Source organism: Pseudothauera lacus (assembly GCF_003034845.1).
GTDB classification, from domain to species: domain Bacteria; phylum Pseudomonadota; class Gammaproteobacteria; order Burkholderiales; family Rhodocyclaceae; genus Pseudothauera; species Pseudothauera lacus.
This window is the reverse complement of sequence record NZ_PZKC01000011.1, coordinates 1-54,954: the sequence shown is the minus strand read 5'-3', so window position 1 is coordinate 54,954 and position 54,954 is coordinate 1. Positions and strand designations below refer to the sequence as shown.

Below are 54,954 nucleotides of genomic sequence, written 5' to 3'. Positions count from 1 at the left end.
GTCCTCGATCACCGCGGTCCATTTCTCCTTCGCGGTGCGATAGACCTTGTCATTCTCGTCCTTGCGGATCATCGCCCGGTTGGTCGGCACCACCACGGTCTCCAGACCGTAGATGGAGTTGAACTCGAAGGCCTCGGTGTCGGCGGTACCGGTCATGCCGGCGAGCTTGCCGTACATGCGGAAGTAGTTCTGGAAGGTGATCGACGCCAGCGTCTGGTTCTCCGCCTGGATCTTCACCCCTTCCTTGGCCTCGACCGCCTGGTGCAGGCCGTCGGACCAGCGCCGCCCGGCCATCAGGCGGCCGGTGAACTCGTCGACGATGACCACTTCGCCGTTCTGCACCACGTAGTGCTGATCCTTGTGGAACAGCGCATGCGCCCGCAGCGCCGCATACAGGTGATGCACCAGCAGGATGTTGGCAGGGTCGTAGAGCCCGCCGCCCTCGGCAAGCAGGCCGCTGCGCACCAGCAGCTGCTCGGCGGTCTCGTGGCCCTGTTCGGTGAGCAGCACCTGATTGGACTTCAGGTCCACGGTGTAGTCGCCCGGCACACTGACGTTGTCGCCCTCGCCTTCCTGCTTCTTCAGCAGCGGCGCGACCTGGTTCATCTTCAGGTAGAGCTCGGTGTGATCCTCGGCCTGACCGGAAATGATCAGCGGCGTGCGCGCCTCGTCGATGAGGATGGAATCCACCTCGTCGACGATGGCGAAGGCCAGCCCGCGCTGCACCTTCTCGGGCAGCGCATAGACCATGTTGTCGCGCAGGTAGTCGAAACCGAATTCGTTGTTGGTGCCGTAGGTGATGTCGGCAGCGTAGGCCGCCTGCTTCTCGGCATGCGGCATGCGAGACAGGTTGCAGCCCGTGCTCATGCCGAGGAAGGCGAAGATGCGCCCCATCTGCGCCGCATCGCGGCTGGCCAGATAGTCGTTGACCGTGATGATGTGCACGCCCTTGCCGGTGAGCGCATTCAGGTAGGCCGGCAGGGTGGCCACCAGGGTCTTGCCTTCGCCGGTGCGCATCTCGGCGATCTTGCCGTGGTGCAGGACCATGCCGCCGACCAGCTGGACGTCGAAGTGACGCATGCCCAGTACCCGCTTGCTGGCCTCACGCACCACCGCAAAAGCCTCCGGCAGCAGCGCATCGAGCTTTTCGCCGTTGCCCAGGCGCTGGCGGAATTCATCGGTCCTGGCGCGCAGGGCATCGTCGGCGAGCGCCGCGATCTCGGGCTCCAGTGCGTTGATGCGGGTGACGGTCTGGGTAAACTGGCGGATCAGGCGGTCATTGCGACTGCCGAAGAGCTTCTTGAGTAGGCCGGAGATCATGGGGTCCTGTCGGGTCGATTTCGGCAAAGCGCAAAGTTTAGCACGCGCAGATGCCAGCTCCTGCACCCCCCATGCCTGCTGGCTGCCCCCGGCGTGCGTGGCGTAGCCCTCAGCGTCGAGGGGGGCGCCCGCAGCAGCGCGAGGCGCGAGATGGGGGCTAGTGACGGGCCCGGCGATGCGGGCTAATATCGACCATCCGTCGACACCACCCCGAATGAGCCAACCCCTTCAGCGCTACCTCGGCAGCGGCGACGCCCTCGCCCGCCTGCACGACCATGCCGCCCGCCTGCGCAGGCTGCAGGACGCCTTTGCGCGCGCGCTGCCACCGCTGCTGGCAGCCTCCTGCCAGGTCGGCAATTTCAAGGACGGCGTGCTGGTGGTGTTTGCTCAGGGCAACGCGGTAGCGGTAAAGCTGAAGCAGATGGCACCCTCGCTGACCGCCCGCCTGATCGAGGCCGGACATCCGCTCACTGCCATCCAGGTACGCGTCGCGGTGCATCGCCCCCCGCCGCAGCGCCCGCAGCCGCAGGCACGCACTATCCCTGAAGACGGTCGCCGCAGCCTGGAGGCACTGGCCGCCAGCCTGCCCGCCGACGCGCCGCTGCGCGCTGCGCTCGAACGCCTGTCGCGGCGCAGCCGCTAACGCTCTTCTGCTGCGGGCCGGGGTGAGCAATGCGCCAAGCGCAGCGCAGGCCATCCTGAAAACCGTCGCCAGCGCCCCGGCGCCTGTACACCCGCTCAGAAAAAGGTGCGTTCGAGGGCGAACAGCAGCAGCACCGCGACGATGGCGGCGAGTGCGCCGCGCGTGATGTTCCACGCCCAGTGGCGGTAGCGCACGTTGCCGGTGAGCAGCCAGGCCAGCAGCGAGGCGCCGACCGACAGCGCAGCGAAGACGAAAAGCAGGCGGACGATGATCATCGTCCGCTCACACCAGCGCCAGGTCGAACTGATGACTGACCGCGGCGGGCGTCTCGGCAGCCTTCTCGAACGTGACGATCTCCCACGCCGTGCTGTCTTCGAGGAGCACGCGGAGGATCTGGTTGTTGAGCGCGTGACCGCCCTTGTGGGCGGAATAGGCGGCGAGCAGCGGATGGCCGCACAGGTAGAGGTCGCCGATGGCGTCGAGCACCTTGTGCTTCACGAACTCGTCGGCGTAGCGCAGCCCCTCGCTGTTCAGCACGCGGTACTCGTCCATGACGATGGCGTTGTCCAGACTGCCGCCCAGCGCCAGGCCGTTGGCACGCATGAACTCGACGTCCTGCATGAAACCGAAGGTGCGCGCGCGGGCGACGTCGCTGACGTAGGAATGCTCGGCAAAATCCACCGTCACCGCGGTGGCGGTGCGATCGATGGCGGGGTGATTGAAGAGGATGGAGAAACTGAGGCGGAAGCCGTCGTAGGGTTCCAGGCGCACCCACTTGTCGCCCTCGCGGTACTCCACCGCGCGCTTGACGCGCAGAAAGCGCTTCGGCGCCTTCTGCTCCTCGATGCCGGCCGATTGCAGCAGGAATACAAAGGGCCCGGAGCTGCCGTCGAGGATGGGGATTTCCGGCGCATCGACATCGACGTGGAGGTTGTCGATACCCAGGCCGGCAAGTGCGGACATGAGGTGCTCGACGGTACCGATCTTGGTGCCGTCCTTTTCCAGCCCCGAACACATGCGGGTGTCGCAGACCGCGTAGGGATCGGCCGGCAGGGTCAGCGGCGGATCGAGATCGACGCGGTGAAAGACGATGCCGGTATCGGGCGCTGCAGGGCGCAGCACGAGGTTGACCTTGCGGCCGCCGTGCAGACCGACCCCGGTGGCCTTGACGATGGATTTCAGTGTGCGCTGCCTGATCATGACGAGATTCCTTTTCCGCTCAGAATCTTAACATGTCGTGGCGTACCCCTCGCGCGCCACCGGCGGGAAAACTGCGAACGGCTTCACGAACGAAGACGGGCGCCCGTGCCCCGACCCGGAGGCAGGGGTCGGAACACGGGCGCCCGGCGGACGCTGGCGGGGAGGCGGGCAGCGGGCCGCGAACGTCCGCCGCGCCGTTTCAGTCGGCCTGCTTGCGCAGGAAGGCGGGGATGTCGTAGGTACCCATGCCGTTGGCGCTCATCGCTTCCACGGTGGTACGACGACCGCTGCGGATCACCGCGGGCACGTCGAGGTTGCCCATATCCACGGCGCCGCCACCCGGGCCATAGGTACCGGTGCCCTGCACCACCTGCATCACCGGTTGACGCGCGGCACGCGGCGCCCCCAGGCCGGTGGCGACCACGGTGATGCGGATGCGGTCTTCCATCGCTTCCTCGAACACGGTGCCGTACTTGACGAAGGCTTCCGGTGCCGCAAAGGCCTGCACGGTCTTCACCGCATCGCGCACTTCGGACATCTTCAGCGAACGGCTGGCAGTGATGTTGATCAGCACGCAACGCGCGCCGGACAGCTCGGTACCTTCCAGCAGCGGGCTGACCGCGGCCTGTTCGGCGGCGATGCGCGCGCGGTCCATGCCCGCGGCTTCGGCCGAACCCATCATCGCGCGGCCCATCTCGGCCATTGCGGTACGCACGTCCTGGAAATCCACGTTGACCAGACCGGGGACGTTGATGATCTCGGCGATGCCGCCCACAGCAGAGCGCAGCACGTTGTCGGCGGAACGGAAGCAGTCCTCGAAGCCGGCGTCGTCACCGAACACTTCGAGCAGCTTGTCGTTGAGCACGACGATCAGCGAATCGACGTTGCGGGTCAGTTCCTCGACGCCACTCTCGGCAACGCGCAGGCGGTTCTCGAAGTCGAACGGCTTGGTCACCACGCCGACGGTGAGAATGCCCATCTCCTTGGCGATCTCAGCCACCACCGGCGCCGCGCCGGTACCCGTGCCGCCGCCCATGCCACCGGTGATGAAGCACATGTGCGCGCCCTCGAGCGCCGCTGCGATGGCGTCGCGCGATTCCAGCGCTGCAGCGCGGCCGGCCTCGGGCTTGGAGCCTGCCCCCAGCCCGGTCCCGCCGAGCTGGATCTTGGTCGGTGCCAGGCAGCGGTTGAGCGCCTGCGCATCGGTGTTGGCAACGACGAACTGCACGCCCTGCACGCCCTCGCGGATCATGTGATCGACGGCATTGCCGCCTGCACCACCGACACCCACCACCTTGATGATCGTCCCGGTCGGAACTTTTTCAACGATTTCAAACATATGCCTCGCCTCCAGAAATGACTGCCCACTGCAACACGAACGCCCGCCGACCCATATTTAGTGAAACTTCCAAAGTTTACAACTAAATATCGACCAGTGACAGGCACCCATACCAAATGACTGAACGCCGCCCCTTCGCGGGGGCTGCGTGCGGTCAGAAATTACGTTCGAACCACGACTTCACACGCCCGAAAACCTGCCGCACCGAGCGCGTCTCACGCGCATGGATGCCGCGCCGGCGCTGCGCCACGCCCTCCATCACCAGCCCCATCGCAGCAGCGTAGCGGGGCTGGCAGACAACGTCGGCGAGCCCGCCTTCGTACTGCGGCGCACCTACGCGCGCCGGCATGTGGAAGACCTCCTCGGCGAGCTCGACCATTCCGCTCATCACCGCCGAACCGCCGGTCAGCACGATGCCCGAGGACAGCAGCTCCTCGTAGCCGCTGCGGCGCAGTTCGGCCTGCACCAGTTCGAAGAGTTCGGAGACGCGCGGCTCGATGACGTCGGCCAGCGCCTGACGCGAGAGCTTGCGCGGCGGACGGTCGCCGACGCCGGGCACCTCGATCATCTCCTCGGGGTCGGCCAGGGTGTGCATTGCCACGCCGTGGCGGATCTTCAGTTCCTCGGCTTCCAGTGTCGGCGTGCGCAGGGCCATGGCGATGTCGTTGGTGATCTGGTCGCCGGCCACCGGAATCACCGCGGTGTGGCGGATCGCCCCCTGGGTGAACACGGCGATGTCGGTGGTGCCGCCGCCGATATCGACCAGGCACACGCCGAGCTCCTTCTCGTCCTCGGTGAGCACCGCATAGCTGGACGCGAGCGGCTGCAGGATCAGGTCCATCACCTCCAGCCCGCAACGATGCACGCACTTGATGACGTTCTGCGCCGCCGACACCGCGCCGGTGACGATGTGCACCTTCACCTCCAGCTTCACCCCGCTCATGCCGATGGGCTCGCGCACGCCACCCTGACCGTCGATGATGAATTCCTGGGTGAGGATGTGGAGGATCTGCTGCTCGGCGGGAATGGGCATCGCGCGCGCCACCTCGATGACCCGTTCGAGGTCCATCGGGGTGACTTCCTTGTCCTTGATCGCCACCATGCCGTTGGAGTTGAAGCTCTTGATGTGGCTGCCGGCGATGCCGGTATACACGTCGCGGATCTTGCAGTCGGCCATCAGCTCGACCTCCTGGATCACCCGCGAGATTGCATCCACGGTGGCCTCGATATTCACCACCACGCCACGCTTGAGACCGCTGGTGGGCTGCGAGCCGAGACCGACCACGTTGAGGCGGCCGTCCGGGCGCGCTTCCGCCACCATGCAGGTGATCTTGGCGGTGCCGATGTCCAGTCCGACGATCAGGTCCTTGTATTCCTTGCTCATTGCTTGCCTTTAGATGCCAGGGTGTCCGCCGGGGTGAGGGCGAACCCGCTCGGATAACGCAGGTCGGCCACCGCCACCTGCACGCCTATGCCTTCCTTGGCCTGTGGCCAGGCCGCGACGAAGCGCGCCAGACGCGCGTCGAGCGGCGCGCGCTCCTGATCGCGCCCAAGCACGATCACCATGTCGTTGTCGAGGCGCAGCTGCCACGCCTCGCGCGCCGACAGCACCACACCGACGAGCTTGCGGCCAAGCGGCGCGAGCGTGCGTGAGAACTCCTCGTAGCGCGCCAGCAGGTAGGCCGCCGAACCCGGAGGGCCGGAGAAATTGGGCAGATCGGCGTTGCTGGCGGCAATGAAGACCTCGCCCTGGCGATTGACCAGGCGCGTCTCGCCGCCATCGGAGGCCGTCCAGTAGGCCACCGCCTGATGTTCCTGGAGGCGCAGTTCGAGCGCATCGGGCCAGCGCCGGCGCACTTCCGCACGGCGCACCCAGGGCAGCTTCTCGAAATCGCGCCGCACCGCGTCGAGATCGACGGTGAAGAAGTTGCCGTGAATCGCCGCACGCGCGACGTACTCCATCTGGGCGCCGGTGACCTGCGCCGGCGGGCTGAGCAGGACAACCTCACGGAGCGGGAAGAAGGGGCGCGACAGGAACCAGGTCACCACCGCCCATGACAACCCGAGCGCGGCAAACAGCATCAGGATGTCGGCAATCAGGTTGAGCGCCGCCGGGCGATGCCAGAGGCTGCCGCCCTCGCGCGCGCGCGCGCCCTGCCCACCACCCTTGCGGGCGGATCCGGACAGGGCGGCTCGGCGGGCAGCCATCTCAGCCAAGGCGGGCCTCCGCGAGAATCGCCAGACAGAGGGCCTCGAAACTCAGCCCGGCCACGCGCGCCGACATCGGCACCAGCGAGTGCCCGGTCATGCCGGGCGCGGTATTCATCTCCAGCAGGTAGGGGCGGCCGTCGTCGGTGAGGATCAGGTCAGCGCGTCCCCAGCCACGGCAGCCCAGCATCTGCGCAGACTTCATCACCAGCGCCTGCAGCTCGCGCTCCTGTTCCGCGGGCAGCCCGCAGGGGCAGTCATAGCGGGTATCGTCGGTGAAGTACTTGTGCTGGTAGTCGTAATTGCCGTCCGGCGCGACGATGCGCACCAGCGGCAGCGCGCGCTCGGCGAGGAAGGGTGCGGTGAGCTCCGCCCCGCTGACGAACTCCTCGGCGATCACCAGGGTGTCGAAGCGTGCGGCAAGCTCCCAGGCCGCCTTCAACTGACCGGCCGCAGTGACCTTGGTCGCGCCCATGCTGGAGCCTTCATGCACCGGCTTGACGAAAATCGGCAGGCCGAGCTCGGCAGCCACCGCGTCCCAGTCGCTGTGTTCGTCGAGGATGGCATAGCGCGGCGTGGGCAGGCCGGCGGCCAGCCACACCATCTTGGTGCGCCACTTGTCCATCGACAGCGCCGAGGCCATCACCCCGCTGCCGGTATAGGGGATGCCCATCAGTTCCAGCGCCCCCTGCACCGTGCCATCCTCGCCGCCACGGCCGTGCAGCACGATGAAGGCGCGTTCGAAGCCTTCTTCCTTGAGGATGTGCAGGTCGCGCTCGGCCGGATCGAAGGCATGCGCGTCGACGCCCGCGCGCTGCAGGGCTTCGAGCACTGCCTTGCCCGACATCAGCGAAACTTCGCGCTCGGCGGACGAACCACCGAACAGCACCGCGACCTTGCCGAAATCCACCCCAGCCTCCACGCTCACGCCTCGCTCCCGTCATTGCTCAGTTTGCCGGGCACCGCCCCGATCGAGCCGGCACCCATGGTGATCACCACATCGCCGTCCTGCGCGGCGTCCAGGATGGTCTGCGGCATCTCGCCGATGTCCTCTACGAATACCGGCTCCACCTTGCCCGCGACGCGCAGCGCACGCGCCAGCGCACGCCCGTCGGCGGCGACGATGGCCGTCTCACCGGCGGCATAGACTTCGGCGAGCAGCAGCGCATCGACCGAGGACAGCACCTTGACGAAGTCCTCGAAGCAATCGCGCGTGCGGGTGTAGCGGTGCGGCTGGAAGGCCAGCACCAGGCGGCGGCCGGGAAAGGCGCCGCGCGCCGCGGCGATGGTGGCGGCCATCTCCACCGGGTGGTGGCCGTAATCGTCGACCAGGGTGAAGCTGCCGCGCACGCTCCCCGCCGCATCATGCAGCGCGACTTCGCCGTAGCGCTGGAAGCGCCGGCCGACGCCGTTGAATTCAGCCAGCGCCTTGATGATCGCGGCGTCCGGCACCTGCACCTCGGTGGCCACTGCAATCGCCGCCAGCGCGTTGAGCACGTTGTGCAGGCCGGGCAGATTGAGTTCGATGGGCAGGCGGGTGGTGGTGCCATTGACGCGCACCGCGTCGAACAGCATGCGCCCGCCGTCCGCGCGGATGTTCTCGGCGCGGATGTTGGCACTCTCGGAGAGGCCGTAGCGCACGATCTGCTTGGACACCAGCGGCATGATGGAGCGCACGTGCGGGTCGTCCTCGCAAAGCACCGCCACGCCGTAGAAGGGCAGGTGCTGGAGGAAATCCACGAAGGCCTGCTTGAGGCGGGCGAAGTCGTGCCCGTAGGTGTCCATGTGATCGGCGTCGATGTTCGTGACCACCGAGATCACCGGATTGAGCATCAGGAAGGAGGCGTCCGACTCGTCGGCCTCGGCGACCAGGAAATCGCCCTTGCCCAGGCGCGCATTGGCCCCTGCGGCATTCAGCCGCCCGCCGATGACGAAGGTCGGGTCCATGCCGCCTTCGGCGAGGATGCTGGCCACCAGCGAGGTGGTGGTGGTCTTGCCGTGCGTGCCGGCAATGGCGATGCCACGCTGGAAGCGCATCAGTTCGGCAAGCATCTGCGCGCGCGGCACCACCGGGATGCTGCGCGCACGCGCGGCGATCACCTCCGGGTTGTCGCCGCGCACCGCGGTGGAGGTCACCACCACATCGGCGTGGTCGATGTTGCCGGCCTCGTGGCCCTGCACCACGCGCGCGCCCATCGCCTGCAGGCGGCGGGTAGCAGCATTGTTGCCGAGATCCGAGCCGCTCACCGTGAAGCCCTGGTTGACCAGCACCTCGGCGATGCCGCTCATGCCGGCGCCGCCGATGCCGACGAAGTGGATATGCTTGACCTTGTGTTTCATTGCCGGCCTCCGGCCAGTCTTGCGCATTCGGCCGCCACGTCGGCCGCCGCCTGCGGTTTTGCCAGTTCGCGCGCCTTGCAGGCCATCTCCTGCAGGCGTTCGCGGGTGAGGCCGGCGAGGATGCCGGCCAGCTTGTCTGCGTCGAGTTCGGGCTGCGGCAGCAGGAAGGCGGCCCCGTGCCCGGAGAGGAAACGCGCATTGCCGCTCTGGTGGTCGTCCACCGCGTGCGGGAAAGGCACCAGCAGGCTGGCCGCGCCGACCGCGGCGAGTTCGGCCACGGTGAGCGCGCCGGCACGGCAGATCACCAGATCGGCAGCGGCGTAGCGCGCCGCCATGTCGTCGATGAAGGGCAGCAGCTCGCCGTCCACCCCGGCGTCGCGATAGGCCGCGCGCAGCGCGTCGATCTGCTTCTCGCCGGCCTGGTGGGTGACCAGCGGACGCTCGGCGGCCGGCAGGCGGGCGAGCGCCTGCGGTACGGTGACGTTGAGGACGGCAGCACCAAGACTGCCGCCCACCACCAGCACCCGCAGCGGGCCCTGGCGTCCGCCAAAGCGCTCCGCCGGCGGCGCCGCCGCGGCGATCTCCTCGCGCACCGGATTGCCCACCCAGCGCGCCTTCTTGAGCACGCGCGGGAAACCGCTGAGCACGCTGTCGGCCACCCCGGCGAGCACCCGGTTGGCGAGCCCGGCGACCGAGTTCTGTTCGTGCAGCACCAGCGGGCGACCGGTGAGTGCGGCCATCATGCCGCCCGGAAAAGTGACGTAGCCGCCCATGCCGAGCACCACGTCGGGCTTCACCCGGCGCAGTTCGCGCAGCGCCTGCCAGAAGCCGGAAAGCAGGTTCACCGGCAGCAACAGCTTGCGCACCAGGCCCTTGCCACGCAGCGCGCCGAAGCGCACCCAGGCGGTGTCGTAGCCGCGCTGCGGCACGATGCGCGCCTCCATGCCCTCAGGGTTGCCCATCCAGACAATGCGCCAGCCCTGCGCACGCAGCACCTCGGCCACCGCGATGCCCGGGAAGATGTGCCCGCCGGTACCGCCGGCCATGACCAGGAGCGTCTTCATGCGCGGCCTCCCCGCATGACTTGGCGATTTTCCCAGTCGACGCGCAAGAGAATGGCCAAGGCCAGGCAGTTGGCGACGATGCCCGAACCGCCGAAGCTCATCAGCGGCAGGGTGAGGCCCTTGGTGGGCAGCAGGCCCATGTTCACGCCCATGTTGATGAAGGACTGCACGCCGATCCACAGGCCGATGCCCTGCGCAACCAGGCCGGCGAAGTAGCGTTCGAGCTTGATCGCGTCGCGGCCAATGGCGAAGGCGCGGTGCACCAGCAGGGCGAACAGCATGACTACGGTCAGCACACCGACGAAGCCGAGCTCCTCGGCCAGTACGGCGAGCAGGAAATCGGTGTGGGCCTCGGGCAGGTAGAACAGCTTCTCGACGCTGCCGCCCAGACCGACGCCGAACCACTCGCCGCGCCCGAAGGCGATCAGCGCGTGGGAGAGCTGGTAACCGCGGCCAAAGGCGTCCTGCCAGGGATCCATGAAACCGAAGATGCGGTCGCGGCGGTAGGGCGACAGCCAGATCAGCAGTACGAAGCCGATCAGCGCCATCACCACCAGCACGCTGAACAATCGCACATTGACGCCGCCGAGGAAGAGCACGCCGAAGGCGATCACGCTGACCACCACGAAGGCGCCGAAGTCCGGCTCGGCGAGGAGCAGGAAACCGACCAGGATGATCACCCCGAGCATGGGCAGGAAGCCACGCTTGAAGCTGGCCATGGCATCGAGCTTGCGCACCGTGTAGTCGGCGGCATAGAGCGCCGCGAAGACCTTCATCAGCTCCGAAGGCTGCAGGTTCACCGGGCCCAGCGACAGCCAGCGCCGCGCGCCATTGACCTCGCGGCCGACACCGGGAATGAGCACCAGCACCAGCAGCAGCACACCGGCCATGAACAGCCACGGTGCGGCCTGCTGCCAGCGCCCCAGCGGCACCTGGAAGGCGAGCAGGCCGAGGGCCACACCGAGGCTCAGGTAGATGCCGTGGCGGAGCAGGAAGTAGTGCGACTGATGACCGGTAAAGCGGCTGCCTTCGGCAATCGCGATCGACGACGAGTACACCATCACCAGCCCGATCAGCAGCAGCGTGAGGGCGGACCAGATGAGCACCGGATCGAGTTCGCGGGTGGTGGCCGCCGGACGCATCAGGCGGTTGACCGCGCGCGCGGTATCGGTACCCGCACTGTGTTGGCGGGGGGAGAGGAAGGCGGGCAGGCGCAGGCTCAGCTTCATGCCACGCGCACTCCCGGCAGGGTCCGCAGCGCGGCGACGAAGACTTCGGCGCGATGGGGATAGTTGCGGAACATGTCGAGGCTGGAACACGCCGGCGACAGCAGCACGACGTCACCCGGGCAAGCCGCGGCGTTGGCCGCCGCCACCGCCGCGGCCATGTCGCTGGCGTGGCTGATTGCCACCCCGCAACCATCGAGGGCGGCGGCGATGCGCGCGGCGTCGCGGCCGATGAGGATCACTGCACGGGCGTAGCGCGCCACCGGTGCGCGCAGCGGCGCGAAGTCCTGGCCCTTGCCGTCGCCGCCGGCGATCAGCACGGCGGGACGCGCCAGACCGTCGAGGGCGGCGAGCGTGGCGCCGACATTGGTACCCTTGGAGTCGTTGTAGTACAGCACGCCGTCGGCACGCTCGGCAACCAGTTCGACGCGGTGGGGCAAGCCCCTGAAGCTCTTCAGCCCGGCCACCAGAGCCACGCCGGGCAGTCCCAGCCCCAGACGGCAAAGGGCCAGCGCAGCAAGCGCGTTGGCGGCATTGTGAAGACCGGCAATGGGCAGCTCGGCAAGTGCCAGCAGGGCCTGCCCGCCTTCCGCCAGCCAGCGTTCGCCGGCATCCACGACGATGCCGAAGTCGCCTGCGGCTGCCGGCGCATCGGTGCCGAAGGTGCAGCAGCGCCGCCCGGCGATGGCCATCGCGGCGACGCGGGCATCCTCGCGGTTGAGTATCTGCACGCCCTCCCCGGCAAAGATGCGCGCCTTGGTGGCGGCGTATTCGTCGAGGTCGGCGTAGCGGTCGAGATGGTCGTCGGTGATGTTGAGCACCGTCGCCGCATCGGCGGCGAATCCTTCTGCCGCCTCGAGCTGGAAGCTCGACAGCTCCAGCACCCAGCACGCCGGCAGGGCGCGCCCGGCTTCCAGGCGGTCGACCAGCACGTCGAGCGGCGCCGGGCTGATGTTGCCCGCGGCCACCGCATCCACCCCGGCGGCGCAGGCCAGGTGGGCGGCCAGCGCGGTGGTGGTGGTCTTGCCGTTGGTGCCGGTGATGGCGAGGATGCGGCAGCTGCTGCGCGCGCCGAGCGCGTCCAGCGCCTCGGCAAACAGGCTCATCTCGCCGGCCACACGCAACCCGCGGCGGCGCGCCTCGGCGACCACGCCGCCACGCGGATCCAGCCCGGGGCTGAGGGCGACCAGATCGACGCCATCGAGCAGGGCATCGCTCAGCGCCCCGGTGAGCAGTTCGGCCTGCGGCGCGAAATCGAGCAGGCGCGCCGCACCCGGCGGTTGTGCGCGCGTGTCGGCGACGCGCAGGCGGGCGCCCTGGCGGGCGCACCAGCGCGCCATCGCCACACCGGACTCACCGAGCCCGAGCACCAGTACGCGTTTGCCGGCAAGCTGCGTCATTTCCTTCTTACCTCAGCTTCAGCGAAGACAGGCCGAACAGCACCAGCATGATGGTGATGATCCAGAACCGCACCACCACCTGGGTTTCCTTCCAGCCGCCCAGTTCGTAGTGGTGATGCAGCGGCGCCATGCGGAAGATGCGTTTGCCGCCGGTGGCGCGGAAGTACAGCACCTGCACCATCACCGACAGGGTTTCGGCGACGAACAGGCCGCCCATGATGAACAGCACGATCTCCTGGCGCACCACCACGGCGATGGTGCCCAGCGCCGCGCCCAGCGCGAGCGCGCCGACGTCGCCCATGAAGACTTCTGCCGGATAGGCGTTGAACCACAGGAAACCCAGCCCGGCGCCGCAGATCGCGCCACAGAACACGGCCAGTTCGCCGGCCCCGGCGACGTAGGGCACGCCCAGGTACTTGGCGAAACCGGCGTGGCCGGCGACGTAGGCGAAGATCGCCAGCGCGCCGGCGACCATCACCGTAGGCATGATCGCCAGGCCGTCCAGCCCGTCGGTGAGGTTCACCGCATGGCTGGTGCCGTTGATGACGAAGTAGGACAGCGCGACGAAGCCGAAGATGCCCAGCGGATAGGCCACGGCCTTGAAGAAGGGCACGATGAGCTCGGTCTCCGCCGGTGTGCTGGCGGTCAGCCCGAGGTAGAGCGCCGCGGCCAGCGCGATCGCCGAAGTCCACAGGTACTTCCAGCGGCTGGCGAGCCCCTTCGGGTCGCGATGGACGACCTTGCGCCAGTCGTCGACCCAGCCCACTGCGCCGAAACCCAGGGTGACGAACAGGGTGATCCACACGTACTGGTTGCCGAGGTCGCCCCACAGCAGCACGGTGACGGCGATGGCGATGAGGATCAGCGCGCCGCCCATGGTCGGCGTGCCGGCCTTGGTGAGGTGGGACTTGGGGCCGTCGTCGCGCACCGCCTGGCCGATCTTCTTCGCCGCCAGCCAGCGGATCACCCGCGGACCGAACATCAGCGAGATCGCCAGCGCGGTGAGGGCGGCCAGCACGGTGCGCAGCGTGATGTAGCCGAAGACATTGAAGGCGCGGATGTCCTGGCCGAGCCAGAGGGCAAGTTCAAGCAGCATGATCGGTCCCTTCCCTGGTAGCGCCTGCGTCGGGCGGCGCGAGGCGGTCGGCAATGCGCTCCATGCGCATGAAGCGCGACCCCTTCACCAGCACCACGGTATCGCCGTCGAGCTCGCCGACGAGCGCTCCCAGCAGCGCGTCGACGGAGGTGAAATGAGCCCCGCCGTCACCGAAATTGCGTGCCGCCACGGCGCTCATCTCACCGAGCGCGTAGAGCGCATCGACACCCTTGCTCTTGGCGTAGCCACCGATCTCGTCATGGACCTGGGCGCTGGTTTCGCCGATCTCGCCCATGTCACCCAGCACCAGGATCTTGCGCCCCGGGGTGGCGGCAAGCACGTCGATGCCGGCGCGCACCGAATCCGGATTGGCGTTGTAGCTGTCGTCGAGGATGGTTGCGCCGGCGATGCCGGCGCGCAGCTGCAGACGTCCGCGGGTACCGGCGTAGGCCTCCAGGCCCGCCGCCACCGCGCTCAGCGGCACCCCCGCGGCAAGGCAGGCGGCGGCAGCGCCGACGGCATTGCGCGCGTTGTGCTCGCCGGGCACCTGCAAGGCCACGCTGCACTCGCCCTGCGGAGCGCGCAGGTGCAGGCGGCAGCCAAGGCCATGCTGCTCACAGCGCCCGCACACCGCGGCGCCATCGCCGAGGGCGAATTCGAGCGTGTGCCGGGCACTGTTGAGTTCGCGCCAGTAGGCAGCATGGGGGTCGTCGGCATTGATCACCGCCACCCCCTCGCTGCCAAGGCCGTCGTACAGCGTGCCCTTCTCGCGCGCCACCTCGGCGACGCTGCCCATGCCCAGCAGGTGGGCGCGCTGGGCGTTGTTGACGATGGCCACGGTGGGGCTGGCGATGCGGGTCAGGTAGGCGATCTCGCCGGGGCTGTTCATGCCCATCTCGATCACCGCGGCGCGGTGGTGGTCGCGCAGGGCGAGCAGGGTCAGCGGCTGGCCGATGTCGTTGTTGAGGTTGCCGGCGGTGGCGAGCACCGCATCGTCACCGAAGTGCGCGCGCAGGATGCTGGCGCACATGTCCTTCACCGTAGTCTTGCCGTTCGAGCCGGTGACGCCGATCACGGCGATGTCGAAACGCGCCCGCCAGGCGGCGGCAAGCCGCCCCAGGGCGAGGCGGGTATCGTCGGCGATGAGCAGGGGCAGGCCCTCGTGCGGGTGCGCAGCCGCCCACGCCTCGTCTACCAGCGCCGCGGCAGCGCCGGCGTCAAGCGCGGCAGCAACGAAGTCATGACCGTCGAAATGTTCGCCGCGCAGGGCGACAAAAAGCTGCCCGGGGACGATCGCGCGGCTGTCGCTGCCCACGCTGGTGAAGCGTCCCACGCCGGTGGCGCGCCCGTCGATGGCCGCTGCGGCCTCGTGGAGCATCAGCATGCACCCACTCCATGTGTGCGATGCCAGGCCTGCAGTGCCAGACGGGCCTGGTCGAGATCGGAAAACGGCACCCGCTGACCGAGTACCTCCTGATAGGGTTCGTGGCCCTTGCCGGCGAGCACGACGACGTCGTCGGGTCCGGCCTCGGCGATCGCCAGGGCAATCGCCTGAGCGCGATCGACCACCCGGTCCACATCCGCCGGGCAGGCCGCGGCGATGTCGGCGATGATCCGCAGGGGATCCTCGGAACGCGGGTTGTCGCTGGTAAGCACCACGCGGTCGGCGAGCTGTGCGGCAATCTCGCCCATCAGCGGGCGCTTGCCGGGATCGCGGTCGCCGCCGCAGCCAAACAGGCACACCAACCGCCCGCGCCGCGCCGCGGCGGTTTCGCGCACGGCCTCGAGCACCTTGGCGAGAGCGTCGGGGGAATGGGCATAGTCGATCACCACCAGCGGCTCGCCGACACCGCCGAGCAGCTGCATGCGCCCTTCGGGCGGCGTCAGGCGGGCGATGCTGCGGGCGATGTCGTCCGCCGGCAGGCCACGGCAGAGCAGCGCGCCAGCCACCGCAAGGAGGTTGGAAACGTTGAACGGCGCCACCAGACGGACCTGCAGGTCATGGCGCTGGCCTTCCCAGTGCATGGCGAAGCGCAGCCCGCCCGGTGCCGCCTGCAGGGCATCGGCAAACAGCACACGGGCGCCCGGCACGGCGTCGAGGTTGGTGGCCATGCGGGTGTAGCCGATCACCGCCATGCCACGTTCGACCTGCCGGCGCGCGAGCACCAGGCCAAAACCGTCGTCAAGGTTGATCACCGCCTGCGCCAGGCCCGGCAGTTCGAACATGCGCGCCTTGGCCGCCGCGTAGGCCTCCATGGTGCCGTGGTAGTCGAGGTGGTCGCGCGACAGGTTGGTATAGATGCCGACGTCGAAACAAGCTCCGTTGACCCGCCCCTGCTCAAGACCGATGGACGACACTTCCATCGCCGCAGCGCTGGCACCGGCAGCGCGGAAGGCTGCCAGATGGCGGTGCAGTTCGATGGCGTCGGGGGTGGTGTTGACGCCGGCCTCGAGCTGCCCGGGGAAACCGCAGCCGAGCGTACCGACGATGCCGCAGCGGGCATCGAAATCGCCCAGGGCGTGAGCCAGCCATTGACTCACCGTGGTCTTGCCGTTGGTGCCGGTAACCCCGGCCAGCCACAGCGCCGCGGAGGGACGCGCATAGATCTCGTGGGCGAGATGGCCGGCACACTCGCGCAGACCGCCGACAGCAACCACCGGCACGGCCAGTTCGGGGGGCAGCAGACCGTCACTGTCGTCCCACAGCACTGCGCCGGCGCCGCGTGCCAGCGCATCGGCAACATGGCGCCGGCCGTCGGTGCGCAGCCCCGGCCAGGCGGCGAAAACGTCGCCGGGGCCGATACGCCGCGAGTCCGCACTGATGGCGCGCGGTTCGACACCACGGCGGCGCAGTTCGGCAAGGACGCGACCGACGTTGGCGCTCACAGTGCCTCCCCGGCCGGACGGCTGGCCGTGCGCAGCGGCGTCAGCGGCATGTCGGGCGCCACGCCGAGGGTGCGCAAGGCGCCTTCGGTGATGCGGGCGAACACTGGCGCGGCTACCGCACCGCCGAAATGCTGCCCGCCGTCGGGCTCGTCGATCATTACCGCCACCACCAGGCGCGGGCTGGATGCCGGCGCAAAGCCGACGAAGGAGGAAACGTAACGGTTGGTGTAGCGCCCGCCTTCGAGCTTGTGCGCGGTCCCCGACTTGCCGGCGACGCGGTAGCCCGGCACCTGCGCGCGCGGCGCGGTGCCACCGGGGCCGGCAGCCATCTCCAGCATGGTGCGCATCTCGCGCGCGGTGTCCGGCGACAGCACACGGCGGCCGGCCTTCTGCAGCCCTTCCTGGCGCACCAGCGAGAGCGGCAGCAGCTCGCCGTCACGCGCAAAGACCAGGTAGGCGCGGGCGAGCTGCGCCAGGGTCACCGACAAGCCGTAGCCGTAGGACATGGTGGCCTGCTCGATCTGGCGCCAGTCGCGCGCCGGGCGCAGACGGCCGCTGGCCTCACCTGGAAAGCCCAGGCGCAGCGGGCTGCCGAAGCCGAGGGCATCGTAGAAGGCCCACATGGTCTCGGCGGGGAAATCCAGCGCCATCTTGACGGTACCGACATTGGAGGACTTCTGGATCACCTCGGCGACGGTAAGCACCTCATGGCGGGAGGTATCGGAGATCGTCGCCCGCCCCAGCGCCATGCGCCCGTTGTGGGTGTCGATGGCGGTGGCCGGGGTGACGCGGCCCTGCTCGATGGCCAGCGCAGCAATGAAGGGCTTCATCGTCGAGCCCGGCTCGAAGGTGTCGGTGATCACCCGGTTGCGCAGCTGCGCACCGCTCAGCGCGGCACGGTTGTTGGGGTTGAAGGTGGGGGCATTGGCCAGCGCCAGCACTTCGCCGGTGCGCGCATCGAGCACCACCACAGCGCCGGCCTTGGCCTTGTGCTGCTCCATGGCATCACGCAGCGCGCTGTAGGCAAGGAACTGGAGCTTGCCGTCGATGGACAGCGCCAGATCCTCGCCGTCGCGCGGCGGGCGGATCGATTCGACGTCCTCGACGACCTGGCCGCGGCGATCGCGGATCACCCGGCGGGCCCCCGGCTTGCCGGCGAGGCTGCCGTCGAAGGCCAGTTCGATGCCCTCCTGGCCACGGTCGTCGATTCCGGTGAAGCCGAGGATGTGCGCCATCATCTCGCCGCCCGGATAGAAGCGGCGATACTCCTGCTGCTGATGGATGCCCGGCAGGCGCAGGTCGGCGATGCGCTGGGCAACGTCAGGGGCAAGCTGGCGGCGCAGATAGACGAAGTCGCGGGCGCTGCCGAGGCGGTTGTTGAGGTCGTTGACGTTCATCCCCAACAATCCGGCAAGCGCGCGCGCATCGGCGGGGCTGAGGCGGGCGTCGCCGGGAATCGCCCAGATCGAGCGCACCGGCGTGCTCACCGCGAGGATGTCGCCGTTGCGGTCGGTGATGCGCCCGCGCGTGGCCGGCACCTCAAGCACGCGCGCATAGCGCGACTCACCCTGGGCCTGGAGGAAGTCCTTGTTGAAGCCTTGCAACCAGGCCGCCCGCGCCACCAGCGCCAGCGAGCAACCCATCAGCCCGAGCAGCACGATACGCGCCCGCCACGCCGGCAGGTCGCGCTTGAGCAGCGGGTTGTGATTGAGGGTCACGGCAACCGGCTTCTTCTTCATTGCACCGGCTCCACGACGATCATCTGCCCGGGCGGCGGCATGCGCAGCCCCAGGGTGTCGCGCGCCAGCCGTTCGATGCGCACGTGAGCGGCCAGCGTGCTCTGCTCAAGCTGCAACTGCCCCCACTCCACCTCCAGTGCGCGCGCGCGCGCCTGCTGGCGCTCCAGCTCGGAGAAGAGCTGGCGTGACTGGTGCTGGGCGGCGACCACGCCGAGCGCGCTGATCACCACCAGCGAGAGCAGGAAGGCGTCGGCACGGATCATGCAGCCTCCGTGCGTTCGGCGACGCGCATCACCGCGCTGCGCGCGCGCGGGTTGGCGGCGACCTCCGCAGCACCTGGGCGCTGCGCACGGCCCACCAGGCGCAGCCGCGGCTGCGGCAGCTGGTCGGCACGCAGGGGCAGGCGGGCCGGCAGTGCGTCGGGTTTCGCGCAGTCGCGCATGAAACGCTTGACGATGCGATCCTCGAGGGAGTGGAAGCTGATTACCGCCAGGCGCCCGCCGGGGCGCAGGCGGTCCACCGCATCGGGGAGCACACGACTCAGCTCTTCGAGCTCCTGATTGATGAAAATCCGTAGAGCCTGAAAGCTGCGCGTCGCCGGGTGCTGACCCGGCTCGCGTGTACGGACCGTCTTTTCCACGAGCGCGGCAAGTTGTCCAGTGGTTGCAACAGCCCCCCCTGGCCGAGCAGCTGCAATCGCCTTTGCAATCGCATGAGCAAACCGTTCTTCCCCATAATCCCTCAGCACCTCCGTGATTTGGCCGACGCTCGCGTCCGCCAGCCATTGCGCCACGGTCTGCCCGCGGCTGGTGTCCATGCGCATGTCCAGCGGCGCATCGAAGCGAAAACTCATGCCGCGCGCGGCATCGTCGAGTTGCGGTGAAGAAACCCCGAGATCGAGCAGCACGCCATCGACGCGGGCAACGCCGAGCGCATCGAGCGCGCCGGCAAGGGCGCTGAAGGGTTCATGCACGAGAGTGAAGCGCGGGTCGCCGAGCGCGGCACCGGCGGCGATCGCCGCCGGATCACGGTCGAAGGCGATCAGGCGGCCGCCTGGCCCCAGCCGCGCGAGCAACGCGCGGCTGTGCCCGCCGCGCCCGAAGGTGCCGTCCACATAGACGCCATCGGCACGTACCGCGAGGGCCTCCACGGCCTCTTCGAGCAGGACGCTCACATGCTGCACGGCTGCGCTCACAGGGACAGGCTCTCGAATCCCTGCGGCAGCTCGGCGCTGTCGAAGGTGGCGACCGCACTGGCCAGCTGGCGCTGCCAGCCGGCATCCGACCAGAGTTCGAAATGCGACCCCACTCCGACCAGCCACACCTGCTTGTCGAGCGCCGCCCACTGGCGCAGGGACGGCGGCACCAGCACGCGGCCGGCGGCATCCATCGTCTCCGCCTGCGCATGGCCGATGAGCAGGCGCTGCAGCGCCGCCGTGGCGCGGTCCATGCTGTTCGGCATGGCGGCGATCTTTCTGCTGATCGGCTCCCAGTCGGCCTGCGGGTACACCAGTACGCACTGATGCGGATGCGCGGTCATCACCAGCGGCGCGCCCTCGGGGACCAGGGCGTCACGATGCCGCGCAGGAATCGCCAGGCGACCCTTCGCATCGAGACTGAGCGCAACCGCACCCTGGAACATTGAACCCCCTGAGCTGTTTCGGGGAAGCGTCTTTTGACACTTTCACCCACTTTTCTCCACTGCTCCCCACTCTAGAGCAAAGATACAGCCCGGTCAAGGACGCCCGGAGCGCTTTCCCGTTGCGACACAATGACTTACGAAGGAAATCGCGCTGCACAATAAACCTTGAAAAATCAAGGCATATAGCGCAACTTCATGAGAAACGGGATGAGAAGTACAGGCGGATGTGGCGCGGACGCGCACAAGGTGGGGGAAGCCCCCACCGGCAGCCCTTTGCGGGCCGCTCTGGCGGCATGAACATGAAATGGGGAAGTTCGCCGATAAGCCGGGTTCTGTCGAGCGCGCAAGGCCGAAACCCTTCACGCCGGGCAGTCATTCCTCTGGGCGCAGCGTTGCCACTGCGCTCTAGCAGCCTACCCGGGAGCAGCGCGAGCCACGCCATTGCTCCCCTATTTGGCCTTGCCCCGGATGGGGTTTGCCGTGCCGGTCCTGTTACCAGTCCCGCGGTGGGCTCTTACCCGACGGGGCTTGCGCCCCGACCACTGGCGTGCCTGCGCACACCAGCGCACCGTTTCACCCTTGCCTGATCCGTCTGGCGCGGCATGCGCCGCACCAGCCACTGCCGTTTGCACGGCAGCCTCCCTGCGCACCGAAGTGCGAAGCCCTCCTCTTCAGGAAGGGGACTTTGCCGCCTGCGGCATCACCCCCTTCTAGGAAGGGGATTTTGCCGCCTGCGGCGGCGAAGCCCGGACAGCCATCGGCGGTCTGCTCTCTGTTGCACTTTCCGTCGCCTCACGGCGCCCGGCCGTTAGCCGGCATCCTGCTCTGCGGGGCCCGGACTTTCCTCCACACCCCTGATGGAGTGCAGCGACTGCCTGGCGAACTTCCCGCGGCGGATTATAGCCCTTCCCTCACTGCCCGGCCGCGATGAATGCGGGCTTGCCGTCCTTGAGGCGGAAGTGGCCGACCAGCGGGCCGGGAGCGCCGCCGTCGTTGACCCAGTCCTGCACCAGGCAGCGCTCGGTGCTGGCGAGGTACCAGCGCCCCCCCTGGCGCAGCGCCCACAGCAGGTCGCCGGCGGCGTACACCTCGACTTCGACCATCGCGGTGGAGCTGGGATGGATCCTGACCTTGCGCTGGCAGGCCGGCAGGCGCGAGACGATCAGCGCCTGCTCGACGTCGGCGGTCCAGAAGTAGGGCTGCTCGCGCACCAGGATGAGGGCGTGCTGATTGCCATCGACCATGTAGGCGGTGGCACTGTTCTCGCACGCCACCAGCCACGGCAGCACGGCAACGAGGGCAAGACTGCGCAGCACTCTGGACATCGCTTCTCTCCTTGATCGGCTCACACCACCCGCCAGGCCACCGTCTCGCCGGCACGCAGCGGCACCAGCGGATCGGTCTCCAGGTAATCGTAAGCCTCCGGCACCTGCCAGGACTCGCGCCGCAGGGTCAGCGTCGCGGCGTTCGGCGCCAAGCCATAGAAGGCCGGCCCATTGAGGCTGGCAAAGGCCTCCAGGCGGTCCAGTGCGCCGGCGGCATCGAACACCTCGGCGTAGAGTTCGATGCCGGCATGCGCGGTGTAGCAGCCCGCACAGCCGCAGGCCGCCTCCTTGGCGCCGCGCGCATGCGGTGCCGAGTCGGTGCCGAGGAAGAACTTGCGCTTGCCCGAAGTCACCGCCGCAACCAGGGCCTGACGATGATGCTCACGCTTGAGCACCGGCAGGCAATAGTGATGCGGACGGATGCCGCCGGCAAAGATGGCGTTGCGGTTGAGCAGCAGGTGGTGCGCGGTGACGGTGGCGGCAATGCGCTCGCCGGCGGACTCGACGAAGGCTGCGGCCTCGGCGGTGGTGATGTGCTCGAAGACCACCTTGAGCCCCGGGAAGCGCCGCGTCACCGGCTCCAGCACGCGGTCGATGAAGACTTTCTCGCGGTCGAAGACATCGACCTCCGCCGCGGTGGCCTCGCCATGCACGCACAGCACCATGCCGGCCTTCTCCATGCGTTCGAGCACCCCATAAACCTTCTCGATCGCCGTCACCCCGGCATCCGAATTGGTCGTCGCGCCTGCCGGATACAGTTTCACAGCAATCACCGCGCCGCTGGCGCGGGCGCGATCGATCTCGTCGGGCGGAGTGTTGTCGGTGAGGTACAGGCTCATCAGCGGCTCGAAGTCCAGGCCTTCGGGCACTGCGGCAAGGATGCGCCCGCGGTAGGCCAGCGCCTGCGCCGTGCTCACCACCGGCGGCCGCAGGTTGGGCATGATCAGCGCACGGCCGAAGCGCCGCGCGGTATGCGGCACCACGGCCGCCAGGGCGGCGCCGTCGCGCACGTGAAGATGCCAGTCGTCGGGGCGGATGAGCGTCAGAGTCTGCATGATGTGAGGTTAGTAGTCAGCCGGGCAGGCGGGCAATGCCTGCTGCGATTATAGGCACGGATCACGCCCCCTTGAGCGCCAGGGCGCGCGCATAGAGAGCCTTCTTCGGCGCGCCGGTGATCTCCGCGGCGAGGCGGGCGGCGCTCTTGAGGGGCAGTTCGGCTAGCAGCAGGGCAAGCACGCGCTCCGCCTCGGCGTTCATCGGCTCGGTGGCGGGCGCGCCCTCGACCACCAGCACGAACTCGCCGCGCCGGCGGTTGGCGTCGGCCTCCAGCCAGGCCACGGCCTCGCCGAGGGCAAGCACTGCGCTCTGCTCATGCAGCTTGGTCAGTTCGCGGGCGATCAGCACCCGGCGCTCGCTGCCGAACACCGCAGCAAGATCGGCAAGGCATTCGACGACGCGGTGAGGCGCCTCGTAGAACACCAGATTGTCGCCATCCTCGCGCAACATCTCCAGCCGCGCGCGGCGCGCAGCTTCGCGCGGCGGCAAAAAACCGACGAAACGGAAGCCGCCGGGAAGAAAGCCGGCCACCGACAGCGCCGCCACCGCCGCACATGGGCCGGGCACCGCCAGCACCGCATAGCCGGCGGCACGCACACGAGCCACCGCACGCGCACCGGGATCGGAGATCGCCGGCGTACCCGCGTCGCTCACCAGCGCCACCGAGGCGCCGCCGGCGAGCACCGCCAGCACCTGCTCGGCAGCGGCCTGCTCATTGTGCTCATGAACGGCGATGAGGCGCTTGCGCAACCCCTGCGCATCGAGCAGACGCTGGGTATGGCGGGTATCCTCGGCAGCAATCGCGCCGACCTCGCCGAGCACTTGCGCGGCGCGCGGCGACAGATCCTGCAGGTTCCCGAGCGGCGTCGCCACCACGTACAATGACGGCGTCCTGGCAGGCGATGGTGTTGCAGCATTCATGAAGACAGCCCCCAAGTTTCGCCAAGCAGCGATTGTCGACCGCGCCCCGCCCCCAGCGCAAGCACGCGGACAGATCGCCGAGGATCTCGCCGCCGCCCACCTCAGCGCCCACGGCGTGCGCATCATTGCCCGCAACGTGCGCTGCCGCAACGGCGAAGTCGACCTCATCGGCCGCGACCGCGACACCACCGTCTTCGTCGAGGTCCGCCTGCGCGGCAGCGCCCGCTTCGGCGGCGCCGCCGCCAGCATCACCGCGCGCAAGCAGCAGCGCATCATCCACGCCGCGCGCTGGTGGCTGGCCGGCGCCGGACGTGCCTACGCCGACACGCCCTGCCGCTTCGACGCCGTCCTCCTCGACGACACCCGCGCCGAGGCCGTGCACTGGCTGCGCGGCGCGTTCTGCAGCGAAGGGTGAAATCCTGTAAGCAAACGCATCGGCAACACCCCGCGGCGGACTGCGCGCAAGCGCGCCATGCTAGACTTTTGCCCCCGCAAGCCTCACTTCCGCAGAGCCGTTCATGGACCTCATCGCCCGCATCTCCCGCCATTTCCACGACAGCGCGCAGACCAAGCTCGACGCCATCGAGGCGCTGGCCGCCCCCCTTGCCGGCGCCATCGAGACCATGACCCAGAGCCTGCTCAACAACGGCAAGATCCTCGCCTGCGGCAACGGTGGCTCGGCGGCCGACGCCCAGCACTTTGCCGCCGAACTGGTGAACCGCTTCGAGATGGAACGCCCGCCGCTGGCCGCCATCGCACTGACCACCGACAGCTCGACGCTGACCTCGATCGCCAACGACTACGACTACCTGCAGGTCTTCTCCAAACAGGTGCGCGCGCTCGGCCAGCCCGGCGACGTCCTGCTGGCGATCTCCACCAGCGGCAACTCGCCCAACGTCATCGACGCCATCGCTGCGGCCCACGAGCGCGAGATGCGCGTTGTCGCCCTCACCGGCAAGGACGGTGGGCGCATCGGCGAACTTCTTGGCCCCGACGACATCCATCTGTGCGTACCTGCCGCCCGCACCGCGCGCATCCAGGAGGTTCACCTGCTGGCCCTGCACTGCCTGTGCGACGGCATCGACTGTCTGCTCCTGGGAGTTGAAGAATGACCCGCACCGCCAACCTGCCCCGCCGCAAGACCCTCCTCGCCCTCGTCGCCCTCGGCAGCATCCCCGCCCTGCAGGGCTGCTTTCCCGCTGCGGTGACCGTTGCCGGCGCCGGCGCGGTGATGATCGCCGACCGCCGCACCTCCGGTGCCTACGTCGAGGATGAAGGCATCGAATGGCGCACCCGCAACCGCCTGCGGCAGCGCTTCGGCGACAGCATCAACGTTGCGGTGACCTCCTACAACCGCAACGTCCTGCTCACCGGCCAGGTGCCCAGCGCCCAGGTCGCCGCCGAGGTCGAACGCGAGGCGCGCGCCATCACCAACGTCAACGCGGTGATCAGTGAAGTCGTCGTCGGCGGCCTGAGCACGCTTTCCTCGCGCGCCAGTGACGCCGTCACCACCTCACAGGTGAAGGCCCGCTTCATCGACGACCAGAACTTCTCCGCCCACCACGTCAAGGTGGTCACCGAGGCCGGCACGGTGTTCCTGATGGGCCTGGTCACCCGTAGCGAAGCCGACGCCGCCACCGAGGTGGCACGCACCACCGCCGGTGTGCGCAAGGTCGTGCGGGTGTTCGAGTACATCAGCGACGAAGAGGCCCGCCGCCTCGACGCCCGCATCGGCGAGCGCTGAGCGCCCCCGGCGAGCGAACATTTATCCATGCGTGGACTTGGCTTGTCCGTGCTTGTGCGGTTATAATCGCGCCCTTTCTGTCCACCAGACACTTCAAGGAAGTCCGCAATGCCGGGTATTCGCCTCAAGGAAAACGAGCCGTTTGAAGTCGCGATCCGCCGTTTCAAGCGCACGATCGAGAAGACCGGTGTGCTCACCGAGCTGCGTTCGCGCGAGTTCTACGAAAAGCCCACCGCCGAGCGCAAGCGCAAGCTGGCCGCTGCCGTGAAGCGCAACCACAAGCGCCTGCGCAGCCAGACCCTGCCGCCCAAGCTGTACTGATTCACGCCCGGCCGAGGCCGGTCACCACCGCACCGCGCACAACCCGCGCAGGTGCGGTGTTTGCATTTCTGCCACGGAGCACAGCATGTCACTGAGCGCACGCATCCAGGACGACATGAAGGCCGCCATGCGCGCCAAGGACAGCGCACGGCTGTCCGCCATCCGTCTGCTGATGGCCGCCATCAAGCAACGCGAGGTCGATGAGCGCTGTACGCTGGACGACGCGGCCATCCTCACCGTGGTGGACAAGCTGGTGAAGCAGCGCCGCGACGCCGCCGAGCAGTACGACCGCGCCGCGCGCGCCGAGCTCGCCGCAGCCGAACGCTTCGAGATCGAGGTGCTGTCGGCCTATCTCCCGGCACAGCTGGGCGACGCCGAGATCGACGCCGAAATCGATGCAGCCCTCGCCGCCAGCGGCGCCGAGGGTCTGGCCGCAATGGGCAAGGCAATGGCCGTACTGAAGCCCCGCCTCGCCGGACGCGCCGACATGGCCGAGGTCTCTCGCCGCCTGCGCACCCGCCTGTCCACCTGAACACCCTGCGCCGCGCGCGCCTGGCCAGCCAGCGCCGATGATCCCCCAGTCCTTCATCCAGGACCTGCTCGCCCGCGTCGACATCGTCGACGTCATCGAACGCTACCTGCCGCTGAAGAAGAGCGGCGCCAACTACTTTGCCTGCTGCCCCTTCCACGGCGAGAAGTCGGCATCCTTTTCGGTCAGCCCGAGCAAGCAGTTCTACCACTGCTTCGGCTGCGGCGTGCACGGCAGCGCCATCGGCTTCCTGATGGAGTACAGCGGCCTCGGCTTCATCGACGCCGTCAAGGAACTGGCGGCAATGGCCGGCGTCCAGGTCCCCGACGACGGCAAGTTCTCCGCCCGCAACGAAGACACCCACGCCCCCCTGGTGGCCGCAATGAACACCGCCGCCACCTTCTACCGCGAACAACTGCGCCACAGCCGCAGCGCCATCGACTACCTCAAGCGCCGCGGCGTCTCCGGCGAGATCGCCGCGCGCTTCGGCATCGGCTACGCCCCCGACGAATGGCAGGCGCTGCAGAAGGTCTTCCCCGAATACAGCGCGCGCAACCTGCTCGACGCCGGGCTGGTCATCGACAACGACCAGGGGCGGCGCTACGACCGCTTCCGCGGCCGCATCATCTTCCCCATCCACGACCGCCGCGGACGCATCATCGCCTTCGGCGGCCGTGTGCTCGACAGCGGCGAACCGAAGTACCTCAACTCCCCGGAAACACCGCTGTTCGAGAAGGGGCGCGAGCTCTACGGCCTCTTTCTGGCGCAGAAACCGATCCGCGACAGCGGCTTCGCGCTGGTCGCGGAAGGCTACATGGACGTCGTCGCCCTCGCCCAGTACGGCATCCACAATGCCGTCGCCGCCCTCGGCACCGCCACCACGCCGCATCACATCAACACCCTGCTGCGCCAGACCAACCGCATCGTGTTCTGCTTCGACGGCGACGCCGCCGGCCGCAAGGCCGCCTGGCGCGCCCTCGAGAACGCCCTCGAGGCCCTGCGCGACGACGCCACGCTGGCCTTCCTGTTCCTACCCGAACAGCACGACCCCGACTCCTTCGTGCGCGCCGAAGGTGCCGACGCCTTCCTTCACGCCGCCCGCAACGCCACCCCGCTGGCCGCCTTCCTGGTGCGCAGCCTGCGCGAACAGTGCGACATGGACAGCGCCGAAGGCCGCGCCGCCTTCGTACACCAGGCCCGCCCGCTGGTCACCCGCGTCGGCGCGCCGCTGCTGCGCCTGCAACTGATCAAGCGCATCGCCGAAGAGAGCGCGCTCACCCAACAGGAAGTGGAAACCGCCTTTGGCCTCGACGCCCCCGCCGCGCAACGCTTCCCCCCGCGTGACAGCGCCCCCTTCGAGGCCCGCCCCGGCAGCACACCGCGGCGGCAGCCGGCGGCCGCCCGCCAGCGCCGCAAACCACCCTCCACCATCGACACCCTGCTGCGCCTGATCCTCCAGCACCCCGCCTGGGCGGCACGCCTGCCAGTGGACCTGATCCCCGCGGACTCCGCCGAGGGTCTCGCCCTGATCGCCATCATCGACGCCATCAGCGTCGGCGACCTGTGCCCGACGGGCGGACTCGGCGCCCTTGTCGAACGCTTCCGCGACAGTGACCACGGCGCCACGCTGGCCCGCGTCGCCGGCGAGCTGGTCGACACCGAGTTCGACGAAGCCGTCGTCGAAGTCCTTTTCGAGGACACCCTGCGCAAGCTGCAGGCCAACGCCATCGACGCCGAAATCGCCCGTCTCACCGCCCTGGCGGGCAATGGCGGGCTGGAAAGCGCCGACCGCCATCGCCTGTCGGAACTCCTTCTGGAGAAGCGCAAGCTCACAGCCATCGGCAAAGTTGCCGAACTTTAGTATAATTCCCTGTTTACCCAATCATTCTGCCCCCAGAACCGAGGAGCGCTATGGCCCGCGAAAAGACCACGGATGCGCGCAAGAACAGCCCCAAGGGTCGATCCGCCAAAGCCGGCAAGGCCGCACAGGTGATCGAAAGCCCGCAGGTATCGCCGCTGGACGCCGAAGTCCGCCGTACCCGCCTGAAGACCCTGATCACCCTGGGCAAGGAGCGTGGCTATCTCACCTACGCGGAAATCAGCGACCACCTGCCCGATGACGTCGCCGATGCCGAGCAGATCGAAGGCATCATCGCGACCTTCAACAACATGAACATCCAGGTCTTCGACGAGGCACCCGCCGCCGAAGACCTGCTGATGTCCGACAACGTCCCCGGCACCGTTGACGCCGACGAAGCCGAAGAGGAAGCCGAACAGGCGCTGTCCTCGGTCGACTCCGAGTTCGGCCGCACTACCGATCCCGTGCGCATGTACATGCGCGAGATGGGCACTGTCGAACTGCTCACCCGCGAGGGCGAGATCGAGATCGCCAAGCGCATCGAAGACGGCCTCAAGCACATGGTGCTGGCCATCTCCGCCTGCCCCACCACCATCGGCGAGATGCTCGAACTGGTGGACAAGGTCATTGCCGACGAGATGCGCATCGACGAACTCATCGACGGCCTGCTCGACCCCAACACCGGCGACGAGGAGCCGCGCGGCGCCGAAGCCACCGACGACGGCGACGACGGCGACAGCGACAGCGACAGCGACGGCGACGGCGACGGCGATGACGACGATGACAGCGGCGACGATGGTGGCGAAAGCGCCAACGCCGCCTCCCTGCTGAAGCTCAAGACCGACGGCCTGGTGCGCTTCGAGACCATCCGTGCGCTGCATCAGAAGAAGATGACCGCGCTCGGCAAGAAGGGCTCGCAGGACAAGGCCTACCTCAAGCTGCAGCAGCAGATCTCCGACGAACTGCTCAACATCCGCTTCACCGCCAAGTCCATCGAGAAGCTGTGCGACTCCGTGCGCCACATGGTCGAGCAGGTGCGCGGCCACGAGCGCCACATCCTGCAACTGTGCGTGGACCGCGCCGGCATGCCGCGCACCCACTTCATCAAGGTCTTCCCGGGGCGCGAAACCGACCTCGACTGGCTGAAGGACGAGATCGCCGCGGGCAAGAACTACGCCGAAGGCCTGATGCGCATCCACCCCGCGGTGCTCGAAGAGCAACAGAAGCTCATCGACCTGCAGGACCGCATCGGCATCCCGCTCAAGGAGCTCAAGGACATCAACCGCCAGATGTCCACCGGCGAAGCCAAGATGCGCCGCGCCAAGCGCGAGATGACCGAGGCCAACCTCCGCCTGGTGATCTCCATCGCCAAGAAGTACACCAACCGCGGCCTGCAGTTCCTCGACCTCATCCAGGAAGGCAACATCGGCCTGATGAAGGCCGTGGACAAGTTCGAATACCGCCGCGGCTACAAATTCTCCACCTACGCCACGTGGTGGATCCGCCAGGCCATCACGCGCTCGATCGCCGACCAGGCACGCACCATCCGCATCCCGGTGCACATGATCGAGACCATCAACAAGATGAACCGCATCAGCCGGCAGATCCTGCAGGAGACCGGCCAGGAGCCCGACCCCGCAACGCTGGCGGAAAAGATGGAGATGCCCGAGGAGAAGATCCGCAAGATCATGAAGATCTCCAAGGAACCGATCTCCATGGAAACCCCCATCGGCGACGACGACGACTCCCACCTCGGCGACTTCATCGAGGACACCGCCACCCTGGCCCCGGCCGAAGCGGCGATGTACTCCAGCCTGCGCGACGCCACCGGCGAAGTACTCGACTCGCTCACCCCGCGCGAAGCCAAGGTGCTGCGCATGCGCTTCGGCATCGAGATGAACACCGACCACACCCTGGAAGAGGTCGGCAAACAGTTCGACGTCACCCGCGAGCGCATCCGCCAGATCGAAGCCAAGGCCCTGCGCAAGCTGCGCCACCCGAGCCGCTCCGAGCGCCTGCGCAGCTTCCTCGACAGCGACGCCTGAAGCCCTTCCCGCGCCCGCCCCGGCGGGCGCGCGGGCCTTTAGCTCAATCGGTTAGAGCAGAGGACTCATAATCCTTTGGTTGCGGGTTCGAGTCCCGCAGGGCCCACCAGACACCACCTTGAATCCTGAGGCAGAAACGGCTGCACCGGTACGACCGGGCAGCCGTTGTTTTATTGGCGGCAGGACTCGACCACGACAGGGCGCCGGTTAAAAACACTACCCCGTTCACCACGTGAAGCGGCATAGATAGTGACGGGGAGATACGTCAGACTGGCAGCTCCCGCCCCCTCGCCTTGATCAGCACTTGCCTCTCAATCAGATTTGTAGTAACGTACCTACAATTGCTGATGTTGGAGGTGCTCTATGGCCATCACGACCCTATCTAGTCGAGAGTTGAACCAGGACGTGACACGAGCGAAGAAGGCCACCAAGAGCGGCCCGGTGTTCATCACGGATCGCGGTAAACCTGCTCACGTGCTGTTGAGCTTCGATGACTATCAACGGTTGACGAAGCAGCGGCGCAACATTGCCGACGCGCTGGCGATGCCGGATGTTGCGGACATCGAGTTTGAGCCACCGCGCGTGACCATTGGAGCCCGGCCGGCTGACCTCTCATGATGTATGTACTCGATACCAACGTGCTGTCCGAGTTGCGCAAGGTACGGCTTGGCAAGGCTGATGGGAATGTGACGGCATGGACGGAAAGCGTCGATGCCGCCGACCTCTTCGTATCGGCCATCACCATCATGGAGTTGGAGCTTGGCGTTCAGTCGATTGAACGCAAGGACGCTACCCAAGGGGCCATGCTGCGCTCATGGCTGGAGCAGCACGTATTACCCGAGTTCTCCGGGCGCACACTGCCGATCGATACCGCTGTGGCGCAGCGCTGCGCTCGGCTGCATGTACCAGACAAGCGCGGCGACCGTGATGCGCTCATCGCGGCTACGGCGCTGGTGCACGGCATGACCGTGGTAACGCGTAACGTGGCCGATTTCAAGCCGACGGGAGTGACCATCGTCAATCCGTGGGAGCCGTCGCCGTGACTGCCTATGGGTTCAAGATCGCCTCGGATGGCGGTACTCCAGCGGCACAGGGCTTAGTTTTTCCCACCTTCTTCAAGCTGCGCTAAACTACTGTCTCGGCTTACTTTTTTGTTCTGTAGCTTACGCTCCCCTATGCTTGATTTTCCTAGGCATGGCACGTTGGCGACGAACTCATAATCCTTTGGTTGCGGGTTCGAGTCCCGCAGGGCCCACCAGACACCACCTTGAATCCTGAGGCAGAAACGGCTGCACCGGTACGACCGGGCAGCCGTTGTTTTTTCTGGCGCCCCGTCAGCAAGCGGGTCAAAGTCCGAGGCGAGCAAATCCCGCCGCAATCTGCGACCCTGGCACACCCCGCAATCGGTGCATTCCCGCCTCTACTGCTCGTTCCAACCTCTCCACCTCACTCCCCCTGGACACCGCTCAACCGAGCCTGACTTGTAGAGAATATGGCTGTTTTTCGACACGACACGATATCATGTCGAATCCGTCGACACGTCCGATCAGCGAGATGAAGGCCGGACGGGAGAAGCTCTTCATCAACCCGCACCTGATCCAAGCACTTTCCGCAGCCTGACACAGCCACCTGGCCGCAACAGTCACCCCCCAGCCGCAGTCGCGTCCGCAGGGCGGACGTTGGAAAGACCGCCTCTATCGGCAACCGGCCGGGCAGCCTGCGTCTGCAAACCGGGGGAGCCGTTATTTAGCTCCGGGGCAATCTACAAGCTGCTTAAGCCAGCGACCAGGGAAACCCCACGCAGGGCGACTGCATGCCTATTTGCCCTGCGGCCTGCGCTTTGCCATGCTTGGTGTTCCAGCCCGCATTTCTCACACCATCCCTGCTACGGGTGCCGATGCACTCGCCGTGGCACGCCGTACTCCCTCACGCCGCCTCGACGTAGTGTCAGCTACGCCTTCGGCGCCGCTCAGTCCATGCAGCGCACCACGACGGCGCCTCGACCTCCTAGTGACGTGCCAGTGTGAGCAAAGCAGCGGCATGGCGGGTTGTCGACGTCGATGTTCCGGGAAGCGGTGTAACGGCGCACGCGGAATGCGCGCTCGGGAGCAGAACCGCAACCGCAGCGACCTGTCCCACACCGGTCCGCTTATTAACCCGGCAACGAAATACGCTATTCCGTTCGCCCTGAGCCCTTCGGCTACGCTCAGGAGAGCCTTGTCGAAGGGCGTTCGTGCCGACTGGGCTTCGACAGGCCCGAACGGTATTTGATTGCCGGGTTAATAGGCACTGATTGGCCCCACCCGCGCGAGACGCCCCATGCCAGATCTGCAAGCGCTCCACTTTCATCACGACCATGGCCGCATCGCCTGCGCCGTAGTGCGGGCGGCGCAGCCGCAGGGGCTTCCGGCGCTGCTGATGGTGCACGGCCTGGCGAGCAACCGCACGCGCTGGCGGGAGTTCATGTGCGCCAGTGCGCTGGCGCAGACGCACGATCTGATTGCCGTCGATCTGCGCGGTCATGGCGAAGCGCTGACACGCTCGGCGATCGACACCGAACGCTGGTGTGCGGATCTGAGCGCGGTGCTGGCCCACCTTGGCCATCGCCGCGCCATCGTCCTTGGCCACAGCATGGGGGCGCAGGTGGCCCTGCGCTTCGCCGCCCGCCACACGGCCATGTGCGCGGCGCTGGTGCTGATCGATCCGGTGTTCCGCGCCGCCCTGCGCGGGCGCTGGCGCCTGCTGGGCGGCACGGCGCCGCTGATCGGCGTCGCCGCCCGCGTCGTGCGCGCCCTCAACGCCATGGGCGTTCACCGCGGCGCGTTGCCGCCGCTGGATCTGCACGCGCTCGACGAGATGGCGCGTCATGCGCTGCTCAGCCAGCAGGACACCGCAGCCTTCATCCGCCGCTACAGTTCGGCCCGTGCCGATCTCCGCCATGTACCGCTAGCGGTGTATCTGCAGGATCTGGTAGAGATGTTCCGCTCGCCGCCGTTGCCTACCGGCATCCCCATGCTGGCCCTGCTCTCGCGCGCCGCCACCTTTGCCGACGGCGCCCGCATGGCCGCCGCCTTGCGCAGCGCGGGCGCGCAGGTGCGCGACATCGACTGCCAGCACTGGCCGCTTACCGAGCGGCCGGATGAAGTGCGCCAGTTGGTGGACGACTGGGTTGATGGCCTCGCCGTAGCCGACACCGCCACGATGCGCTGAAACCTGCGTCAGTTCGGTGCCGCGCGCCGCGCCAGGGCGTCGAGCAGTTTGCCGTGCACACCGCCGAAACCGCCATTGCTCATCACCAGCAGGTGATCGCCTGCCTGCGCCGCTGCGCTGGCGGCGGCGACCAGGGCGTCGAGATCGTCGAAGCAGGCTGCGCGCTCGCCCAGCGGGGCGAGGGCTGCGCCAACGTCCCAGTCCAGGCCCTTGCCGTAGCAATAGACCTGGTCGGCGTGGGCGAGACTGGCGGGCAGTTGCGCCTTCATGACCCCCAGTTTCATGGTATTGGAGCGCGGCTCCAGCACCGCAAGGATGCGCCCCGCGGGCTGGCGGCGGCGCAGGCCCTCGATGGTCAGGGCGATGGCGGTGGGGTGATGGGCGAAGTCGTCGTACACGGTGACGCCCTCGATCACGCCACGCACCTCCAGGCGGCGCTTGATGCCGGCAAAGCGGTTCAGGCTGGCAATGGCCTGCTCCGGCGGTACGCCGACATGGCGGGCGGCGGCAATGGCGGCCAGTGCGTTGCTGCGGTTGTGGCGGCCGGCCAGCGGCATCTGCGCACGACCAAGCTCACGCCCCTGCAGGCAGAACACCGCCTGCGCGGCATCCTCGCCCTCACTGGCGGACCACCCCGCGGCGCTGTCGAACCATTCCAGTTCCGACCAGCAGCCGCGCGCCAGCACCCGCGCCAGCGCGGGCTCGGCGGCATTGGCGACGATGCGCCCGGCGCCCGGCATGATGCGCACAAGATGATGAAACTGCGTCTCGATCGCCGCCAGATCGGCGAATATGTCTGCGTGATCGAACTCAAGATTATTGAGGATGGCGGTTCGCGGGCGGTAATGGACGAACTTCGACCGCTTGTCGCAGAAGGCGGTGTCGTACTCGTCCGCCTCGATGACGAAGAAGGGTGACTCGGTGAGGCGCGCCGACACGCCGAAGTTCTGCGGCACGCCGCCGACCAGGAAGCCAGGATTGAGCCCGGCATCCTCAAGCATCCAGGCCAGCAGCGCGGTGGTTGTGGTCTTGCCGTGGGTGCCGGCCACGGCCAGCACCCAGCGCCCGGCCAGCACGTGTTCGGCCAGCCACTGCGGCCCCGAGACGTAGGGCAGGCCGCGATCGAGGATGGCTTCGAGCAGGGGATTGCCGCGCGAGATGGCGTTGCCGACGACGTAGACGTCGGCCGCCAGGTCGAGCTGGGCGGGGTCGTAGCCCTCGACGAGGCGGATGCCCTGCTCTTCGAGCTGGGTGCTCATCGGCGGATAGACGTTGGCGTCGCAGCCGGTCACGACATGTCCGGCGGCTCGCGCGAGCAGCGCCACGCCGCCCATGAAGGTGCCGCAGATGCCGAGAATGTGGATGTGCATGGAAACTCCGTTGAGGCCGTCATGCCTGCGCAACCGGCCCGTGTACAATGGGCGCGATTCTACCCGAAGGCGACCGCGCCCTTCCCTGCCCATGGCCTCTCACGCAAGCCCACCGCGCAGCGCCACCCTGCGGCGCGAAATCGCCGCCCTGGCGGCGCGCATGATGGCCGAGGATGGCATCCGCGACTACCTCTTCGCCAAGCGCAAGGCTGCCCGCCAGCTCGGCGCCGGGGTTGGCGACGCCCTGCCCACCAACGAAGAGGTCGAAACCGAGCTGCGCGCCTGGCAGGCCCTGTTCCAGGACGACGAACACGACGCCCGGGTGCACGAGATGCGCTGCGCGGCGGTGGAGATCATGCGCGAACTGGAGGCTTTCCGCCCCTATCTGACCGGCGCCGTGCTCGACGGCACCGCGGGGCGCTATGCCGAGATCGAGATCGACCTGTTCCCCGAAAGCGCCAAGGAAGTGGAGATCTATTTCCTCAACGAAAACGTCGCCTACGAACACCGCAAACCACGCCATCCCGGCGCCAATCCGCCGGAAACGGTGCTCAGCTTCGACTGGGACGACATCCCGGTGCGTCTGGCGATCTATCCGGATGGCCAGCAGCGCGTCGCCCGCAAGGCCCACGAACGCGCACGCACGGCGCAGGTCGAAGCACTGATCGCCGCAGATGGCCGCAACATGGAAGAAAAAGAATGAAGCAAGCAGCACAACTTGCCCTCGTTACTGTGGTTGCCGCGACAGCCGCAGCCGCCGGTTACTGGAGCCGCGACACCCCTGCCCCGGCAGCCGAGATGAGCGCGCCAGCGGTTGCCCCCGAAGCCGGCGCCAGCCTGATGGCGCTCACCCTGCCCGATCTCGACGGCACGCCGCAGGCGCTGGCGCAGTGGCAGGACAAGGTGCTGGTGGTCAACTTCTGGGCCACCTGGTGCCCGCCCTGCCGCAAGGAAATCCCCGACTTCGCCGCCGTCAGCCAGCGCATGAGTGACGCTGCGGTGCAGTTCGTCGGCCTTTCCATCGACCGTGCCGACGCTGTTGCGGCCTTCCAGGCCCAGCATGCGGTGCCCTACCCCCTGCTGATCGGCGACACCGCCACCCTGCAACTGGCCGCCAGTTTCGGCAACGCCGCACAGGCCCTGCCCTTCACCGTCATCCTCGCGCCGGGGGGCAAGATCGCCTACATCAAGCTGGGCACCTTGAAAGCTGACGAACTCGAAGGCAGAATTCGCGCACTGCTGCCCGTGCAAGCCAGCTGAAAGCGTCCCCGAAGAACCCGCCGCAGTGGACAAAATGCGGCGATTTGCGGCAAACTTGCAGCCATGACGCGCTCAAAACGCACCCAGAAGAACCACACCCCGCCTCCTCCGGCGGCCCGCATCCTGGTTCTTCACGGCCCCAATCTCAATCTCCTCGGCACTCGCGAACCCGAAGTCTATGGGCGCACCACGCTGGCGGACATCCATGTCGCCATGGAAGCCCGCGCGCGCGCCGAGGGCGTGGTGGTGGAATCCTTCCAGAGCAACCACGAGGGCCAGCTCATCGATCGCGTCCAGGCCGCCGCCACCGAAGGCGTCGGCTTCATCATCATCAACCCGGCGGGCTACACCCACACCAGCGTCGCCCTGCGCGACGCCCTGGCGGCGGTGAACATCCCCTACGTCGAGGTGCATCTGTCCAACATCCACGCGCGCGAGCCGTTCCGGCACCACTCCTATTTTTCGGATCGCGCCGCAGGTGTCATCTGCGGGCTCGGCGCCCAGGGTTACCTGGCCGCCCTCGAGTTCGCCCTCCCGCTCGTGCGGGATGCACAGCACTGAACAACACACGACGGCCCCGTCGCGGGCCGCATCCAGTCCGGAGAACAGCATGGATCTGCGCAAGCTGAAGAAACTCATCGACCTCGTCCAGGAATCGGGCATTTCCGAACTGGAGGTCACCGAAGGCGAAGAGAAGGTCCGCATCGCCAAGCACCTGTCGGCACCGCCGCAGGGCAGCTACGTCACCCACATGCCCGCACCGATGCACGCCGCCCCGGCAGCGCCCGCCGCAGCGCCGGAAGCGCCCGCCGCCGACGCCCTGCCGCCCGGCCACGTCGTCAAGTCGCCGATGGTCGGCACCTTCTACCGCTCCTCCGCCCCGGGCGCCAAGGTCTTCGTGGACGTCGGCCAGTCGGTGTCGGAAGGCGATCCCCTGTGCATCATCGAAGCGATGAAGCTGATGAACGAGATCGAGGCCGACGCCAGCGGCGTCATCAAGGCCATCCTGGTCGACAACGGTGAGCCGGTCGAATACGGCCAGCCGCTGTTCATCATCGGCTGAGCGCATCATGTTCGAGAAAATCCTGATCGCCAACCGCGGTAACCAGCCGCCGGCAGGCGGCGCAGCGGCGCAGTCAAATTGCTCCGTGGCCGCAGGCCACGAGGGCGGTTTCAGCGCGGAGGGCACCCATGTTTGAGAAGATCCTGATCGCCAACCGCGGTGACCAGCCGCCGGCAGGCGGCGCAGCGGCGCAGCCAAATTGCTCCGTGGCCGCAGGCCACGAGGGCGGTTTCAGCGCGGGGGGCACCCATGTTTGAGAAGATCCTGATCGCCAACCGCGGTGAAATCGCCCTGCGGGTGCTGCGTGCCTGCCGCGAACTCGGCATCCGCACGGTTGCAGTGCACTCCGAGGCCGACACCGAGGCGAAGTACGTCAAGCTCGCCGACGAGTCCGTGTGCATCGGCCCGGCACCCTCCGGAATGAGCTATCTCAACGTGCCGGCAATCATCTCCGCCGCCGAGGTCACCGACGCCGAGGCCATCCACCCCGGCTACGGCTTCCTCTCCGAGAATGCCGACTTTGCCGAACGCGCAGAACAGTCAGGCTTCGTCTTCATCGGCCCGCGCCCCGATACCATCCGCCTGATGGGCGACAAGGTCTCCGCGAAGGACGCCATGAAGGCCGCCGGCGTACCCTGCGTACCCGGTTCCGAGGGCGCGCTGCCCGACGACCCCAAGGAGATCGTCAAGATCGCCCGCGCCGTCGGCTACCCGGTGATCATCAAGGCCGCCGGCGGCGGCGGCGGCCGTGGCATGCGCGTGGTACATACCGAAGCGGCGCTGCTCAACGCCGTCACCACCACGCGGGCGGAGGCCGGCGCGGCCTTCGGCAACCCCGTGGTGTACATGGAACGCTACCTGGAGAACCCGCGCCACGTCGAGATCCAGGTGCTCGCCGACCAGCACGGCAATGCCGTTTATCTGGGCGAGCGCGACTGCTCGATGCAGCGCCGCCACCAGAAGGTCATCGAGGAAGCACCGGCGCCCGGCATCGAGCGCCGGCTGATCGCCCGCATCGGCGAACGCTGCGCCGAAGCCTGCCGCAAGATCGGCTACCGCGGCGCCGGCACCTTCGAGTTCCTGTACGAGAACGGCGAGTTCTTCTTCATCGAGATGAACACCCGCGTGCAGGTCGAACACCCGGTTTCCGAGCTGATCACCGGCATCGACATCGTTCAGGCACAGATCCGCATCGCCGATGGCGAGAAGCTGTGGTTCAAGCAGCGCGACATTGCCTTCCGCGGCCATGCCATCGAATGCCGCATCAACGCCGAGGATCCGTTCAAGTTCACGCCCTCGCCGGGGCGCATCACCAACTGGCACACCCCCGGCGGCCCTGGCATCCGCGTCGATTCGCATGTCTACAACGGCTACACGGTGCCGTCACATTACGACTCCATGATCGGCAAGCTGATCGCCTACGGCGACACCCGCGAGCAGGCAATCCGCCGCATGCGCATCGCGCTGTCGGAGATGGCTGTTTCCGGGATCAAGACCAACGTGCCGCTGCACCAGGAACTGATGCTCGATGCCCGCTTCGTCGAAGGCGGCACCAGCATCCACTACCTGGAGCAGAAGCTCGCCGACCGCAGCGAAGTCAAGAAGGACTGAGGCGCCCGCACCGGCATGTGGATTTCCGTCACCCTCCAGGCCGAGGCCGACAAGGCCGAAGCGCTCTCCGACGCCCTCATGGAGGCCGGCGCGCTGTCGGTCGGCATCGAGGACGCCGACGCCGGCACCGCAGCGGAAACGCCGCAGTTCGGCGAGCCCGGCCACCACCCCACCGCGCTGTGGGCACATAGCCGGGTGATCGCCCTCTTCGATGCCAGCGCCGAACTCACCGTCGCCCTCGCCCAGGCCGCACGCGACGCCGGCTTTGCCGCAGTGCCACCGTTCACGGTGGCCGAAGTGGCCGAGCAGAACTGGGTGCAGCTCACCCAGAGCCAGTTCGAACCCATCCACATCACCGACCGCATGTGGATCGTGCCTTCCTGGCACGACGCCCCCGACAGCAGCGCCATCAACATCGAGCTCGACCCCGGCATGGCCTTCGGCACCGGTTCGCACCCCACCACGCGGCTGTGCCTGCAGTGGCTGTGTGACGCGGTGCGCACCGGTGACAGCGTGCTCGACTACGGCTGCGGCTCGGGCATTCTCGGCATTGCCGCGGCCAAGCTTGGCGCCGCCGACGTGCTGGGCGTGGACATCGACGACAAGGCGCTTGAGGCCGCGCGCGACAACGCCCTGCGCAACGGCGTCGAAGTGCGCCTGCAGCACTCGCGTGCAGCGCTCGACAAACGCTTCGACATCGTCGTTGCCAACATCCTCACCAACCCGTTGTGCGTGCTCGCCCCGCTGCTGTGCGCACGCGTGGCCCCGGGCGGGCGCCTGGCGCTGTCCGGTGTACTGCTCACCCAGGCCGAACAGGTGATCGCCGCCTATGCGCCGTGGATCACGCTCGCCATCGGCGGCACAGAGGATGGCTGGGTGCGGCTTGAAGGGCAGCTGAGCGAGCGCAGGGCGGCATGAAATACGTCCGCTGCCCGGCCTGCCAGACCGTCTTCCGGGTCAGGTCGGAACAGCTCGACGCGCGCCGCGGCGAAGTGCGCTGCGGCCACTGCTTCAACCCCTTCAACGCCTTCGACCACCTCATCGCCGCGCCTGAGGTGGCCGCTGCGCCGGCACCGGACGCCGGACGCCCTGCCGCTCAGCAAGTCACCCCGCCGCCGGTTGCTCCACCTCCGGTCACTCCACCTCCGGTCACTCCACCTCCGGTCACTCCGCCGCCGGTGACGCCGACGCCCGCGGCGCCTGCCGCCGCACCGGCTCCGGCGCAGCCAGCGCCGGCGAGCACGGAAACCGAGAGCGCCGCGCTCGACTTCGAGATCCCCGAGGTCTGGCGCTCAGCGCGCGAACGTCAGAAAACGGGCGGCGAACGGGGGGGCGGCGAGGACTCCGCCCCGACACCGGCAGAGCAGGCCGCCCCGCCCACCAGCACAGGCACTCCGCCGCCGGCAGTGTTCTCCGCGGCGCTAGAGGCCGCCTTCGACGGCCGTCGCGAGCCTGGACTGGCCAGTGCCACAGGCGCATCCTTGCCGCCGTTTCCCGCCCTCCACCCGCTGGAGCCACCCACCCTGCCGCCGGATGACCCTTTCGCGGCGGCGGACGCCGAACCTGCTGCTGAGATCAGCGTCCCGCCCGGCGGGCCTGAACCGTTTGACGCAAGGCCGGAGGAAAGCGCCGACGAGCAGACCGCAGACCCGGATGCAGAAGCCCAGCCTGCGGAACAGGCCGCCGCCGACGACGAGGCGCCCCTCTCCATCGCACCAGACACCCTCGACCGCCGCTACGGCCCTGCCAGCGAGCCCTCGGCAGCACGGCGCGGGCTGTGGGCGCTGGCGGTGGGGCTGATGCTGGGCAGCCTCGCGGTGCAGTCGGCCTACCTCTTCCGCGAGCACATCACCAAGGCGGTGCCGGCCACGCGACCGCTCTACCAAGTGGTCTGCGCGCAGTTCGGCTGCACCTTGCCGCTGCCGCGTGACATCGCCACCATCGTCATCGCCACCTCCGACCTGCAGTCGGTCCCCGACCGCCCGGGACACTTCATCCTCCACGCCAGCGTGCGCAACACCGCGCCCTACCCGCAGGACTGGCCGCAACTCGAACTCACCCTCACCGACGAGCGCGACCGCCCGCTGGTGCGCCGCGTGCTTGACCCCTATGAATGGGCACACGCCGAAACCGCCAAGCTGCGCGCCGGCTTTCCGGCCGGACGCGAGCAGGTGGTGCGCCTCGAGTTCCGCGCCGCCGACAGCGAGGCGGCGGGCTACCGGCTGTACCTCTTCTATCCCTGAACAAACCGGTTACCCGGCAGGAACCCCGCATGCAAGCTCCACAACAGGACAAGCCCCAGGAAAGCCCCTTCAAGGGCAAGACCGGGCTGGTCCGCGTCATCAACGCCTTCGGCTACTCACTGTCGGGCCTGCGCGCTGCATTCCGCCACGAGGACGCCTTCCGCCAGGAATGCCTGCTCGCCGCCGTGCTCATCCCGCTCGCCCTCGTCGTCGGCGATACCGCCATGGAGCGCGCGCTGCTGATCGGCAGCACGATGCTGGTGCTGATCGTCGAACTGCTCAATTCCGCCGTCGAGGCCACCGTCGACCGCGTCTCGCTGGAACGCCACCAGCTTGCCAAGCGCGCCAAGGACATCGGCAGCGCGGCGGTGCTGCTGAGCCTCTTCAACCTTGCCGCAATGTGGGCGCTGGTGCTGTTCGGCTGACACCGACGGCGCGCCCCCACGCGCAGCGCGGCGGGCGCCCCCTCGGGATGGACTCAGCGCGTCACCCGGGTGGTGCCGCCATCGCGCAGCAGGCGCACACGCTCGCCGGGGCGGAAGTTCTCGCCCTCGTCCTCCTGGATCACCGCAAGATACTGCCCTGCATCCAGATGTACGGTGATCTCCACGCCCTGGCGGCGGGTCACGCCCTCCTCCACCGCGGCACCGACCACGCCGCCGACCACGGCGCCGAGTACCGCTGCAGCGGCCGCGCCGCGGCCGCTGCCGACACCGGAGCCGGCGATGCCGCCGACCGCCGCACCGGCGACGGTGCCGATCTGCGAGCGTGAGCCTTCGAGCACCACCGCGCGCACCGATTCGACGGTACCGAACTGCACCGTCATCGCCCGGCGCGCCTCGCCACGCTCATAGGTGCCGCCGCCAAGGCTGCCGGCGCAGCCGGCGAGGGCGAGCGCAGCAAGCGCGGCCAGGGCGGCGGCGCGCAGATCGATGCTCAGTCTTCCTGCCATGGTGATTCTCCGAAGGCCGCCCGGTAGCGGGCAGCGATGTCCGCACGGCTGGGGTCGTGGTTCTGCCCGCCGCGATGGGCGATCTTGATCGAGCCCATCACCGCGGCCAGTCGACCGCAACGCTCCCAGTCGTAGCCGTTGGCGATGCCGTAAAGCAGACCGGCGCGGTAGGCGTCACCGCAACCGGTGGGGTCCACCACCTCGTCGGCGCGCACGCAGGGCACCTCCACACAGCGCCCGGAGTTGTAGATCAACGAACCTTCGGCTCCCCGGGTGACCACCAGCGCATCGACCATTGCAGCGAGCTGCTCGATGCTGCGTCCGGTCCTCTCGCACAGCATGCGCGCCTCGTAGTCATTGACCGCGCAGTAGGTCGCCAGGTTCAGGCAGCGCAGCAGTTCCTCGCCGGAGAACATCGGCAGGCCCTGGCCGGGATCGAAGATGAAGGGGATGCCGGCCTCGGCGAACTGTTCGGCATGGCCGAGCATGCCGTCGCGGCCGTCGGGAGCGACGATGCCGAGCCTGACGCCGGCGGCATCCTGCACGCGATTGAGGTGGGAGTAGCTCATCGCCCCGGGGTGAAAGGCGGTGATCTGGTTGTCGTCCACGTCGGTGGTGATGAAAGCCTGCGCGGTGAAGGTCTCCGGCACATGGCGAACGTGCGCCTGGCTCAGTCCGAGGCGTTCGAGGCGGTAGCGGTAGGGATCGGCATCGTCGCCGACGGTGGCCATGATCAGCGCCTCGCCACCGAGCAGCCTGAGGTTGTAGGCAATGTTGCCGGCACAACCGCCGAACTCGCGGCGCATGTCGGGCACCAGGAAGGCGACGTTGAGGATGTGGATCTGCTCAGGAAGGATGTGGTTCTTGAAGCGATCGTTGAACACCATGATGGTGTCGTAGGCGATGGAACCGCAGACGAGGATGCTCATTGGAAGTGGCCGTTGACGGTTGGCAAACCGCCATTATCGCGGATTCGGCCGTCCCGCGCGCTGCGGCGTTCAGGTACTGCCGAGTGCGGTCTCGGCGCTGCTGCGCAGTTCGTGGGTACGCACCAGTTCGTGCATCACCGCCTCCAGCGCGCCGACCACCGCCTGCCAGTCGGCATTGGCGACGCTGGCGCTGGCATTGGCGGCGAGGGTGCGGCGCAGGGCGTGATCGCTCGCCAGCCGGCAGGCGGCGTCGATGAACGCCACGTCGTCGCCGCACTCCACCAACCAGCCGTTGTCGCCGTTGCGCACCCGCTCGGCGGCCGCCGCGTAGCGGAAGCCGACCACCGGCAGGCCGCTGGCCAGCGCCTCGGTGGTGACGTTGCCGAAAGTCTCGGTGAGACTGGGGAAGAGGAACAGGTCGGCGGACGCATAGTGCGCGGCGAGGTCTTCGCCACTGCGCATGCCGGCATACAGGTGCTCGGGGCTGGCGGCCTGCAGGGCTGCGCGCGCGGGGCCGTCGCCGACGAACAGCAGGCGCGCATCCACGCCGCGCTCCTGCAGCGCCGCGAAGGCACGCTGGGCAAGGACCAGATTCTTCTCCGGAGCAATCCGCCCGACCACCGCCACCACCACGGTATCGTCGCTCACCCCCCATTGCGCGCGCAGCGCGGCGCTGCGCCGCGCCGGATTGAACAGCACCGTATCTACGCCGCGAGCCACCACGCCGACCCGGCGCACGCCGCGGCGACGCAACTGCTCGGCCAGCTCCGCAGTCGGCGCCAGGCAGATGTCGCCCTTGTTGTGGAAGCGGCGCAGCCAGGCCTCCACCGGCTGCTTCAGCCAGCCGACGCCGTAGTAGCTGCTGTAGGTGTGGAAGTTGGTGTGGAACTCGGTGATCACTGGCAGGCGCAGCTTGCGCGCCGCGGCCACGGCAGACCACCCCAGCGGCCCCTCGGTGACTACCTGGACGACGTCCGGGCGCTGCACGAACCAGCGCCGCTGCAGGGCGCTGCGCGCCGGCATGCCGAGCTTGAGGTGGTTGTAGCGCGGAATCGGCAGGCCGCGGGAGAGCACCTCCTCGAAGCCGCCGGTACTGCCCGGATGGTCGTCGGCGCCCTGGCGCGGACGCACCAGTTGCACCTGGTGGCCGAGCCGCAACATGCCGTCGACCAGCCGTGCAGTGGTCATCGCCACCCCGTTGACCTCCGGCGGATAGGTTTCGGTCACCACCGCGACACGCAATTGCCGACGGTCCCGACCCAGTTCCTGCATCACGAGCGGCGTATCCATGGGCGGCATGCTGCAGTGCGATTGCGACACCATGGTGACGGCGGCGTGACGCGGCGGTGAAGCATCGCGTATTCACCTTGCGGTAATCCCAGCGTCACGGCGACGCAACGCGACCCTTGAAGAATGGCCGCACAAAAATCAGTCAAGGAGTCCGCCATGCTGCAGCAATCCGTCCAGGCCCGCGCCCGCACCGGCCGCAACCTGCATGTCGCCGTGGCCAGTTGCGAAACGGAGATCCTCGCCGCGCAGAAGCTGCGCTACCGCGTCTTTGCCGAAGAAATGGGGGCCCGCCTCGATGCCCGCAGCCCGGGCGTCGACCGCGACATCTTCGACCCTTTCTGCGAACACCTCATCGTCCGCGACGAGGACGCCGGGCGCATCGTCGGCACCTACCGCATCCTGTCGCCGAGCGCCGCCCGCCGGGTCGGCGGTTACTACTCCGAAAACGAGTTCGATCTCACCCGCCTGTTGCACCTGCGCAGCCGCATGGTGGAGATCGGGCGCTCGTGCATCGACGCCGACTACCGCAACGGTGCGGTGATCACGCTGCTGTGGTCGGGGCTGGCGCGCTACATGCGCGAAAATGGCTACGACTACCTGATCGGCTGCGCCTCGGTGAGCATGGCCGACGGCGGGCACAATGCCGCCAGTCTGTATAATCGCCTGCAGGAAACCCACCTCGCCCCGCCCGAGTACCGCGTCTTCCCGCGCTGCCCGCTGCCGCTGGCGCACCTGCGCCAGGACATGGCCGCCGAGGCGCCGCCGCTGATCAAGGGCTATCTGCGCGCCGGCGCGTGGATCTGCGGCGAGCCGGCGTGGGACCCCGACTTCAACACCGCCGACCTGCCCATCCTGCTGTCGATGAACCAGGTCGACGGCAAGTATGCCCGCCACTTCATGGGACGCCAGGACTGAATACGCCAAGCCTTCCCCGCCCCGCGGTCGATCCCGCCCCCGCGCTGCTGCGCCACTGGCGCCTGCTGCGCCTGGCCGTCCATGTGCTGCAGGGCGTGCTCACCATCGCCCTGCTCTTTCCGCTCTGCGGCGCGACCCGCCGGCTTGCCCTGCGCCAGCGCTGGGCGGCGCGCCTGCTGGCGGTGCTGGGTGTGGAACTGCGCGCCGAGGGCTGTGCAGTCGCTCCCGGCTGCATGCTGGTGGCCAACCACATCTCCTGGATCGACATCTTCGTCATCAACGCCCTCGCCCCTTCGGCCTTCGTCTCCAAGGCCGAGGTGCGCGCCTGGCCGGTGGCCGGCTGGCTTGCCGCACGCAGCGAGACGGTCTTCCTGCGCCGCGGCAGCCGCGGCCACGCACGCATCGTCAACGCCGAGATCGCCGCCCTGCTCGATGCCGGCCGCAACGTCGCAGTGTTTCCGGAAGGCACCACCACCGACGGCAGCCACGTGCTCGGCTTTCACGCCGCCCTGCTGCAGCCGGCGATTGCCTGCGGACATGCGGTACAGCCGCTGGCGCTGTCCTACCACACCGCGGACGGGCGCCGCTCACTGGCCCCGGCCTACGACGGCGAAGTCTCCTTCGGCCAGTGCCTGCGCGCCATCGTCGCCGAACGCCGGCTCATTGCCCGCATCCACGCCACCCCGGCACTGGCCACCACAGAGGTCGACCGCCGTGCCCTGGCCACCCACGCGCAGGCCACCATTGCCGCCGTGGTGGCCGCCGCCGCTCAGCCGGCGACCTGCCACACCGTGCCGTCCTCAAGGCGCAGCGCGGTAAGCTTGCCGCCCCATACGCAGCCCGAATCGAGCGCGATCAGCCCTTCCTCGCGGTAATAGCCGAGCGCCGACCAGTGCCCGCACACCACGGTGTAGCCGGCACGCTCCGGTGCCGGCACGCGGAACCACGGCACGGTCCCGGCCGGCGCGCGCTGCGGCGGCCCCTTGGCGCGCAGCGCAAGGCGGCCGTCGGGGGTGCAGAAGCGCATCCGGGTCAGCGCATTGACCACAAAGCGCAGGCGCTCCCAACCGTCCAGGGAGTCGTTCCAGCACTCCGGGCGATCGCCCTGCAGATGGCGAAGGAACTCGCGCCGCAGCGGGCCGCGCAGCACCGTCTCGACCTCCGTCGCCAGCGCGCGCGCGCGCCCCACCGACCACCCCGGCGGCAGACCGGCATGGACCATGACGTGACTGCCTTCGGTGTGCAGCATGGCGCGCCCGGCCAGCCAGTCGAGCAGTTCGCCGCGATCCGGTGCTTCCAGCACGCGCGCCAGGGTGTCGTCCTTGCCGCGGTGCTTGAAGCCGGCATCGACCATCAGCAGGTAGAGGTCGTGATTGCCCAGCACGACCACTGCCGCCTCACCCAGGCTGCGCACCAGGCGCAGCACCTGCAGGGACTCCGGACCGCGGTTGACGAGGTCGCCGACCAGCCACAGGCGATCCGCCGCGGGGTCGAAGCGGATCTTCTCCAGCAGGCGGGAGAACTGGGCGTAACAGCCCTGGATGTCACCAATCGCAAAACTAGCCATGGGCGGTATTTTTACCCAGAATGGCGGCCTTGTGCCGCTACATGGGGCGCATGCGACACCTCCTCACGATTGCCCCGACGATGCTTCTCCGCCTGCCCTATTCCCTGCTGTGGGTACTCGCCCTGCCGCTGGTGCTGCTGCGCCTGCTGTGGCGCGCGCGTCGCCAGCCGGACTACCTCGGCCATCTCGGCGAGCGCTTCGCACGTTACCCGGGCAAGGTTTCAGGACGGTTGATCTGGGTGCACGCCGTCTCGGTGGGCGAAACCCGCGCCGCCGAAGCGCTGGTGCGCGCGCTGCTGGAGCGCTGGCCGGCGGACCACATCCTCCTCACCCACATGACACCCACCGGGCGCGCCACCGGCGCGGCGCTGTTCGCCAATGAAGCGCGCGTCCGGGCCGCCTACCTGCCCTACGACCTCGGCATCCTGGCGACGCGCTTCCTGCGCCACTTCCGCCCCCGCCTGGGGGTGATCATGGAAACCGAGCTGTGGCCCAACCTGCTCGCCGCCTGCAGCCGTGAAGGCGTCCCGGTGATCCTCGCCAACGCCCGCCTGTCGGCACGCTCGGCGCGCCGCTACGCGCGCTGGCCGGCGCTCAGCGCCGCCACCCTCGGCCATCTCAGCGCCGTCGCCGCGCAGACCGCCGCCGACGCCGGACGCCTGCAGGCCCTCGGCGCCCCGGCGGTGCATCTGACCGGCAACATCAAGTTCGACATCACCCCCCCCGCCGCCGCCACCGCACTGGCGGCGACCTTCCGTCAGCACTGCGGCGACCGCGCCGTGCTGCTCGCCGCCAGTACCCGCGAAGGCGAGGAAGCCCTCATCCTCGACGCCTTTGCCCGCCTCGCTCCGGCGGATTGCCTGCTCGCCCTCGTGCCGCGCCATCCGCAGCGCTTCGACGACGTTGCCGCACTTGCCGCGGCACGCGGCCTCGCCCTGCAGCGACGCTCCGCGGCCGCCGCGGTCGATCCGCGGACGCGGGTGTGGCTGGGCGATTCGATGGGTGAGATGTTCGCCTACTATGGCGCCGCCGGGGTGGCACTGATCGGCGGCAGCTGGCTGCCCTTCGGCGGCCAGAACCTGATCGAGGCCTGCGCCGTCGGCACGCCGGTAATCCTCGGGCCGCACACCTTCAATTTCGAACTCGTCGCCGAGCAGGCCGTGGACGCCGGTGCGGCGCTGCGCGCCGCGGATGTCGACAGCGGCATGGCCGCCGCCCTCGCCCTCCTTGCCGACCCTGCCAGGCGCGAAGCCATGGGCAATGCCGGGCGCGCCTTCGCCAGCCAGCACCGCGGCGCCAGCGCGCGGACGCTGGCGCTCATCGAGAACGTGCTCGACGGGCGGGCTTGAGCGGATTCAGCGCGGCGTGGCGTCGAGCAGGGCGTTGAGGGCTTCGATGTCGCCGTCGTCGAGGGTGCCCGCGGCAGCTTTCAGACGCAGCTGCGCGAGCAGGGTGTCGTAGCGCGCCCGGGCGAGACGCTGGCGGGTGTCGGCAAGCTGGCTTTGCGCGTTGAGGACGTCGATGTTGATGCGCACACCCACCTCATAACCCAGCCGGTTGGCCTCCAGCGCCGACAGCGAGGAGACCTGTGCGGCCTCCAGGGCCTTGACCTGGGCAAGCCCGCTGCTCACTCCGACGAAGGCCTGACGGGCGGCGAGCGCCGCGGCACGGCGCGCGCCATCGACGTCGGCATCGGCCTTCAGCTTCAGCGCCGCAGCCTCGCGCTCGCGCGAGGACACGCCGCCGCCGGCAAACAGTGGCAGGTTGAGCTGCACGCCGATGGTGGAGTTGTCGGTGCGGCTGCCGCCATTGAAGCCCTGGGCGAAGCCGCTGTTGGTGCGGCCATGGGTGGCCACCAGATCGACGGTCGGATAATGCCCGGCGCGGTTGCGCTCGACCTCGCGGGCAGCGATCTCGCGGGCGATGTGCTGGGACTGGACGCCGAAGCTCGACGCCTCCGCAGCACTCACCCAGGCGTCCACCTCGGCCGGCTGCGGCCCGCCGAGCTCGACGCCGCTGCGCAGCGGCGCCAGCGCCGCGGGGGCTTCGCCGATGATCTGCGCGAGGGCGTGGCGGCGGACGTCGAGCTCGCTCTGCGCGGCGATTTCCTGCGCCACGGCAAGATCGAAGCGCGACTGGGCCTCGTGCACGTCGGTCACGGTAACCGTGCCAACCTCGAAGCTGACCTTGGCAATCTCGAGTTGCTCGGCGGCGGCACTGCGCAGTTGCCCCACCGCGGCGAGCGCATCCTGGGCATTGAGAACGTTGAAATAGGCTTCGGCAACCCGCAGGATGAGATCCTGACGGGCATTGGCGAACTGCACCTCGGCGAGCGCGCTCTGCAGCTCGCCCTGCCGGTACTGCACCCAGTTCTGCCAGCGGAACAGCGGCTGGGTGAGCTGCAAGGAGTAGCCGTTGGTGTTGTACTCGCGTTCGGCGCGCACACCGGCACCGGGGTAGCGCACATCCACCTCGTTCCAGGTACTGTGGGCGCTCAGGCCGAGGTTGGGCAGCAGCCCGGCACGGCCCTGCACCACCTTTTCCTGCCCGGCCTCACGCTGCGCCTGCGCCGCGGCGAAGCCGGCATCGCGCGCCTGGGCCTGGCGATAGACGCTGAGCAGATCAGCCGACCACGCCGGTGCGGAGAGGCCGCCAAGGGCGAGGAGCAGGGCAAGGAGGGGGGTACGGCGCTTCATCGGGGCTCCAGGATGGAAGTCAGTACTGCGGCATCGCCGGATCGACGTCGCGGGCCCAGCCCGCCACGCCACCGGCCAGATTGATGACAGCCGAGAAGCCCTGGCGTTCGAGGAACATGCACACGTGCGCGCTGCGCCCGCCATGGTGGCAGATCACCACGGTCTCGCGTTGCGGATCGAGCTCGGTGAGGCGGGCAGGCACGCTGGCCATCGGCATCAGCAGCGAACCATCGATGTGGCAGTGGGAAAACTCCCACGGTTCGCGGACATCGAGCAGCAGCGGCGCCTCGGCATCGGACGAGGCCAGCCGGGCAGCGAGTTGTGCGGGCGCAATCTGGCGCATCGATTCGACTCAGAAACGGAAGGCATCATGACGCGGTGCGTTGCGCAGCGTCGGCACCAGGGATTCGAAGATGTCTTCGCTGTGGAAGCGCCCCTCCTCGACACAGGTCACCAGCCGGCCCTTCATCACCGGCGCCTCGCCGATGAAGGCGAACAGACGGCCGCCGGGGCGCAGCTGGTCGAGCAGCGCGCGCGGCAGTTGCGGCAAGCCGCCCGACACCACGATGACATCGTAGGGTGCGCGTTCCGGCCAGCCCTGCGCGGCGTCGCCCTCTTCGACGATGACGTTGTCGACGCCGTAGCGTTCGAGGTTGTCATGGGCCAGGCGCACCAGTTCGGGTTCGATGTCGACGCTGCGCACCCACTCGGCACGCGCCGCCAGCAGGGCGGCGAAATAGCCGGAACCGGCGCCCACTTCGAGCACCGAATCGGAATGGCGCACCTGCAGGGCCTGCAGGATCTTGCCTTCGATGACCGGCTTGAGCATCACCTGGCCGCAGGGCAGCGGGATCTCGACGTCGGCGAAGGCCAGATTGCGGTAGGCCGCGGGCACGAACTCCTCGCGCCGTACGGTCATCAGCAGGTCGAGCACATCCTGGTCCAGCACCTCCCAGGGGCGGACCTGTTGTTCAACCATGTTGAAGCGCGCTTTTTCGAAGTTCATTGAGGAGGCTCCCGTGGAGGAATATTAGCACATGCTTATTATTTCTGGCGCCCGGGTGGACTCCGGCATTTTAGCCCGCATTTCTCACCCCGGCACGTTGCGAGGGGTCGAGGCGCCGCCGTGGCGGATAGCACGGAGTGAGCGGCGACGAGCGCATCAGCACCCGCAGAAACGCCGGCCAGCAGCTCAGAATGACAGGGCCTGCGTCAGCGAGGCGACCTCGGCAGCGCTCTCGTCAAGGATCGCAGTAAGCGTGTCCGCGCCGACCAGCAACTCCAGCGCCCCATCAGCCGCGCGCGCTTCGGCGGGGTGCAGCGGCGACGGCAGCGGGCACAACTGCGTGGCCAGCAGCAGGGTATCGGCAAGGCTGCGCGGGGGCATGGCAAGATAGCCCGCAGCCAGCCCCTGCACCGCGTGCACGACACCCTCGGGCACTCCGAGGCGGCGCAGTACGGCGAGGGTGAGGGCGTGCTCGATGACGCTGGCGGGCTCGTCGAAAGGATCGTCGCCCTCCGGCACGATGCTTTGCGCCACCGTTTCGGCGTGCAGCAGTTCCGGATACTCGCCACTGCGCGACAGCAGGTAGAAGCTGCCGACCTCGTGCACCAGTCCGGCGAACAGCGCCGTCTCGGCATCCTGGCCGCTCACCCGCCGCGCCAGCACCCGCGCCAGTGCGGCGACATGGGCGGTGTGCGCCCACAACTGCGCGGCTATGCGCTGCTGCACCGCCGAGGCCGGCGCGCCGGCCATCTGCCGCGCCACCAGGGCCATCGCCAGACTGCGCAGGGTGGCAAAGCCGATGCGGGTGACCGCCGTACGCACGTCGCCGATCTCACGTCCGCTGCGGTTGTAGGCCACCGAATTGGCCATCGCCACCACCCGCGCACTGAGCAGCGGCTCGGCCTGCACGAGGCGCACCGCGGTATCGATGTGACACTCCGGGTCCTCCAGCGCGTTGCGGATCTTCATCGCCACCGCGACGCTGGTCGGAAAGCTCAGCTCCCCCTCCGCCACTTGCGTGGCAATGCGCTGCAGGGCTTCGTATCGGCTCATGGGCGGGTGTGTAGCGGGACAAGGTGTGCGCCGCAGTATAGCCCTGCCGGGCGCGCCCTGCGGCAATGGTAAGATCGCCCGGCGCCACGCGCCCACCCGAGAACCATGACCCACGCCCCTCCGGCCTACGTTGGCCGCTTCGCCCCCTCGCCAACCGGCCCCCTGCACTTCGGCTCGCTGATCGCTGCCGCCGGCAGCTTCCTTGAGGCACGCGGGCACGGCGGGCGCTGGTTGCTGCGCATCGAGGATGTGGACGCGCCGCGCTGCGTCCCCGGCGCGGCCGCGGCCATCCTGCGCACCCTGGAACGCTTCGGCTTCGAATGGGATGGCGAAGTGCTGTGGCAGAGCCACCGCCACGCTGCCTACGATGCCGCGCTCGCCCGCCTGGACGCGCTCGGCGCCCTCTTCCCGTGCGCCTGCAGCCGCCGCGAACTGGCTGATTCGGCGCTGGCGCGCGATGGCTCGCGGGTCTATCCGGGCACCTGCCGCAACGGCCTCGCCGCGGGCCGCAGCGCGCGGGCATGGCGGGTGCGCGTGCGCGGCGCGGTGGACTTCGTCGATGCCGTGCAAGGCCCGCAGCACGAGGATCTCGAAGGCGAGGTCGGCGACTTCATCGTCCGCCGCGCCGACGGTCTCTACGCCTACCAGCTCGCGGTGGTCGTCGACGATGCCGACAGCGGCGTCACCGACGTCGTGCGTGGCGCCGACCTGCTCGACTCCAGCGCCCGCCAGTGCTACCTGCAGGATCTGCTCGGCCTCCCCCGCCCGCGCTACGCCCACCTCCCGGTGGCCACCAATGCGGCCGGCGAGAAGCTCTCCAAGCAGACCCTCGCCACCGCCGTGGACACTCTGCCGGCAGCGGCAGCACTGGTGGCGGCGCTGCGCTTTCTCGGCCAGAATCCACCCACGGCGCTGGCCCACGCCACACTCGACGAAGTCTGGCAGTGGGCGCGCGCGCACTGGACCCTGGCAGCCGTCCCGCGCGTGCGTCAGCAGCCCGCCCGCGACATCCTCCCCGACCCAGGAAGCACCTCATGATCGACGACATCGACGGCCTGCGCCGGCTCCTCCTCGACACCCGCAGCATCGCGGTGGTCGGTCTCTCGGCAAACTGGAACCGCCCCAGCCACTTCGCAGCCAAATACATGCTCGAACACGGCTACACCATCCTCCCGGTCAACCCGGCCTACGACGAGGTACTGGGGCAGCGCTGCTATCCGACCCTGCGCGACATCCCGGTGGCGGTGGACATGGTCGACGTATTCCGCAAACCCGAGGACGTGCTGCCGCTGGTCGACGATGCCCTCGCCATCGGCGCCCGCAGCCTGTGGCTGCAACTGGGGGTGATCAACGAGGAGGCGGTGCGCCGCGCCGAAGCCGGCGGCCTGCAGGTGGTGGTGGACCGCTGCGTGAAGATCGAGCACGCGCGCCTGTTCGGCGGCCTCAACTGGGCGGGAGTCAACACCGGGGTGATCTCCGCCAAACGTCCGCCGCTGCCCGGCCGGCGCTGAAGACGCCGCTGGCACTGCAGCAAGGCGGGGTGAGGAGGTACGGCGCGCCGCGGTGGGGGCACCGACACCCGCCGCGGGGATGGCGCGAGGAATACGGGTTGCTCAGTGCTTGCGGCCGTAACCGGCGACGCCGATGGCCAGACGCACGAACTGGTAGGCCAGCCAGCTCCACAGGCGCCGTCCGAGGCGCTGCCGGCGCCACGCCGGCGGGCTCAGTTCGGTGGCGCCGGCGGCCATCGCCTCACCCAGGCTGGCACGCAGGCGCGCGGCAAAGCCCGCGTCATCGACCACCAGATTGGCCTCACGGGCGAGCAGCAGGCTGAAGGGGTCGATATTGCTCGAACCCACCGTCGCCCACCGCCCGTCGACCACCGCCACCTTGGCGTGCAGGTAGCTGCGGTGGTATTCGTGCAGACGGATGCCGGCAGCAAGCAGGTGTGGGTACAGCGCCCGGCTGGCAGCAGCCAGCACCGGATGGTCAACCAGCCCCTGCAGCAGCAGGACCACCTTCACGCCGCGCCGGCTGGCGTCCACCAGCGCCTGACGGAAACGCCGCCCGGGGAAGAAGTAGGCGCAGGCGATCACCACTTCATGGCGCGCGCCGGCGATGGCATCCAGATAGGCATCCTCGATGTCACGGCGATGACGCAGGTTGTCGCGGATCACGAAGGCCGCGCGCAGATGCCCCGCCGGGCGCTCGGCGACACGTGCGAGCAGGGCCTCGTCGCTGCGGTGGCGGAAGCTCGCCCATGACACCAGCCGCCACAGCCGGTGCATCGCGGCAAGGATGTGGGTGAGCACCGGCCCCTCGACGCGCAGGGCATAGTCGAAGCGCGGATGCGCCGGGGCCCCGCGGTCGTAGTCGTCAATGATGTTGATGCCGCCGACGAAGGCCACCCGCGCATCCACCACCACCAGCTTGCGGTGCAGGCGGCGCAGACGGTGGCGGCGCAGCGAGAGGGCCTTCAGTTCGCGGCGGTAGATCAGCACCCGCACGCCGTCGGCGAGCAGGCGCGGCATCAGCCCGCGCACGAAGCTGCGCCCGCCGAAGCCATCGACCAGCACATTGACGCGCACCCCGCGCAAGGCCGCACGCCCCAGCGCGGCGGCGATCTGGGCGCCGGTGGCATCGTCCTCGAAGATGTAGGTTTCCAGGAAGATCTCCCGCGCAGCGGCGTCGATCTCCTCCAGCAGGGCAGGGAAGTAGGCCTGCCCGTTTTCCAGCAGCGCCACCGCGTTGCCGGCGACAAACGCGCTCACACCGGCACCTCCAGCTCGGCAGTGAGCGCGGCGTGGTCGGACAATTGCGCCCATGGCCCGCCGAAATGGACCTGCGCGTGGCGCACGGCGAAGCCGCGCACGTAGATGCGGTCGAGGCGGAACACCGGCAGGTGACTGGGGAAGCTGCGCGCCGGACGACCGCGTCCGGCGCCGAAAGCCTCGGTGAGGCCGAGCCGGCGCACCAGCAGATCGTCGGCATGGTTGCGCCAGTCATTGAAATCGCCAGCGATGATGAGCGGTGCGCCATCGGCGGCGAGCTGCTCCATGCGCCCGGCGAGGGCCTCCATCTGCCGCCGCCGGCTCCCCGCCATCAGGCCCAGATGCACGCACACGCAATGCACGGCGGCACCGACACCGGGCACCTCGACGGTACAGTGCAAGAGCCCGCGGCGCTCGAAGCGGTGGTCGGAGACGTCCTGATTGTCGGTGCTCAGGATGAGGTGGCGGCTGAGGATGGCATTGCCGTGGTGGCCATGGTCATACACCGCATTGCCGCCATAGGCGGTCTGCTGCCAGGTGTCCTCGGCGAGAAATTCGTGTTGCGGGTGTGCCGGCCAGTTGCCGTGGCGGGCGGCATGCCCGAGGTGCAGGCCCTGCACCTCCTGCAGGAAAACCAGATCGACGTCGAGGCTGCGCAAACGTTCGCGCAATTCATGCACCACCATGCGGCGGTTGAACTGCGAGAAGCCTTTGTGGATGTTGTAGGTACAGATGCGCAGCTTCATGGGACAGACCGGAGAGGCCGGCGGGACGGCCCCGCCAAGGCATAATATGGGGCCGAACGGGTTCAACCTAGAAACCGCAGTTGATCGCTCAAAATGACCTTGAATGCCATACAGGGACTGGAATGTGTGCTGACGACGACGGTCACCCGGCGGGTGAGTCCGCTACGTGTCCGATTGCACGCCTGGCGAGCCGTCTGGCTGCGTTGCTCCTCCTTGCAGGGGCGGAGGCGGGGTTTCGCGGCGCATGCGCCGCGCCGCCGGAGCCGGTCGGATGTGCAAATCCGGCCGTGGAAGACCATGCCGCGTCGTCGCGCCTTGCCAGACGGCTCGCCAGACGCACACTCGAACACGTCCAACTGAGGTTTCTAGGT

At 68.3% G+C, this 54,954-nt stretch carries 58 protein-coding genes, 1 tRNA gene and 1 other RNA gene (1 of these 60 only partly in view); 27 read left to right on the top strand and 33 right to left on the bottom strand.

Annotated elements, in window-relative coordinates:
• A protein-coding gene (gene secA, locus C8261_RS13150) for a preprotein translocase subunit SecA (RefSeq protein ID WP_107494184.1) crosses the window boundary here: on the bottom strand, nt 1-1,320 show its start. It extends 1,407 nt beyond the left edge of the window; the window shows 1,320 of its 2,727 coding nt (coding positions 1-1,320); it begins with the start codon at nt 1,318-1,320; its stop codon lies beyond the left edge, outside the window.
• Between the two features lie 214 nt (nt 1,321-1,534).
• On the opposite strand from secA, the gene C8261_RS13145 reads away from it, so the two are divergent.
• Complete coding sequence (locus C8261_RS13145; protein WP_107494183.1) at nt 1,535-1,963, top strand: DciA family protein; 429 nt, start codon at nt 1,535-1,537, stop codon at nt 1,961-1,963.
• A gap of 95 nt (nt 1,964-2,058) precedes the next feature.
• Here C8261_RS13145 and C8261_RS13140 read toward each other — a convergent pair whose 3' ends face one another.
• From C8261_RS13140 to rsmI, 21 genes are all read right to left on the bottom strand, one after another.
• Entirely contained in the window at nt 2,059-2,238 is a 180-nt protein-coding gene (locus C8261_RS13140) for a hypothetical protein (protein WP_107494182.1), read from the bottom strand.
• Between the two features lie 7 nt (nt 2,239-2,245).
• Complete coding sequence (lpxC, locus tag C8261_RS13135; protein WP_107494181.1) at nt 2,246-3,163, bottom strand: UDP-3-O-acyl-N-acetylglucosamine deacetylase; 918 nt, start codon at nt 3,161-3,163, stop codon at nt 2,246-2,248.
• Between the two features lie 199 nt (nt 3,164-3,362).
• Nucleotides 3,363-4,502, bottom strand: coding sequence for a cell division protein FtsZ (ftsZ, locus tag C8261_RS13130; RefSeq protein ID WP_107494180.1), 1,140 nt, complete (start codon nt 4,500-4,502; stop codon nt 3,363-3,365).
• Between the two features lie 154 nt (nt 4,503-4,656).
• Nucleotides 4,657-5,886, bottom strand: coding sequence for a cell division protein FtsA (gene ftsA, locus C8261_RS13125; RefSeq protein ID WP_107494179.1), 1,230 nt, complete (start codon nt 5,884-5,886; stop codon nt 4,657-4,659).
• Nucleotides 5,883-6,719, bottom strand: a complete 837-nt coding sequence (locus C8261_RS13120) for a cell division protein FtsQ/DivIB (protein WP_235864921.1) — start codon at nt 6,717-6,719, stop codon at nt 5,883-5,885. Before C8261_RS13120 ends, ftsA begins: the two co-directional genes overlap by 4 nt.
• The gene (locus C8261_RS13115; RefSeq protein WP_328588084.1) at nt 6,712-7,638 is read right to left on the bottom strand and encodes a D-alanine--D-alanine ligase; all 927 of its coding nucleotides are present in this window, start codon (nt 7,636-7,638) and stop codon (nt 6,712-6,714) included. Before C8261_RS13115 ends, C8261_RS13120 begins: the two co-directional genes overlap by 8 nt.
• Entirely contained in the window at nt 7,635-9,050 is a 1,416-nt protein-coding gene (gene murC / locus C8261_RS13110) for a UDP-N-acetylmuramate--L-alanine ligase (protein WP_107494176.1), read from the bottom strand. The genes C8261_RS13115 and murC overlap by 4 nt, the downstream gene beginning before the upstream one ends.
• Nucleotides 9,047-10,114, bottom strand: a complete 1,068-nt coding sequence (gene murG / locus C8261_RS13105; RefSeq protein WP_107494175.1) for an undecaprenyldiphospho-muramoylpentapeptide beta-N-acetylglucosaminyltransferase — start codon at nt 10,112-10,114, stop codon at nt 9,047-9,049. The genes murC and murG overlap by 4 nt, the downstream gene beginning before the upstream one ends.
• Nucleotides 10,111-11,343, bottom strand: coding sequence for a putative lipid II flippase FtsW (gene ftsW / locus C8261_RS13100; protein ID WP_107494174.1), 1,233 nt, complete (start codon nt 11,341-11,343; stop codon nt 10,111-10,113). Before ftsW ends, murG begins: the two co-directional genes overlap by 4 nt.
• Nucleotides 11,340-12,740, bottom strand: coding sequence for a UDP-N-acetylmuramoyl-L-alanine--D-glutamate ligase (gene murD / locus C8261_RS13095; protein ID WP_107494173.1), 1,401 nt, complete (start codon nt 12,738-12,740; stop codon nt 11,340-11,342). The genes ftsW and murD overlap by 4 nt, the downstream gene beginning before the upstream one ends.
• A 7-nt stretch (nt 12,741-12,747) precedes the next feature.
• Entirely contained in the window at nt 12,748-13,836 is a 1,089-nt protein-coding gene (mraY, locus tag C8261_RS13090) for a phospho-N-acetylmuramoyl-pentapeptide-transferase (protein ID WP_107494172.1), read from the bottom strand.
• Nucleotides 13,826-15,220, bottom strand: coding sequence for a UDP-N-acetylmuramoyl-tripeptide--D-alanyl-D-alanine ligase (locus tag C8261_RS13085; protein WP_107494171.1), 1,395 nt, complete (start codon nt 15,218-15,220; stop codon nt 13,826-13,828). Before C8261_RS13085 ends, mraY begins: the two co-directional genes overlap by 11 nt.
• Nucleotides 15,214-16,722: a UDP-N-acetylmuramoyl-L-alanyl-D-glutamate--2,6-diaminopimelate ligase gene (locus C8261_RS13080; RefSeq protein ID WP_107494170.1), complete on the bottom strand. Its 1,509-nt coding sequence runs from the start codon at nt 16,720-16,722 to the stop codon at nt 15,214-15,216. The genes C8261_RS13085 and C8261_RS13080 overlap by 7 nt, the downstream gene beginning before the upstream one ends.
• Nucleotides 16,719-18,461: a peptidoglycan D,D-transpeptidase FtsI family protein gene (locus C8261_RS13075; protein ID WP_107494169.1), complete on the bottom strand. Its 1,743-nt coding sequence runs from the start codon at nt 18,459-18,461 to the stop codon at nt 16,719-16,721. Before C8261_RS13075 ends, C8261_RS13080 begins: the two co-directional genes overlap by 4 nt.
• The gene (ftsL, locus tag C8261_RS13070; RefSeq protein WP_107494168.1) at nt 18,458-18,724 is read right to left on the bottom strand and encodes a cell division protein FtsL; all 267 of its coding nucleotides are present in this window, start codon (nt 18,722-18,724) and stop codon (nt 18,458-18,460) included. Before ftsL ends, C8261_RS13075 begins: the two co-directional genes overlap by 4 nt.
• Nucleotides 18,721-19,656 (bottom strand): 16S rRNA (cytosine(1402)-N(4))-methyltransferase RsmH, encoded by a 936-nt coding sequence (rsmH, locus tag C8261_RS13065; RefSeq protein WP_107494167.1) that lies wholly within the window; start codon nt 19,654-19,656, stop codon nt 18,721-18,723. Before rsmH ends, ftsL begins: the two co-directional genes overlap by 4 nt.
• Entirely contained in the window at nt 19,653-20,102 is a 450-nt protein-coding gene (gene mraZ, locus C8261_RS13060) for a division/cell wall cluster transcriptional repressor MraZ (protein WP_107494166.1), read from the bottom strand. The genes rsmH and mraZ overlap by 4 nt, the downstream gene beginning before the upstream one ends.
• Before the next feature lie 305 nt (nt 20,103-20,407).
• An RNA gene (rnpB, locus tag C8261_RS13055) (RNase P RNA component class A) lies at nt 20,408-20,989 on the bottom strand.
• Between the two features lie 24 nt (nt 20,990-21,013).
• On the bottom strand, nt 21,014-21,427 hold the full coding sequence (locus C8261_RS13050; protein ID WP_107494165.1) for a hypothetical protein: 414 nt from the start codon (nt 21,425-21,427) through the stop codon (nt 21,014-21,016).
• A 20-nt stretch (nt 21,428-21,447) separates the two neighbouring features.
• Nucleotides 21,448-22,482, bottom strand: a complete 1,035-nt coding sequence (gene pyrC / locus C8261_RS13045; RefSeq protein ID WP_107494164.1) for a dihydroorotase — start codon at nt 22,480-22,482, stop codon at nt 21,448-21,450.
• 61 nt (nt 22,483-22,543) lie between these two features.
• Nucleotides 22,544-23,365, bottom strand: coding sequence for a 16S rRNA (cytidine(1402)-2'-O)-methyltransferase (gene rsmI / locus C8261_RS13040; protein ID WP_235864925.1), 822 nt, complete (start codon nt 23,363-23,365; stop codon nt 22,544-22,546).
• A 37-nt stretch (nt 23,366-23,402) separates the two neighbouring features.
• Between rsmI and C8261_RS13035 the strand changes: the two genes are divergently transcribed.
• The 11 genes from C8261_RS13035 to C8261_RS12980 all read left to right on the top strand — a co-directional run bounded on the left by C8261_RS13035 (nt 23,403) and on the right by C8261_RS12980 (nt 33,111).
• Nucleotides 23,403-23,819, top strand: a complete 417-nt coding sequence (locus tag C8261_RS13035; protein WP_107494162.1) for a YraN family protein — start codon at nt 23,403-23,405, stop codon at nt 23,817-23,819.
• A gap of 103 nt (nt 23,820-23,922) precedes the next feature.
• Nucleotides 23,923-24,516: a phosphoheptose isomerase gene (locus C8261_RS13030; protein WP_107494161.1), complete on the top strand. Its 594-nt coding sequence runs from the start codon at nt 23,923-23,925 to the stop codon at nt 24,514-24,516.
• Nucleotides 24,513-25,148, top strand: a complete 636-nt coding sequence (locus tag C8261_RS13025; RefSeq protein WP_107494160.1) for a BON domain-containing protein — start codon at nt 24,513-24,515, stop codon at nt 25,146-25,148. Before C8261_RS13030 ends, C8261_RS13025 begins: the two co-directional genes overlap by 4 nt.
• Nucleotides 25,149-25,256: 108 nt before the next feature.
• Nucleotides 25,257-25,469 carry a 30S ribosomal protein S21 gene (rpsU, locus tag C8261_RS13020; RefSeq protein WP_107494159.1) on the top strand — a complete coding sequence of 71 codons (213 nt, stop codon included), beginning with the start codon at nt 25,257-25,259 and terminating at the stop codon, nt 25,467-25,469.
• Nucleotides 25,470-25,554: 85 nt separating this feature from the next.
• A complete protein-coding gene (locus C8261_RS13015) occupies nt 25,555-26,001 on the top strand; it encodes a GatB/YqeY domain-containing protein (RefSeq protein WP_107494158.1) in 447 nt (148 codons plus the stop codon).
• A gap of 37 nt (nt 26,002-26,038) precedes the next feature.
• A complete protein-coding gene (gene dnaG, locus C8261_RS13010) occupies nt 26,039-27,859 on the top strand; it encodes a DNA primase (RefSeq protein WP_107494157.1) in 1,821 nt (606 codons plus the stop codon).
• A 50-nt stretch (nt 27,860-27,909) separates the two neighbouring features.
• The gene (gene rpoD, locus C8261_RS13005; protein WP_107494156.1) at nt 27,910-29,901 is read left to right on the top strand and encodes an RNA polymerase sigma factor RpoD; all 1,992 of its coding nucleotides are present in this window, start codon (nt 27,910-27,912) and stop codon (nt 29,899-29,901) included.
• Nucleotides 29,902-29,933: 32 nt separating this feature from the next.
• Nucleotides 29,934-30,010 (top strand) — tRNA-Ile (locus C8261_RS13000).
• A gap of 254 nt (nt 30,011-30,264) precedes the next feature.
• A complete protein-coding gene (locus C8261_RS12995) occupies nt 30,265-30,519 on the top strand; it encodes a type II toxin-antitoxin system Phd/YefM family antitoxin (RefSeq protein WP_107494155.1) in 255 nt (84 codons plus the stop codon).
• Nucleotides 30,516-30,944 (top strand): type II toxin-antitoxin system VapC family toxin, encoded by a 429-nt coding sequence (locus C8261_RS12990; protein ID WP_219905205.1) that lies wholly within the window; start codon nt 30,516-30,518, stop codon nt 30,942-30,944. The genes C8261_RS12995 and C8261_RS12990 overlap by 4 nt, the downstream gene beginning before the upstream one ends.
• Before the next feature lie 1,276 nt (nt 30,945-32,220).
• A complete protein-coding gene (locus tag C8261_RS12980; RefSeq protein WP_107494154.1) occupies nt 32,221-33,111 on the top strand; it encodes an alpha/beta fold hydrolase in 891 nt (296 codons plus the stop codon).
• Nucleotides 33,112-33,119: 8 nt separating this feature from the next.
• On the opposite strand, the gene mpl is transcribed toward C8261_RS12980, so the two are convergent.
• Complete coding sequence (gene mpl, locus C8261_RS12975) at nt 33,120-34,481, bottom strand: UDP-N-acetylmuramate:L-alanyl-gamma-D-glutamyl-meso-diaminopimelate ligase (RefSeq protein ID WP_107494153.1); 1,362 nt, start codon at nt 34,479-34,481, stop codon at nt 33,120-33,122.
• A gap of 91 nt (nt 34,482-34,572) precedes the next feature.
• On the opposite strand from mpl, the gene C8261_RS12970 reads away from it, so the two are divergent.
• From C8261_RS12970 to C8261_RS12935, 10 genes are all read left to right on the top strand, one after another.
• On the top strand, nt 34,573-35,184 hold the full coding sequence (locus C8261_RS12970) for a hypothetical protein (RefSeq protein ID WP_107494152.1): 612 nt from the start codon (nt 34,573-34,575) through the stop codon (nt 35,182-35,184).
• Nucleotides 35,181-35,741, top strand: a complete 561-nt coding sequence (locus C8261_RS12965) for a TlpA family protein disulfide reductase (RefSeq protein ID WP_107494151.1) — start codon at nt 35,181-35,183, stop codon at nt 35,739-35,741. The genes C8261_RS12970 and C8261_RS12965 overlap by 4 nt, the downstream gene beginning before the upstream one ends.
• Nucleotides 35,742-35,804: 63 nt before the next feature.
• Complete coding sequence (aroQ, locus tag C8261_RS12960; protein ID WP_107494150.1) at nt 35,805-36,302, top strand: type II 3-dehydroquinate dehydratase; 498 nt, start codon at nt 35,805-35,807, stop codon at nt 36,300-36,302.
• 49 nt (nt 36,303-36,351) lie between these two features.
• A complete protein-coding gene (gene accB / locus C8261_RS12955) occupies nt 36,352-36,804 on the top strand; it encodes an acetyl-CoA carboxylase biotin carboxyl carrier protein (protein ID WP_107494149.1) in 453 nt (150 codons plus the stop codon).
• 7 nt (nt 36,805-36,811) lie between these two features.
• Nucleotides 36,812-36,940 carry a hypothetical protein gene (locus C8261_RS17765; protein WP_268987186.1) on the top strand — a complete coding sequence of 43 codons (129 nt, stop codon included), beginning with the start codon at nt 36,812-36,814 and terminating at the stop codon, nt 36,938-36,940.
• Nucleotides 36,933-37,061, top strand: coding sequence for a hypothetical protein (locus C8261_RS17760; RefSeq protein WP_268987185.1), 129 nt, complete (start codon nt 36,933-36,935; stop codon nt 37,059-37,061). Before C8261_RS17765 ends, C8261_RS17760 begins: the two co-directional genes overlap by 8 nt.
• On the top strand, nt 37,054-38,415 hold the full coding sequence (gene accC / locus C8261_RS12950; RefSeq protein ID WP_107494148.1) for an acetyl-CoA carboxylase biotin carboxylase subunit: 1,362 nt from the start codon (nt 37,054-37,056) through the stop codon (nt 38,413-38,415). Before C8261_RS17760 ends, accC begins: the two co-directional genes overlap by 8 nt.
• A gap of 15 nt (nt 38,416-38,430) precedes the next feature.
• Entirely contained in the window at nt 38,431-39,333 is a 903-nt protein-coding gene (gene prmA, locus C8261_RS12945; protein ID WP_107494147.1) for a 50S ribosomal protein L11 methyltransferase, read from the top strand.
• Nucleotides 39,330-40,658 (top strand): DUF3426 domain-containing protein, encoded by a 1,329-nt coding sequence (locus C8261_RS12940; protein ID WP_107494146.1) that lies wholly within the window; start codon nt 39,330-39,332, stop codon nt 40,656-40,658. The genes prmA and C8261_RS12940 overlap by 4 nt, the downstream gene beginning before the upstream one ends.
• Nucleotides 40,659-40,687: 29 nt before the next feature.
• Nucleotides 40,688-41,083 (top strand): diacylglycerol kinase, encoded by a 396-nt coding sequence (locus C8261_RS12935; RefSeq protein ID WP_107494145.1) that lies wholly within the window; start codon nt 40,688-40,690, stop codon nt 41,081-41,083.
• A 53-nt stretch (nt 41,084-41,136) separates the two neighbouring features.
• Here the strand turns inward: C8261_RS12935 and C8261_RS12930 are convergent, their stop codons facing one another.
• The 3 genes from C8261_RS12930 to C8261_RS12920 form a co-directional block, all read right to left on the bottom strand.
• Nucleotides 41,137-41,610: an outer membrane lipoprotein gene (locus tag C8261_RS12930; protein ID WP_107494144.1), complete on the bottom strand. Its 474-nt coding sequence runs from the start codon at nt 41,608-41,610 to the stop codon at nt 41,137-41,139.
• The gene (locus tag C8261_RS12925; protein WP_107494143.1) at nt 41,595-42,539 is read right to left on the bottom strand and encodes a carbohydrate kinase family protein; all 945 of its coding nucleotides are present in this window, start codon (nt 42,537-42,539) and stop codon (nt 41,595-41,597) included. The genes C8261_RS12930 and C8261_RS12925 overlap by 16 nt, the downstream gene beginning before the upstream one ends.
• Before the next feature lie 69 nt (nt 42,540-42,608).
• Complete coding sequence (locus C8261_RS12920; RefSeq protein WP_107494142.1) at nt 42,609-43,829, bottom strand: glycosyltransferase family 4 protein; 1,221 nt, start codon at nt 43,827-43,829, stop codon at nt 42,609-42,611.
• A 156-nt stretch (nt 43,830-43,985) separates the two neighbouring features.
• Between C8261_RS12920 and C8261_RS12915 the strand changes: the two genes are divergently transcribed.
• Both C8261_RS12915 and C8261_RS12910 read left to right on the top strand, forming a co-directional pair.
• Nucleotides 43,986-44,744 carry a GNAT family N-acetyltransferase gene (locus C8261_RS12915; RefSeq protein WP_107494141.1) on the top strand — a complete coding sequence of 253 codons (759 nt, stop codon included), beginning with the start codon at nt 43,986-43,988 and terminating at the stop codon, nt 44,742-44,744.
• A 95-nt stretch (nt 44,745-44,839) separates the two neighbouring features.
• A complete protein-coding gene (locus C8261_RS12910) occupies nt 44,840-45,619 on the top strand; it encodes a lysophospholipid acyltransferase family protein (RefSeq protein WP_107494255.1) in 780 nt (259 codons plus the stop codon).
• Here C8261_RS12910 and C8261_RS12905 read toward each other — a convergent pair.
• Nucleotides 45,514-46,311: a symmetrical bis(5'-nucleosyl)-tetraphosphatase gene (locus tag C8261_RS12905; protein WP_107494140.1), complete on the bottom strand. Its 798-nt coding sequence runs from the start codon at nt 46,309-46,311 to the stop codon at nt 45,514-45,516. The two genes, C8261_RS12910 and C8261_RS12905, sit on opposite strands and share 106 nt — an antisense overlap.
• 80 nt (nt 46,312-46,391) lie before the next feature.
• Between C8261_RS12905 and waaA the strand changes: the two genes are divergently transcribed.
• On the top strand, nt 46,392-47,660 hold the full coding sequence (gene waaA / locus C8261_RS12900; RefSeq protein ID WP_107494139.1) for a lipid IV(A) 3-deoxy-D-manno-octulosonic acid transferase: 1,269 nt from the start codon (nt 46,392-46,394) through the stop codon (nt 47,658-47,660).
• Nucleotides 47,661-47,666: 6 nt separating this feature from the next.
• On the opposite strand, the gene C8261_RS12895 is transcribed toward waaA, so the two are convergent.
• The 4 genes from C8261_RS12895 to C8261_RS12880 all read right to left on the bottom strand — a co-directional run bounded on the left by C8261_RS12895 (nt 47,667) and on the right by C8261_RS12880 (nt 51,066).
• Nucleotides 47,667-49,007: a TolC family outer membrane protein gene (locus C8261_RS12895; RefSeq protein WP_107494138.1), complete on the bottom strand. Its 1,341-nt coding sequence runs from the start codon at nt 49,005-49,007 to the stop codon at nt 47,667-47,669.
• A 19-nt stretch (nt 49,008-49,026) separates the two neighbouring features.
• On the bottom strand, nt 49,027-49,350 hold the full coding sequence (locus C8261_RS12890) for a rhodanese-like domain-containing protein (RefSeq protein ID WP_107494137.1): 324 nt from the start codon (nt 49,348-49,350) through the stop codon (nt 49,027-49,029).
• Nucleotides 49,351-49,359: 9 nt separating this feature from the next.
• A complete protein-coding gene (locus tag C8261_RS12885) occupies nt 49,360-50,013 on the bottom strand; it encodes a protein-L-isoaspartate O-methyltransferase family protein (protein WP_107494136.1) in 654 nt (217 codons plus the stop codon).
• Nucleotides 50,014-50,199: 186 nt separating this feature from the next.
• Complete coding sequence (locus C8261_RS12880) at nt 50,200-51,066, bottom strand: HDOD domain-containing protein (protein ID WP_107494135.1); 867 nt, start codon at nt 51,064-51,066, stop codon at nt 50,200-50,202.
• 105 nt (nt 51,067-51,171) lie between these two features.
• On the opposite strand from C8261_RS12880, the gene gluQRS reads away from it, so the two are divergent.
• Nucleotides 51,172-52,104, top strand: coding sequence for a tRNA glutamyl-Q(34) synthetase GluQRS (gluQRS, locus tag C8261_RS12875; RefSeq protein WP_107494134.1), 933 nt, complete (start codon nt 51,172-51,174; stop codon nt 52,102-52,104).
• Nucleotides 52,104-52,577 (top strand): CoA-binding protein, encoded by a 474-nt coding sequence (locus C8261_RS12870; protein ID WP_107494254.1) that lies wholly within the window; start codon nt 52,104-52,106, stop codon nt 52,575-52,577. The genes gluQRS and C8261_RS12870 overlap by 1 nt, the downstream gene beginning before the upstream one ends.
• Before the next feature lie 102 nt (nt 52,578-52,679).
• On the opposite strand, the gene clsB is transcribed toward C8261_RS12870, so the two are convergent.
• Together clsB and C8261_RS12860 are read right to left on the bottom strand one after the other, a co-directional pair.
• Nucleotides 52,680-53,837, bottom strand: a complete 1,158-nt coding sequence (gene clsB, locus C8261_RS12865; protein ID WP_235864920.1) for a cardiolipin synthase ClsB — start codon at nt 53,835-53,837, stop codon at nt 52,680-52,682.
• Nucleotides 53,834-54,583, bottom strand: a complete 750-nt coding sequence (locus C8261_RS12860) for an endonuclease/exonuclease/phosphatase family protein (protein WP_107494132.1) — start codon at nt 54,581-54,583, stop codon at nt 53,834-53,836. Before C8261_RS12860 ends, clsB begins: the two co-directional genes overlap by 4 nt.
• Nucleotides 54,584-54,954 lie beyond the last annotated feature (371 nt).

Excerpts from the sequence above, each read along its gene's own strand:
- C8261_RS13145 (WP_107494183.1), top strand. The coding sequence starts at position 1,535 with ATGAGCCAACCCCTTCAGCGCTACCTCGGCAGCGGCGACGCCCTCGCC.
- C8261_RS13140 (WP_107494182.1), bottom strand. The coding sequence starts at position 2,238 with ATGATCATCGTCCGCCTGCTTTTCGTCTTCGCTGCGCTGTCGGTCGGC.
- lpxC (WP_107494181.1), bottom strand. The coding sequence starts at position 3,163 with ATGATCAGGCAGCGCACACTGAAATCCATCGTCAAGGCCACCGGGGTC.
- ftsZ (WP_107494180.1), bottom strand. The coding sequence starts at position 4,502 with ATGTTTGAAATCGTTGAAAAAGTTCCGACCGGGACGATCATCAAGGTG.
- ftsA (WP_107494179.1), bottom strand. The coding sequence starts at position 5,886 with ATGAGCAAGGAATACAAGGACCTGATCGTCGGACTGGACATCGGCACC.
- murC (WP_107494176.1), bottom strand. The coding sequence starts at position 9,050 with ATGAAACACAAGGTCAAGCATATCCACTTCGTCGGCATCGGCGGCGCC.
- murG (WP_107494175.1), bottom strand. The coding sequence starts at position 10,114 with ATGAAGACGCTCCTGGTCATGGCCGGCGGTACCGGCGGGCACATCTTC.
- ftsW (WP_107494174.1), bottom strand. The coding sequence starts at position 11,343 with ATGAAGCTGAGCCTGCGCCTGCCCGCCTTCCTCTCCCCCCGCCAACAC.
- murD (WP_107494173.1), bottom strand. The coding sequence starts at position 12,740 with ATGACGCAGCTTGCCGGCAAACGCGTACTGGTGCTCGGGCTCGGTGAG.
- mraY (WP_107494172.1), bottom strand. The coding sequence starts at position 13,836 with ATGCTGCTTGAACTTGCCCTCTGGCTCGGCCAGGACATCCGCGCCTTC.
- C8261_RS13085 (WP_107494171.1), bottom strand. The coding sequence starts at position 15,220 with ATGCTGATGCTCCACGAGGCCGCAGCGGCCATCGACGGGCGCGCCACC.
- C8261_RS13075 (WP_107494169.1), bottom strand. The coding sequence starts at position 18,461 with ATGAAGAAGAAGCCGGTTGCCGTGACCCTCAATCACAACCCGCTGCTC.
- ftsL (WP_107494168.1), bottom strand. The coding sequence starts at position 18,724 with ATGATCCGTGCCGACGCCTTCCTGCTCTCGCTGGTGGTGATCAGCGCG.
- mraZ (WP_107494166.1), bottom strand. The coding sequence starts at position 20,102 with ATGTTCCAGGGTGCGGTTGCGCTCAGTCTCGATGCGAAGGGTCGCCTG.
- C8261_RS13050 (WP_107494165.1), bottom strand. The coding sequence starts at position 21,427 with ATGTCCAGAGTGCTGCGCAGTCTTGCCCTCGTTGCCGTGCTGCCGTGG.
- pyrC (WP_107494164.1), bottom strand. The coding sequence starts at position 22,482 with ATGCAGACTCTGACGCTCATCCGCCCCGACGACTGGCATCTTCACGTG.
- C8261_RS13035 (WP_107494162.1), top strand. The coding sequence starts at position 23,403 with ATGAAGACAGCCCCCAAGTTTCGCCAAGCAGCGATTGTCGACCGCGCC.
- C8261_RS13030 (WP_107494161.1), top strand. The coding sequence starts at position 23,923 with ATGGACCTCATCGCCCGCATCTCCCGCCATTTCCACGACAGCGCGCAG.
- C8261_RS13025 (WP_107494160.1), top strand. The coding sequence starts at position 24,513 with ATGACCCGCACCGCCAACCTGCCCCGCCGCAAGACCCTCCTCGCCCTC.
- rpsU (WP_107494159.1), top strand. The coding sequence starts at position 25,257 with ATGCCGGGTATTCGCCTCAAGGAAAACGAGCCGTTTGAAGTCGCGATC.
- C8261_RS13015 (WP_107494158.1), top strand. The coding sequence starts at position 25,555 with ATGTCACTGAGCGCACGCATCCAGGACGACATGAAGGCCGCCATGCGC.
- dnaG (WP_107494157.1), top strand. The coding sequence starts at position 26,039 with ATGATCCCCCAGTCCTTCATCCAGGACCTGCTCGCCCGCGTCGACATC.
- rpoD (WP_107494156.1), top strand. The coding sequence starts at position 27,910 with ATGGCCCGCGAAAAGACCACGGATGCGCGCAAGAACAGCCCCAAGGGT.
- C8261_RS12995 (WP_107494155.1), top strand. The coding sequence starts at position 30,265 with ATGGCCATCACGACCCTATCTAGTCGAGAGTTGAACCAGGACGTGACA.
- C8261_RS12990 (WP_219905205.1), top strand. The coding sequence starts at position 30,516 with ATGATGTATGTACTCGATACCAACGTGCTGTCCGAGTTGCGCAAGGTA.
- C8261_RS12980 (WP_107494154.1), top strand. The coding sequence starts at position 32,221 with ATGCCAGATCTGCAAGCGCTCCACTTTCATCACGACCATGGCCGCATC.
- mpl (WP_107494153.1), bottom strand. The coding sequence starts at position 34,481 with ATGCACATCCACATTCTCGGCATCTGCGGCACCTTCATGGGCGGCGTG.
- C8261_RS12970 (WP_107494152.1), top strand. The coding sequence starts at position 34,573 with ATGGCCTCTCACGCAAGCCCACCGCGCAGCGCCACCCTGCGGCGCGAA.
- C8261_RS12965 (WP_107494151.1), top strand. The coding sequence starts at position 35,181 with ATGAAGCAAGCAGCACAACTTGCCCTCGTTACTGTGGTTGCCGCGACA.
- aroQ (WP_107494150.1), top strand. The coding sequence starts at position 35,805 with ATGACGCGCTCAAAACGCACCCAGAAGAACCACACCCCGCCTCCTCCG.
- accB (WP_107494149.1), top strand. The coding sequence starts at position 36,352 with ATGGATCTGCGCAAGCTGAAGAAACTCATCGACCTCGTCCAGGAATCG.
- C8261_RS17765 (WP_268987186.1), top strand. The coding sequence starts at position 36,812 with ATGTTCGAGAAAATCCTGATCGCCAACCGCGGTAACCAGCCGCCGGCA.
- C8261_RS17760 (WP_268987185.1), top strand. The coding sequence starts at position 36,933 with ATGTTTGAGAAGATCCTGATCGCCAACCGCGGTGACCAGCCGCCGGCA.
- accC (WP_107494148.1), top strand. The coding sequence starts at position 37,054 with ATGTTTGAGAAGATCCTGATCGCCAACCGCGGTGAAATCGCCCTGCGG.
- prmA (WP_107494147.1), top strand. The coding sequence starts at position 38,431 with ATGTGGATTTCCGTCACCCTCCAGGCCGAGGCCGACAAGGCCGAAGCG.
- C8261_RS12940 (WP_107494146.1), top strand. The coding sequence starts at position 39,330 with ATGAAATACGTCCGCTGCCCGGCCTGCCAGACCGTCTTCCGGGTCAGG.
- C8261_RS12935 (WP_107494145.1), top strand. The coding sequence starts at position 40,688 with ATGCAAGCTCCACAACAGGACAAGCCCCAGGAAAGCCCCTTCAAGGGC.
- C8261_RS12930 (WP_107494144.1), bottom strand. The coding sequence starts at position 41,610 with ATGGCAGGAAGACTGAGCATCGATCTGCGCGCCGCCGCCCTGGCCGCG.
- C8261_RS12925 (WP_107494143.1), bottom strand. The coding sequence starts at position 42,539 with ATGAGCATCCTCGTCTGCGGTTCCATCGCCTACGACACCATCATGGTG.
- C8261_RS12920 (WP_107494142.1), bottom strand. The coding sequence starts at position 43,829 with ATGGATACGCCGCTCGTGATGCAGGAACTGGGTCGGGACCGTCGGCAA.
- C8261_RS12915 (WP_107494141.1), top strand. The coding sequence starts at position 43,986 with ATGCTGCAGCAATCCGTCCAGGCCCGCGCCCGCACCGGCCGCAACCTG.
- C8261_RS12905 (WP_107494140.1), bottom strand. The coding sequence starts at position 46,311 with ATGGCTAGTTTTGCGATTGGTGACATCCAGGGCTGTTACGCCCAGTTC.
- waaA (WP_107494139.1), top strand. The coding sequence starts at position 46,392 with ATGCTTCTCCGCCTGCCCTATTCCCTGCTGTGGGTACTCGCCCTGCCG.
- C8261_RS12895 (WP_107494138.1), bottom strand. The coding sequence starts at position 49,007 with ATGAAGCGCCGTACCCCCCTCCTTGCCCTGCTCCTCGCCCTTGGCGGC.
- C8261_RS12890 (WP_107494137.1), bottom strand. The coding sequence starts at position 49,350 with ATGCGCCAGATTGCGCCCGCACAACTCGCTGCCCGGCTGGCCTCGTCC.
- C8261_RS12885 (WP_107494136.1), bottom strand. The coding sequence starts at position 50,013 with ATGAACTTCGAAAAAGCGCGCTTCAACATGGTTGAACAACAGGTCCGC.
- C8261_RS12880 (WP_107494135.1), bottom strand. The coding sequence starts at position 51,066 with ATGAGCCGATACGAAGCCCTGCAGCGCATTGCCACGCAAGTGGCGGAG.
- gluQRS (WP_107494134.1), top strand. The coding sequence starts at position 51,172 with ATGACCCACGCCCCTCCGGCCTACGTTGGCCGCTTCGCCCCCTCGCCA.
- C8261_RS12860 (WP_107494132.1), bottom strand. The coding sequence starts at position 54,583 with ATGAAGCTGCGCATCTGTACCTACAACATCCACAAAGGCTTCTCGCAG.